The sequence below is a fragment of the Streptomyces bungoensis genome (assembly GCF_001514215.1).
Classification (GTDB): domain Bacteria; phylum Actinomycetota; class Actinomycetes; order Streptomycetales; family Streptomycetaceae; genus Streptomyces; species Streptomyces bungoensis.
Map to the genome: position 1 here is coordinate 1 of NZ_KQ948858.1, position 56,882 is coordinate 56,882.

Below are 56,882 nucleotides of genomic sequence, written 5' to 3' on the forward strand. Positions count from 1 at the left end.
AGGCCCAGGAAGCGATCGACCTGTACAAGAAGGCCACACACGCATCCGAGCAGGCGAAAGAGGCCTACAACAAACGCGTCGTGGCCTATGACGTGGCCCTCATGTCCCCCGACAAGGATCCCGGTCCACGTCCCGGAGACTTCCACGATCCCGCCACAGCCGACTTCGAGCACGCCCGGGAAGTCCTGGAGGCAGCCCGCAGACAGCGCGACACCGCCGCGGGTATCGCCTCCGACGCCGTTCAGACCGCCCTGGCCCACGCACCCGCCGAACCACCCCCACTGACCCAACTGAAGGTGGACGCGGTCGACGGCTACAACGCCTTCAACACCGAGGCCGTTCACTTCGGCGCAGGTGTCGTCAAAGGCACGGCGGGCCTGTACGCCATGGTCCGCGGCGCCAACCCCCTCGACCCCTACAACCTCACCCACCCCGCCGAAGCCCTGCAACACCAGGCCATGACCCTGGCCGGCCTGGTCTCCAGCGCCACACACCCCGAACGCACGCTCAAGACCACCCTCCAGGAGTTCATCGAAGACCCGGCCGAGTTCGGTGGCCGCCTCGCACCCCAGGTACTGCTGACCGACGGAGTGGGCCTGGAAGCGGGCGGAATACGGGCAGCGGCGGCCCGGGAGGGCATGGAAAGCGGCGCCAGGAGCGTGGCCGCCCGCGGCGCGCGGTACGGGGACGACCTTGCCGGCGACGCCGTCCACGCGGACTCGCTGGACCCGGACGCGGCCCGAAGCTTTCTGGACGACCAGTATCCGGAACTCAAGGACCTCAACGTCCCTCATTCGGGGAGCGCTGAGAGCGGCTTCAACTACACTCCGCAACTCTCGGATGACGTATGGCGCAAGCTGGATGTCGAGCAGAAACACCAGGTGGGCGCCGCCGAACTCAGCGACGGCGCCGTTTCCTTCCCGGATGCAGAAGCCGCGACGGCGTACGGCCGGGAACATTGGGACAACTATGCGGAAAACCTGCCGCAATCCCAACAGCAGGCAGTTCGGGACTACACTGATGAACCCCTGATACCAGGGAAGGCAGGATCAGTTACATACAAGGAGATGAACGGTTACCTTCGAGGAAATGCAGAGTTCGGCACTCCTGAAGTGCTTCAGAGCATCCGGGAAGTAGACCGAGCACTGGCCGGAAATCCGCTGCCGCAGGACGTCATGGTGGTCCGAGGGACGAACATGGGTCATGTGGAATACGATTACCCGGAACAACTGGAAGGCAGAACCCTGCACGATGGCGCCTACACCTCGACCTCGCTGGGCAACCACCCGGTGGCCAGTTTCGCCGGAAAGGATGCGGTGCTCCATCTAAGGGTTCCCGAAGGGACGCCTGCACTGTGGGTCGAGAAGGTCGGAAACTTCGGCGCAGATGAGCGGGAACTCCTCCTTGGGCGCGGAATGAGTTACAAGGTGACGCGTTCCTTCATGGACGACAAAGGCCAGATCCAGATCTATGGTGAAGTGCTTCCGGTTCGGTAGCAGGGACGGATGTAGATGAATCCCGAGAAGAAGAATCCTCGGCTCGAGGCGGACGCGGGTTTCATCCTGCTACCCGGAGGCCCGGCGAGCTACGCCCGGCATACCGGTCGGTCGATTCAGTACCTGTCGGTGGCCGACAGCCATGGCCAGGTGATCGGCTACGTCTGGGCCAACGATGACGACGATGCCGCCGGGGTGAGAGTCCGCAGGGCTGCCGGTCCTCCGGCATTCAATGAGTTCGGGATATGGGGAAGGCGGCTGAGTGATGCCAAGGCGCGCGGCCTGGCGCCGTCCGCCGCACTGGCCGAGCTGATCCGCGACTCGCCCTTCGTCGACACGAGTCATGTCGTGCCCGGCTCCCTCACCCACGCCTCCAGCCTCGTCGTGGTCGACGAGCTGGCCGGGCGGGAGTGGTTCAGGGACCGCGTGAAGGCCGGAGCGAGGGGCGCGCTGTACGGCCTCGCGATCGGGGATGCCCTGGGGTATCCGACGGAATTCCTGAACATGGAGCAGATCCGCGCTCGATTCGGCCCCTGGCGGGAGTTGGCCCTGCGAGTCTCCTCCGGCGTCGCACAGGTCACCGACGACACCCAGATGACGCTGGCAGTCGCGGAGGCACTGGCGGAGGTCACCGGGCAGGGCCCTGCCTCGGTCACGCCCGCCACCGCCGAACCCGCCCTGCGGAGGCACTTCGTCACCTGGCTGCGCTCCCCCGACAACAACCGAGCCCCCGGCCGGACGTGTCTGGACGCGTGTGCCGCGCTGGAGCGCGGGATCCCGTGGCAGGAGGCGAGCGTTCTGGGTTCCAAGGGGTGCGGTGCCAACATGCGCGTGGCTCCCGTCGGGCTGGTCCCGGGTCTCACCGCGGAACAACGCGCCGGGGTCGCCCAGTTGCAGGCGGCACTGACGCATGGTCATCCGACAGCGCTCGCGGCGAGCGATCTCACGGCCCACGCGGTGTGGCTGCTCACGCACAACTGCCATCCCGCCGAACTCCTGCCGCAACTCCGCCACTACGCCGAGCAGTCTCGGACGACGTACTGCACCGAGTGGCTCGGAGACCTGGCGGGCAGGGCAGGCGCCGCGGACCCCGCCGCCTTCATCTCCTACGGCTGGGACGAATGCCTGCGCGCACTCGACTCGGTGGCCGCAGCGCTGGATGCTCCGGACCCTGACCGCGATCCCTGCGAGGTCGTCGGCGCCGGCTGGATCGCGGAGGAGGCCCTCGCGGCCGGCCTGTACTGCTTCCTGCTCTTTCCCGACGACGGAGTCACCGCGGTACGGCGCGGCGCCTACTCCTCCGGCGACTCCGACTCGATCGCCGCCCTGGCCGGCGCTTTCGCGGGGGCGTGGATCGGGGCCCGGGCCTGGCCGGGCGACTGGGTCATGGCACTGGAATACCGGGACCGGATGCGTGTCCTGGGCTTCCCTTGGGACGAGGGAACGACACGCGGGGGCGCGCGGCCCGCTGACACCCGGGGACGGCGAAGGCCGCGTGGTGAGTCCTGAGCAGCGAGCGCTGGCGTGGCTGAACGCCACCTACGGCGGGCTGGTCGAACTGGCGGCGCCGCACCCGGTGCATGAGACCTCCACGGCCTGGTTGCTGGCCTGCCGGACTCGTCCGCAGCCGGGTTATCCGCGTACGCCGATGCTTGCGGCCTCGGTCGCCGTGCCCAAGCACGGTGGTCACCCGTTCCACCCGGCCCCGAGCGCACCCCTCGATGACCCGGGACACAGCGCCGAGCGACAGGCCCGGAGGATCAACGCCCGCGGCTGCCTCGTGGCCCTGCATTCCGCGATCGACGGCAGCCCGTCGGTTCCCCTGCCCTGGCGTCCCTCGGACGAGGCCCCGGGCTGGTGGGCCCGGCTGCTCCGTCGTTACTTCTCCCGGTTCACACCCGTCGGCGTGGACAGTTGGGACGATGTGGTCCGCGCCGTCTCCGAGCCTGGTCCGGACACGCGCGGCCTGGTCTGGGTGCGACGCGGGATCGGCGGCCAGGAGGCGACCGGCAACCTGGTCTACGCCCACAACAACAAGGGCCGGGTGGTCTTCCTGGACGGCCTCACCTCGTCACTCGCCCGGCTCGACGCGTCGCTCGTGCGCGAGCTGGTGCTCGTCCGGGCACTGCCCGTCGAGGCGGGCGGGCGGTCGACGCAGGCTCGGTGAGCGCCAGGTGGCTCAGAGGTCGCGGGTGGTGAGGCGGTTGCCGGCTTCGTCAAGGAGGATGAGGTTCCAGGCGTTGGCGTTGTCGCCGTCGTCGCCGTCCCACCAGGTGGCGAAGGTGTCGGCCAGGCGTTTCACCTGGGGCTCCGGGGTCCTGCCGGTGTAGGTGGTGGTGAGCTCGACGTCGTAGTCGCGGGCGCCGAGGTGGACGAGGACGGTGCGGTCGGCGTGGCCGGCGGGTCGCCTGTCGCCGTGTGTGGCCGCCCAGGAGCGGAAGCGGGGCAGCAGGTCGGGGGCGGGCTCGCGGCGCGTCACCTGGTGGGCCGGCGGGTGCCGGTCCTCGCCCGTTCCCACGCCCTGCTTGCAGCCCAGTACCCAGGCCCCGCGGTCCTTCTCGACCACGGCCCGCGGCTGTGCCGTGAGGGACCGGCGGACGCAGCCTCCCCACACCACCTCGCGGACGGAGCTCCCCTTGCCGCCGTCCGCGAAGATGCGCTTGCCGGCCCGCCATCCGGCGTCGTAGGCCGCCTCGGTGCCGTGCTCGGTGGTGGCCGCCGATGCGGACGACGTGGCCCGCTGCGCGTCGGCGCCGTCGTCGCCGCCTGTGCCGCAGGACGCGGTGGCCAGGGCCAGCAGGGCCGTCGCGACCGTGAGCCCGGCCTGCCGTGTCTGTGCGGATGCGCGCATGCCCCGTTTCCTCTCTCGCTGCCCTCGGTGGTCCGACCGCTCGACCGGTTAGAGGGGCATTGCGAGCCTTTGGTTGCCTCATGGAATCGCCTTTACGTTCGAGGCCGGGTGTGGGTAGGGTCCTCGATCGCACGACCGGGCCCCTGACCAGGGCCCGCGACACATCTGAACAAGGGGGAACCTTGAGGCTGAGACAAAGCCTGGCCGCCGCCACCGCGATAGCGGCCACCTTCATCTCCACGTCCGCGTGGGCCGATACCGCCACGCCCGCACCGACGGGTGCGTCTCCCAGCAGTTCGTCGCTCGGCGCCCCGCCGTCCGCCACTCCTGCGGGGACGGGGACGACCGCCCCGCCGGTTTCCGCTTCCGGCTCGCCGGACACGCCGGAGGCATCTCCGACGCCCAGTACCTCGCCGAGCGCCAGTGCCGGTGCCACTCCGGACGGGACGGCGCTGGCCAGGGAGATGGAAAGGTTCTGGACACCTGAGCGCATGGCGCAGGCCGTTCCGGTCCAGGAGGACCAGCCGCTGCCGGGGCAGACGGCCGGAGCACCTCGCGGCAGGGCCGTGGCGCGGACCTCGCCGTCGCACACCTTCGAGGGCATCAAGGAGGTGGGCACGTTCTTCTGGCAGGACAGCGACCTGAGGTACCGGTTCTGCGCCGGGACCGTCGTCCCCTCACCGGGCAAGGACCTCGTGCTGACCGCCGCGCACTGCTTCGACAGCACCGATCAGACCAAGAAGCTGGTGTTCGTGCCCAAGCACCACCAGGCCGACCCCAAACCGTACGGGCTCTTCCCCATCGACGTCGGGCAGATCTACGCCGACCCGCGCTACCTGCGCAAGGGCGCGGGTTCTGGGCAACACCGGTGCGCTGACGAAGGCGGCGGGTTTCCTTGAGCGCCATCCGGGGCTGGCTTCCTGGTTCCGGCGGTGGGCCGGGCTGGAGCAACTGGCGATCAAGCTCTACACGTACGAGTGCCGGATGATCCCGGGGCTGTTGCAGCCCGAGGCGTACGCACGGCAGCTCTTCGTCGACGAACTTCCACCGCTGACCGACGAGCAGATCGAAGCCAACTGGGTCGCCCGAGCGGAACGTCAGCGGTTACTGCAGGAGCGGTCGAACACCGCCTTCAGTTTCATCATCGAGGAGCACATGCTGCTGCGGTGCACCGGGGGCACGGCGGTCATGCGTGGGACCATCGATCACCTGCTGGAGATCACGCACCTGCGAAACGTCGAGATCCAGATCATGCCGCTGAAGAGGGAGTCGCACGCGGGCCTGCACGGTCCCATGCAGCTGCTGGAAACCCCGGAGCACAAGTGGTTCGCCTACATGGAAGCGCCGGAGTGCGGCCAGTTCGTCTCCGACCCAAAGGTCATCAGCGTGCTCAACGGCCGCTATGCCAGGATGCGTTCACAGGCTCTCTCGATTGACGACTCCGTGAGCCTGCTGGAACGGATGCGAGGAGAGTTATGAGCACCTCCGAACTGGCCTGGTTCAAGAGCAGCCACAGCAGCAGCGGCTCCGGCGACTGCGTCGAGGTCGCCCACACCCCCCGCACCGTCCACGTACGCGACTCCAAGGCCCAGGAAGGCCCCACGCTCGCCCTCTCCCCCACCGCCTGGGCCGATTTCCTCACGTACGCCGCCGGTTGAACCGCCCGGCCGGGCGCCCCGTACCAGTCACCGCGGGAGGCACCGTGCCGCCCGGAGGAGAGGTGCGCCATTTCCGGGGATGCGAGTCGGCAGGTGCCGGGGCTGGACGGGCTGCGCGGTCTGGCGGCTCTGTACGTCGTCCTCTTCCACTGCTGGCTCTACACCTTCCCGGGGTACCCCGACAGCAGGGCGCCGTGGTGGCTGGACGGGCTGATGTTCGGGCGGCTCGCCGTCGTGTTCTTCCTGGTGCTGTCCGGCTTCTCCCTCGCGATCTCCCCGGCGCGCCACGGCTGGCGGTCGGACGGTGTCGTCCGGTTCCTGCGCCGGCGTGCCTGGCGCATCCTGCCGCCCTACTGGGCCGCGCTCGTGATGAGCCTGGCCGTCTCCTGGTTCGTGGTGCCGGCCTCGCACTTCGGGCCGCCCACCGGCAAGACCCTTCTGGTGTACGGCCTCCTCGCCCAGGACACCCTCACCGCTCCCACGCCGAACGGCGCGTTCTGGTCGATCGGGGTGGAGGCCGAGCTCTATCTGCTCTTCCCCCTTCTGCTGTTCTTGCGACGACGGTGGGGCGCGGCGGTCCTGGTCGCCTGTGTGGCCCTGCCGGTGATCGCCGGGGCGTCTCCCGTCGAGGGCGCGAACCGGCTCGCTCCGCATCTCGCCCCCGTGTTCGCCGCGGGCGTGGCCGGTGCGGGGATCGTCGTCGCGTCGGACCGGGTCCGGCGTCTGCCGTGGGCGTGGTTCGCCGTCCTGGCCGCTCTGCCCGTCCTGGCGCTCGGCCTCGTCCAGGGTTCCGTCTGGACGGTGGACCACTACTTCTGGGTGGACCTCGCCCTCGCACCCGCCATGACGATGCTGCTGGCCGCGGTCGCCACCGGCAGGCCCGCCCTTCTGGTGCGGCTGCTGACCGCGCGTCCCGTCCGGGGTCTCGGCGGCTTCTCGTACAGCCTCTACCTGATCCACCTGCCGATCGTGATGGCGGTCGTCCGCCGGGTGGCGCCGCGTTTCGTGGCGCCCGGCCTGCCCACGTTCTGGTTCACGCTGGCCGTGGCCCTGCCCGTCTCGGTGCTGGGGGCGTGGCTGTTCTCCCGGGTCTTCGAGCTGCCCTTCCAGCGGAACAGGTCCTGGACGTCGCTGACCGCCCTGCCGCCCGCCCGCTTCCGCCCGCGCCGGCGTGCCGGAGCGGGCGGGCGGCCCGACGCTCAGCTCACTGCTTCGGGCACTCCTTCCACGCCAGGTGGTACACCGTGCTGATGTCGCCGTCGGTCGAGTCCATGGTCATGAAGCTGACCTTGCCGGGGGCGGAGGTCCCCGCGCTCACTCTCAGCTCGGTGTTGATGTTGAAGTTGCGCAGGACCCCGCAGGGGGACCACACGAGCTGGGCCCAGTCGGTGCTGTCGGTGGCCTGCCAGTCGTCGTTGTAGGGACCGTTGAACGGGTGGGTCCTGGGCACGGTCTGGGAGGAGCCCTGGAAGTAGTACGAGGCCTTCTGGGTGCCGGTGGCGCCGGGCTGGAGGGAGAGGAAGCCCCGGTAGTCGGCGCTGGCGATCGCGTAGGTGAAGCCCTGGGGCACGTGCACGACCAGGTTGAGCTGGCAGTTCTTGCGGAAGGCCGTGGGGTCGGAGTTGCCGCCGGCCTGCGCGAGGTAGGCGCTGTAGGTGACGGTGAAGGCCGTGTTGTCCGGGGAGACGGCCACCGCCGCCGTGCCCTGGGGGCAGCCCGAGCCGTTCACCGTGGCCACGTCGATGACGATCTTGTCCGGGGGCGGGTCGTCGAAGACGGGGGAAGAGGCCTGGGCGGGTAGCGCGGTGGTGAGGAGAGCGGCTACCGCGCCGCTCAGGACGAGTCCACCAGCCATCGTTTCTCCCTGATAGTGGAGTGGGGGGTGACGGCCTCCGCCGTCCGCCGGACCGCGTGGAGTCTGTGCGGAAGTTGTGAAGGGCGGGAGGCGAGGGAATCGTAGGAACGCCCGCTCCGGGCCGGGAGACCGAACTCCGGCCATTCACACCGGGGTTTTCACGGCGTCAGGACGGCGCCACGGATCAGGGGTGGATCATCCGGTACGCGGGAATGCTGCGCATTTAGGGCGAATACTCCGGACACGAGTGATTTCCTCTGTCTTCACCGAGCCGTTACTCTCCCGTACCGACGGCTCCGGTACCACCCGTACCGGGTAACCCACCCGCACCCCCGTAAGATCGCCCGGGAGGATCCACCTTGGCGCTCAGCAGACGTACCTTCAGTGCCCTGGCCGGCTCGGCCGCGCTCGGCTTCGCCCTGGGCGGCAGCGGTGGCCCCGGGGCGCCTTCGGCGTTCGCGGCGCGCAGGGTGCCGACCGGTCCGCCGCCCGCCCCGCCGCGCGCGGACGGCAAGCCGCACACCATCGGCTACGACGCGTACTCGCTGCTGGTCGACGGCCGGCGGCTGGTGGTGTGGTCCGGCGAGATGCACCCGTTCCGGCTGCCGAGCCCCTCGCTGTGGCGGGACGTGCTGCAGAAGATGCGGGCGCACGGGTACAACGCCGTCAGCATCTACGTGGCGTGGAACTACCACTCCCCCGCCCCCGGCCGGTACGACTTCTCCGGCGTCCGCGACCTGGACCTGTTCCTGCGCATGGCCGCCGAGACCGGCCTGTACGTCATCCTGCGGCCGGGCCCCTACATCAACGCCGAGGTGGACGGCGGCGGTTTCCCGGGCTGGCTGACGGTGACGAAGGGCTCGGCGCGCACCGCCGACCCGGCCTACCTGTCGCACGTCGACGAGTGGCTGGGCCAGGTGAACCGGATCGTCCGCCGGCACCTGTTCACCCGGGGCAGGGGCACCGTCCTGCTCTACCAGATCGAGAACGAGTACGACTCCCACCTGGGCGAGGCGACCGGGCGGGACTACATGTCCCACCTGTACAAGAAGGTCCGGGCCGACGGGATCGACGTGCCCCTGTTCCACAACGACAAGGGGCGCAACGGCTACTGGGTCCCGGGGTCGTTCGACACCGGCGGGGAGAAGGGCGGCTGGCTGTACGGCTTCGACGGCTACCCGTCGCCGTCGCAGACGCCCCCCGACTGGGGGCACTACGGGCCGGGCGGGATGACCGGCGGATCGACCGCCTCGCCCCATACACCCGGATTCGTCCCCGAGTTCGGGGGTGGCTGGTTCGACCCGTGGGGCGGGGCCTGGTTCGACGGCAAGGGGTACGCCGAGTCGCGGCGCACCCGGGACGCGGCCTACGAGCGCCGCTTCTACCTGACCAACCTCGCCAACGGGATCACCCTGCACAACGTGTACATGACCTTCGGCGGGACGTCGTGGGGATGGCTGCCCGCGCCGGTCGTCTACACGTCGTACGACTACGGGGCGGCGATCGACGAGGCGCGCAACGTCACCGCGAAGATGGCCCCGATGCACCAGCTCGGGCACATGCTGCAGCGCGTGCCCGACTTCGCCCGGCTGGAGCGGGCGGCGGACGTCGAGGCCAAGGGGCTGAAGGTCTACCACCTGACCAACCCGGACACCGGCAGCCATGTGTACGTGGCCCGCAACGACACCGCCGCCCCGGTCACCGCCGACGTGCCGACGGCCGCCGGGAGGCTGCGCCTCACCGTGCCCGCCCGCGACGCCCGCCTGCTGACCACGGGGCTGCCGCTCGGCCACCGCACCCTGAAGTACTCCACCGCGCAGCCCATGCTGTGCCTGACGACCGGGCGGCTGGACATCGCCCTGTTCACGGGCCGCACCGGCGACATGGCGGAACTGGTGCTGAAGTGCCCGCAGGAGCCGCTGGTCACCCGGCTCGACCCGGAGGCCGCCTGGGCGTACGACCGCAACGAGCTGCACGTCGACGTGCCCCTCGGCCAGGGCGGACTGACCCGGGTGCTGGCGGAGAAGGGCGAGAGCGACATCCCGCAGCTGCTGCTCTTCGCCGACGACGCCACCGCCGTGCGCATGTTCCCGTACGACACCCCCTCCGGCACGCTGCTCGTGTACGGCCCGGCGCTGCTGCGCCACGCCGAGGTGCGCGGCTCCGAGGTCCACCTCACGGGTGACGTCACCGGGCGGACCACCGTCGAGGTGTGGGGGCCGCGCGGCATCGCGAGCCTGGTGTGGAACGGGCGGAAGGTGCCGACCCGGGTCACCCTGTCCGGCAGCCTGATGACGACCGGGCTGCTGCCCGCCGCGCCCGAGGTGCGGCTGCCCGGGCTGGGCGGCTGGCGGATGCGCACGGAGAACCCGGAGGCGGACCCCGGCTTCGACGACTCCGGCTGGCAGGTCGCCGACCGGACGTCCTCGAACAGCACGACGCCCGTCCCGAAGGGGCAGCCCGTGCTGTTCGCCGACGACTACGGCTTCCACTACGGCGACGTCTGGTACCGGGGCACCTTCACGGACTCCTCCGGCCTCGAGGAGCTCTCGCTCGCCTACACCACGGGCACGCAGGGGCTGCTGATGGCCTGGCTGGACGGGGAGCCGCTCGGCACCCACCGGATGCCGGTGCCGGACAGGACGACGGTCCGCAAGGGCAGTTGGGACGCCACGGCCGTCTTCCCGGTGCGCAAGCGGCTGCGCTCGCCCGGCCGGCACGTGCTGTCGGTGCTGGTGCGGCGGATGCAGCACGACCAGGACGGCAAGGCCGAGGACACCCACAAGGCGGCGCGCGGGCTGACGGCGGCCGCCTTCAAGGGGGCTTCGCCGCGCGTGACATGGCGCGTCCAGGGCGCGGCGGCGCCCGACCCGGTGCGCGGGCCGCTGAACAACGGCGGTCTGTACGGCGAGCGGGAGGGCTGGCACCTGCCCGGCTTCCCCGACCGCGACTGGAAGCCGGTCGAGTTCCCGCGCGCCGCGCGGTACCAGGGCGTGACCTGGTACCGGACGGACTTCCGGCTGTCCGTGCCGGGCGACGTCGACGCCTCGGTCGGCCTGACCCTGCGGGACGACCCGGACCGGGCCTGGCGGGCGCAGATCTTCCTCAACGGCTGGAACCTCGGCCAGTACGTCAACGACGTCGGCCCGCAGCACACCTTCGTGCTGCCGAACGGCATCCTGCGCACCCGGGGCACCAACACCCTGGCGCTGGCGGTGCTCTCGGAGCTGACGACGCCGTCCGGGCCGGGCGAGGTGGGCCTGACCCTGCTGGGCCGGGCGACCGGAGGAGTGCCGGTGGCACCGGTGCCCTCGCCCGGTCACTGAGTCCGTTCGGCGATGGTTCCCCGTTGAACGAGACGGGCAGGATCGCCTGACGCGGACACGCCCGGACGCGTACGCTCGGACGAGCCCGACACCGGCGGTGAGAAGGGGGAACGATGACCATCGCGGGCGCGCGACAGCGGGCGGCACGGCTGGCCGGACGGCTGCGTCGCCCCCGCCGCGGCGCGGCGATGCGCGCCCTGGCCGCCGACCTCGCCGCCGCCGTCCACGCCCGGCCGACGGCTCCCGCGGGCATCCGGGACCTGTGCCGGGCGCTGTGCGAGGAGATGACCGCCCGGCGGGCGGGCCGGCCGGTGCGCCTGCGCTTCGAACGCTTCCCGGACGAGATCGAGGTGTCCGGGCTGTGGGTGGAGTTCCAGGACTTCGACCTGGTCATCGTGGAGGAGCGGGCCGAGGCCGTGCAGCAGCTGGTGATCCTCGGACATGAGCTGTGGCACCTGCACGCCGGGCACCGGCACCACCACCCGGCCGGAGCGGCGGCGGCCCGCGCGCTCGCCGACGAGCCCCGCTGGCCGGAGGCGGCGCTGACCGTGGCCGCGCGCAACGGCTCCCGGGCGGCCGACGAGGCCGAGGCCGACGACTTCGGCCACCGGCTCGCCACCCTCTTCCGGTCCTGCCTGGCCGGCGGCGCCCCCGGCCCCGGCGCGCCCCTCGACCCCGTCCAGCGCTCCCTGGGCTACCGCGGACGTGGCGGAGCCACCCGGTGACCCTGCTGGCGCTGAGCCCCGCGGGTGTCCTCAGCGAGTTCTACATCTCCTTCTGGATCCCCACGGCGGTGCTCACCGCGGCCCTGGTGATCAAGCTGCCGACGATCATCCGGCTGTGGCGGGACCCGCTGCTGCGCGCGGTCGGCGGGCTGCTCCTGCTCGCCTGCGCGGTGTTCGTGTTCTGCACGCCGTCCACGATCGCCGCCGTCAACCGGGTCACCGGCGTCACCAACATCTCGGTGCCCTGGTGCTATTCGCTGCTCACCGCGTTCTGCGGGTCCTGCCTGCTGCTGATCATCACCTGGCGCAACGGCCTGTCCGACCGCTCGGGCGCCACCCGCCGCGCGATGCGCTGGGTGGTCTCGGTGTACTCCGGGGTGATCGCGCTGCTGTGGGCGCTGTTCCTGCTGGCCGACGCGCCCGTGGAACGGCTGCGGGACCTCGACACGTACTACGCCACGACCCCGTTCATGCGCGAGGAGATCCTGCTCTACCTCGTCGCGCACGCCGTGGCCTGCCTGATCACCTCACGGCTGATCTGGAACTGGGTGCGCACCGAGGGCCTGGACGCCTGGCTGCGCTGGGGCCTGAAGCTGCTGGGCGCGGGCTACGTGCTGAACCTGATCTTCGACGCGTCCAAGCTGACCGCCGTCGGCGCCCGCTGGTGCGGGCGGAACCTGGACTGGCTGAGCACCGACCTCGCGCCGCCGGTCGCCGCGCTGTCCGCCATCCTCATCGCGGTCGGCTTCATCCTGCCGCACGCCGGCCAGTACCTGCACGACCGCTGGCGGGTCCGGCTGGCGTACTGCGAACTGGGGCCGCTGTACCAGCTGATGCGGTCGGTGAACGGGGAGGGCGTGCCGTTCGTGCTGCGGGCCACCCCCGAGCTGCGGCTGACCAGGCGCGAGACGTTCATCCGGGACGTGCTGCTGCCGCTGGCCCGGCACATCGACACCGGTCTGGCCGGCAGGGCGTACGAGGCCGCGCTGGGTCTCGGGCATCCGCCGGAGCGGGCCCGGGCGCTGGCGGGCGCGGTGAGCGTCCTCGACGCGATCGAGGCCAGGCGCCGTACCCCCGAGCCGGCCGAGGCCGGCACCGGGCCCGACACCACCAACCTGCTCCAGGAGATCGGGGCCGTCTCCCGGGCCCTGCGCAGTCCCGACGACATCGAGGCGGTCCGCGCACAGGCGGCCGCCGCAGCAGAGAGCGTTGCCGTACATGAGTGAACGCAAGCCCACCGCCGTCGTGCTCGGCGGCTCCCTCGCCGGCCTGCTCGCGGCCCGTGCGCTGGCTTCGACGGGCGCCCGGGTGACCCTCGTCGAGCGGGACGCGCTGCCGGCCGGGCCGGAGCCGCGCAAGGGGCTGCCGCAGGCCCGGCACGTGCACCAGTTGTGGTCGGGCGGGGCGCGGGCGCTGGAGGAGCTGCTGCCCGGGGTGATCGGGCGGCTGCGGGCGGCCGGGGTGAACCGGGTGCCGGTGACCACGGACGTGGTGGCACTGTCCCCGCACGGCTGGTACCGGCGGTGGGCCGAGTCGGCGTTCATGCTGCCCGCGAGCCGGGACCTGCTGGACTGGGTGGTACGGCAACTGGTGCTCGCCGACGGCGCCGTCGAGGTCGTCGAGCGGGCCGAGGCGGTCGGGCTCACCGGCACCGGCGCGGCGGTGACCGGGGTGCGGATCCGCAGCGACGACGGCGCCGAGCGCACGCTGGCGGCCGGCCTGGTCGTCGACGCGACGGGGCGCGGTTCCCGGGCCGCGCGGTGGCTCGGCGGCCTCGGGCTGCCCGCCGTCGAACGGCGGGAGGTCGACTCGGGGCTGGCGTACGCGAGCCGGCTGTTCCGGGCGCCGGAGCAGGCCCGGGAGGGGTTCCCGGTCGTCAACATCCAGCCCCATCCGCGGGCGGGTGTGGGGCGCGGGGGCGTGCTGGCGCCGGTGGAGGACGGCCGGTGGATGGTCACGCTGATCGGCGGCAGGGGCGACGAACTGCCCTCCGAAGAGGCCGACTTCACCCGGTACGCGCGCGAGCGGCTGCGCCACCCGCTCATCGGGGAACTGCTGGGACACGCGGAGCCGGTGACCGGGGTGACGCTCACGCGCACCACCGCCAACCGCCGCCACTTCTACGAGCGGATGCCGGCGTGGCCGGAGAACTTCACGGTGCTCGGGGACGCGGTGTGCGCGCTGAACCCGGTGTACGGCCACGGGATGTCGGTGGCGGCGCAGTCGGCGCTGGCGCTGCGGGACGTGACCGCCCGTCACGGCCACGGCTCGCCCGGCCTGTCCCGCCGGGTCCAGCAGGCGGTGGGCCGGACGGTCCGGTCCGCCTGGGACCTGGCCATAGGAACGGACGTCTTCTACCCGGGCGCCACGGAGACCGGCCCCACCCTCAGGGACCGGGTCCTGTCCGCGTACGTCGGCCGTCTGCTGTACACCGCCACGGGCAACGGGCGCATCGCCCGCCGGGTCACCGACGTGACGTCGCTGGAGCGGGGCGCGGGGGTCCTGCTGGCGCCGAGCGTCGTGGTGGCGGCGGCGGTGGGGCCGCTGAAGCCGGCGCTTTCTGCTCCACCGTTGACTGTCGAGGAGCGTAAGGCGGCGGGGGTTCTGTAGGGGTCGGGCAGCGCCGTTGTGCTTTCGGCGGTCGCGGGCTGCGGCGCCGTGGGGGCCGGTCGCGCAGTTCCCCGCGCCCCTGGGTGGGGTGCGGTCGGCGTCGGTCGACCGGCCCCCGTAACTGCCGGGAAGGCCGGGTGTCGCCGTCGGGGTGGCGGCCGTCGCGGGCTGCGGCGCCCTGGGGGCCGGTCGCGCAGTTCCCCGCGCCCCTGGGTGGGGTGCGGTCGGCGTCGGTTGTGACTTCCCCACGCCGCACCCACGTCCGTCAGCCCGCGAAAGCCGGTTGCGGTACGCCCTTCCCCGCCCCCGGCACCACCAGCAGTGAGCCCGCCAGAGGGTGGGGGGACGTGAGGCCCACCCGGGCCGTCGTGACGTAGAGGTCGGTCAGGTCGGGGCCGCCGAAGGCGCAGGCCGTCGTGCGGGGGGTCGGCAGCGTGACGACGCGGTCCAGGTCGCCCGCCGGGGTGTAGCGGCGCACCGCCCCGCCGTCCCACAGCGCCACCCACACGCATCCTTCCGCGTCGACCGTGAGGCCGTCCGGGAAGCCGGCGCCCTCCTCGATCCGCACCAGCGTGCGCCGGTTGGCGACGGTCGCGCCGTCCGCGTCGTAGTCGAAGACGTCGACGCACCGGGTCGGGGTGTCGGTGTAGTACATCAGGCGCCCGTCCGGGCTCCAGCCGGTGCCGTTGCTGACCGTGACGTCCGGCAGGATCGTCCGGACCTCGCCGGCACCGGTCAGGCGCGTCAGCGTGCCGCCGCCCGTCGCCTCGTCGTACCGCATGGTGCCCGCCCACAGCGACCCGTCGGGGGCGACGGCCGCGTCGTTGCCGCGGCGCCCGGCGGCCGGCTCGTGGTGCAGCCAGCGGAAGCCGCCGTCGGTGTCCAGCAGCCCGACCCCGTCGCGCAGGTTCAGCACCAGCCCGCCGCCCGCCCGGGGCTTGGCCGCGCCGACGTGCTGCTCGGTCGTACGGACCGTGCGGCGGCCCGACGCCGGGTCGTACGTGTGGATCCGCATGCCCAGGATGTCCAGCCAGACCAGCCGGCCCGTCGCCGCGTCCCAGGTCGGACCCTCGCCCAGCGTCGCCTCCGCCGCCACGGCGACCTCGAACCCGGTGCTCATGCCGCGCTCCGGTGGCCCAGGCGCTCCGACAGCTCCGCCGCACCCTTGACTGCCAGTTGCTCCAGCTCGGCCCGCCGCTCGTCGCTCCAGCGGATCATCGGCACGGAGATGGACAGGGCGGCCACCACCTGCCCGGCCCGGTCCCGCACCGGCGCCGCCACACAGGACACGTCCGGGTTGGACTCGCGGCTCTCCACGGCGACGCCCCGCTGCCGGATCTCCGCCAGGGCCTCGCGCAGCAGGGCGGGATCGGTGATGCTGTTGGGCGTCATCCGGGTCAGCTCGGCGTCGTCCGGGAGGCGCGCCGCCAGCTCCTGCTGCGGCAGCGAGGCCAGCAGCATCTTGCCGACGGAGGTGCAGTGGGCCGGCAGCCGGCGGCCCGCGGCCGAGACCATGCGCACGGCGTGCGTGGAGTCGACCTTGGCGATGTAGATGACGTCGGTGCCCTCGAGGATGGCCACGTGGACCGTCTCGTCGCAGGTCTCGGCGACCGAGCGGGCCACCTGCTGGCCCTCGGCCGCGAGGTCGAGCTGCTCGGCGTACCGGCTGCCGAGCTGGTACGGGCGCACCCCGAGCCGGTACCGTCCGGGCTGACCCGGTACCTGCACGATGTAGGAGCGTGCCGCGAGCGTGGTCACCAGCTCGTGCACGGTGGTGCGCGGCAGCTGGAGCTTGCGCACGATGTCGGGGGCGGAGAGTGTCCCGTCCCCGTCGAGGAACAGCTCCAGGATGTCCAGAGCCCGGGTCACGGCAGGCACGAGGCGTCCCACTCCGGCCCCCTCCCTTGGATCTCAGCGCCTGCGTTCGAGATATCAACAGACGATCGGCATGACGAACACAGGCTAGTCATGGACAGTTCCCCGGGCAATGGCCGTGCGGGGCCCGGCACCATGGACGACATGCGACTCGACTTCCAGCTGGTGCTCCTGCGCCGTATGGCCGACCACAACCCGGACCTGGTCGAGGACGCCCGGCGCGCGCTGGGCGCGTCGGCCGCGGACCTGCGGGAGGCGAACAAGCGCTGGCAGGCGATGGTCCGCTCGCCCAGGTCCCGGTCCGCGGCCGCCCGGTACCGCTCGGTGCTGGGCGAGCCGGAGTCGGTCGTGCCCCGCCGCCTCGGTGACGTCGACTGCGAGGCCCGCCGCTGGGCCCTGGCCCTCTGGCCGGACCTGCGCTTCGAGGTGCTGGTCTCCCCCGACGGCGCGGTGTGGAACGAGTGGCTGGTCCGCGCCCCGGGCGCCCCCGCCCCGGCGTTGCGCACCCTGGACGACCTCACCCCCTGGTCCTGCACGGTCGACGAGGCCGCCCGCGCCTTCGCCCCGGCCCGCCCCCTGGAGGGCACGGCCCCCACCCGGTGGGGCCTGGCCTTCACCGCCCCGGACCGCGACGGCGTACGCCACGAGGTGGCCGCCGAGTTCACCTGGGGGCTGCTGCAGCGGACCGCGCTGCGGACCTGAACCGCCCGGCGGCCGCTCAGCCGCCGCCGCTCAGCCGGCCGCCGCCAGGATCGCCTCCGCCACCCGGGGCAGCGAGCCGGGGTGCAGGAACAGGAACAGGTTGGGTTCCACGAGCTCCAGCTCCATCAGGCGGGGCTCGCCGTCCGCCCCGTCGACGAGGTCCACCCGCGCGTACAGCAGCCCGGATGCGCCGGGTACGGCCGCCAGCGCCTTCTCGGCGACGGCGAGTTCGGCGTCCGTGGGCTGCCAGGGCGCCAGGTCGGGGTGGGCCACCTTGTCGGCGTCGTAGGGGGTGCCGGGCGTGAGGACCGCGCCCTTGCGGCTGGCGTGCAGCAGGCGGCCGCCGAAGAACTGCAGGGCGCGCTCGCCGCTGACGTCGATGCCCGCGAGGTAGGGCTGCACCATCGCGGTGAAGCCCTCCGCGTGCATGCGCGCGAGCTGCCCTGCGGCCGTGTCGTGGTCGGCGGGCGTGTAGCGGGCGGCGAACCGGGCGCCGGCGCCCGAGGTCGGCTTGACCACATACTCGTGGTCGGCGGGCAGGGCGGCCGGGTCGCCGGGGGCGAGGTAGCGGGTGGGGACGGTCGGCACCCCGGCCCGAGCCAGCTCGCCCAGATACCGCTTGTCGGTGTTCCAGCGCACCACCTCGGCCGGGTTGGCCAGCCGGGTCGTGGCCGCCACCCGCTCGACCCACGCCCCGAACTCCGCCGCGCGCCAGCTGTAGTCCCAGGTCGAGCGGATGACGACGAGGTCGTAACCGCCCCAGTCCGCCGCCGGGTCGTCCCAGTACCGGGCCTCCGCGTCCGCCCCGGCGTCCCCTAGGGCCCGCACCAGCGCCGGCAGGTCCCCGTCCTTGCTCGGGGCGGCACCGGGGTCGTAGGTGGCGAGGGCGATACGGGGCACGGCGGAATCCCTGTCGTACGGCGGTTCGATGGGCGCGATCGGCTGTGAGGCTAACAAGCGCCCGAGGAACCGGGACAGCCCGTTTGACCTTCCCCTTCGGGGAAGCCCCAGCATCGGTGGCGGAAGCGACGAGGAACGCGAGGTCGGCCGTGGAGCCAGAGATGCGCGGGGAACTGCTGACGATCGGTGCCTTCGCCAGGGCGAGCCGGCTGTCGCCGAAGGCACTGCGGCTGTACGACGAGCTGGAGCTGCTGCGGCCCGCCAGGGTCGACCCGTACTCCGGCTACCGGTACTACGCCGTGGAGCAGCTCCGGCAGGCCCGGCTCGTGGCCTGGCTGCGGCGCCTGGGCATGCCCCTGGCCGAGATCCGCGCGGTGTGCGCCCTCGGCCGAGCGGAGCGAGACGGGGGTACCCCCGGCCGAAGGCTGGGGGAGGACGCCGCCCGGGAGATACGGGCGTACTGGGCCCGTGTCGAGGCCGAGACCGCCGTGCGGCGGGACCTGGCCGCGTTCCTCGTCGACCAGCTGACCGGAGAATCGAGAAGGGATTCCACCACCATGCTGGAACTGCGCTATTCCGCCCGCTCCGACCGCGGGCAGGTCCGCCCCGCCAACCAGGACGCGGTGTACGCGGGCCGCAGGCTGCTCGCCGTGGCCGACGGGTTCGGGCCCGCGGGCGCCCCGGTGAGCAGCGCCGCCGTCGAGGCGCTGAGGTTCCTGGACGAGGAGGAGGTCGGCGCCGGCGGTTTGCTGAACGTCCTCGAGGACGCCGTGCGCGGCGCGGGCGAGGCGGTCCGGGACCTGGCGGCGGACGGCGGGAAGGAGAACGGCACCACCCTGACCGCCCTGCTGTGGACCGGGTCCAAGCTGGCGCTCGTCCACATCGGCGACTCGCGGGCGTACCTGCTGCGCGACGGGGAGCTGTTCCGGATCACCCACGACCACAGCGTGGTCCAGTCCCTGATCGACGAGGGACGGCTCACGCCGGAGGAGGCCGAGTCGCACCCGCAGCGGACGCTGCTGCTGAAGGCGCTGACCGGGGACGCGGCCCCGGTGCCGGACCTGCGGCTGCACGAGGCCCGGGCCGGCGACCGGTACCTGCTGTGCTCGGACGGGCTGACCAGGGTGGTGGCCGACGAGCGGATCGGGGAGCTCCTCGCCGCCGCGCCGGACCCGGAGGGCGGGGTGCGGTCGCTGGTGGACGAGGCCAACGCGGCGGGCGGTCCGGACAACGTGAGCTGTGTGGTGGCCGACGTCGTTCTGCCCGCGCCGGAGGCCGCCGTCGGGTAGAACGGGCCGCATGGCGATCGACGGCACCGCCGCGTACGACGGCCTGGCCGGGCTTCCGGGCCTGGTGCCGGAGGCTCTGGCACTGGCCCGCGCGCACGGCTTCCCCCACTCCTGCCGGCCCGAACAGGGGCGTCTGCTCAGCGCGTTGGCGGGCGGGGCCCGGGTGCGGATCGGGGAGACCGGCACCGGGCTCGGGGTGGGCCTGGCCTGGCTGGCGGCCGGGGCCGGGGCGGGGGTGCGGCTGTACAGCGTGGAGCGGGACGCCGCACGGGCCCGGCTCGCCGCCGGTGTCTTCGCCGGGCGTCCGGAGGTCACCGTGCTCACCGGTGACTGGCGGCGGATCGGGGAGTACGGCCCCTTCGACCTGCTCGTGCTGGACGGCGGCGGGCAGGGGAAGGCGCCCGGGGACGAACCCGCCGACGTCGAGCGGCTGCCGGCCCCGGGCGGCACGGTCGTCGTGGACGACTTCACGCCGGCGACGGCCTGGCCGCCGCCGCACGACGGCTCCCCCGACCTGCCCCGGCTGCACTGGCTGGAGCATCCGGCCCTGCGCGCCACCGAACTGCGCCTGGCGCCCGACCTGAGCGCGGTCGTGGGGACGCGGCGGCTGGTGTAGGAAGGGTGCTGACGTTCCCGAGCTCAAGGAGTGCGCCGCGTGTCCTCCCTCTTCCCCGCCCTGACGGACGGCCCCGCCGAGCGCAGCGAGATGGGGGTCCCCCCGGACGAAGTCTGGGGGAGGGCCGCCCTGCGGTTCGGCGAACGGTCGTTGACGTACGGGGCCCTCTCGGGCGCGGCCGGCGCGGTCGCCGCGCGGGTCGCCGGCGCCGGCCGGGTCGCCGTGTGGGCCACCCCGGAACTGGAGACCGCCGTCGCGGTGGCGGGCGCGCTGCTCGCCGGGGTGGCCGCCGTACCGCTGAACCCCAAGTCGGGCGGCAAGGAGCTCGCGCACATCGTCTCCGACAGCGCGCCGGCCGCCGTCCTCACCGCGCCCGGCGCCGAACTCCCTCCCGAGCTGGCGCACTTGACGCGCATCGAGGTCGACGCGGGCGCCCGCGCGGCCTCCGGTGCCGTGGGCGACGGGGCCGCCTGCGACGGCGACCCCGCGCTGGTCGTCTACACCTCCGGCACCACCGGCCCGCCCAAGGGTGCGGTCATCCCGCGCCGGGCCCTCGCCGCCACCCTGGACGCGCTCGCCGACGCCTGGCAGTGGACCGGCGACGACGTGCTGGTGCAGGGGCTGCCCCTGTTCCACGTGCACGGGCTCGTGCTGGGCGTCCTCGGCCCGCTGCGCCGCGGTGGCTCGGTGCGCCACCTGGGCCGGTTCAGCACCGAGGGCGTCGCCCGGGAGCTGAACGACGGCGCGACCATGCTGTTCGGGGTGCCGACGATGTACCACCGCATCGCCGAGGCCCTGCCGGACGACCCGGGGCTGGCGAAGGCGCTGGGCCGGGCCCGGCTGCTGGTGTCCGGGTCGGCCGCGCTGCCGGTGCACGACCACGAGCGGATCCTGGCCGCCACCGGCCGGCGGGTGATCGAGCGGTACGGCATGACCGAGACCCTGATGAACACCAGCGTGCGGGCCGACGGCGAGCCCCGGGCCGGGACGGTCGGAGTGCCGCTGCCGGGCGTGGAGCTGCGGCTGGTGGAGGACGACGGCACGGAGCTCACCGCCCTCGACGGGGAGAGCGTCGGCGAGATCCAGGTGCGCGGCCCGAACCTGTTCACCGAGTACCTGAACCGGCCCGACGCCACGGCCGCCGCCTTCACCGCCGACGGCTGGTTCCGCACCGGCGACATGGCGGTGCGGGAGGCCGACGGGTACGTGCGGATCGTCGGGCGCAAGGCCACCGACCTGATCAAGAGCGGCGGTTACAAGATCGGCGCCGGGGAGATCGAGAACGCGCTGCTGGAGCATCCCGGGGTGCGCGAGGCCGCCGTCACCGGGGAGCCGGACCCGGACCTGGGCGAGCGGATCGTGGCGTGGATCGTGCCCGCGGACCCCGGGTCCCCGCCCGCGCTGGAGGAGCTGGCCGGCCATGTGGCCCGGCGGCTCGCCCCGCACAAGCGGCCCCGCGTGGTCCGGTACCTGGACGCCCTGCCCCGCAACGACATGGGCAAGATCATGAAGCGGGCGCTGGTGGCCGATGCCTGAGCGGCTGTCGGCCCGGCGGATACTGGCGCTGGTCGCGGACGAGGGGACGTTCCGCGAAGTCCCCGCCCCGACAAGGGACTCCCCCGCCGGCGGGCCGCTCGGCTGGGACGGGTACGACGCCTCGCGCGCCCGGGCCGCCGACCGCACCGGCGAGGAGGAGTCCGTCGTCTGCGGCACCGCCCGGGTCCACGGCACCGAAGCGGTGCTGATCGCCTTCGAGTTCGGCTTCCTCGGCGGCTCCCTGGGCGAGCGCACCGGGGACCGGCTGGAGGCGGCGTACACCTACGCGCGCGAACACCGGCTGCCCGTCGTGCCGTTGATCGCCACCGGCGGCAGCCGGATGCAGGAGGGCATGCTCGCCCTGACCCAACTGCAGCGGGTGGCGCGGCAGTCGGCGCTCACCCGGGAGGCCGGGCTGGCGCAGGTCGCGGTGCTGCGGGATCCCACGACAGGCGGCGGCTGGGCCACCCTCGGTGCGGGAGCCGACGTGATCCTGGCCCTGCCGGGCGCCCAGGTGGGCTTCGCGGGCTCCCGGGTCCGGCCGCCGGACGCGGACCCCTCGGCGTACACGGCCGAGGCCCAGGTGGCGGCGGGGTCGGCGGACGCCGTGGTCCCGCCCGGGGACCTGCGGGAAACGCTGGGGCTGTGGCTGCGGCTGCTCACCGGGTCCGCCGGGGAGGCCGGGCCTCCGCACGCCCTCGGTGCCACCGCCCTGCCCGGGACCGGCTGGGAGGCGGTGACCCGCGCCCGCTCCCCCGAACGCCCCCGCGCCCGCGCCTACCTGGACGCCTTCTTCAGCCGCCGGGTCGCGATCTCCGGCGACCGCTGCGGCGGCACGGATCCCGACGGCGTCCTGTGCGGGTTCGGCGAGCGGGACGGCCGTACGGTGGCGTACGCCGCGCAGACCGGGGCGGCGACCCGGCCCGCGGGATACCGCACCGCGGCGCGGCTGATCCGGCTCGCGGACCGGCTCGGGGTGCCGGTGCTGACGCTGGTGGACACGCCGGGCGCCGCCAACGACGCCGAGGCGGAGCGGCAGGGGGCCGGGGCCGCGATCGCCGAGGTGTTCGGGGCGGTGGCCGCCGCCCGGGTCCCGGTCACCACGCTCGTCATCGGCGAGGGCGGCTCCGGCGGCGCGCTCGCGCTGGCCGCGCCCGGCAACACCTGGGTGACGCCGGACGGCTACTTCTCGGTGATCGCCCCCGAACTCGCCGCGGCGATCCTCAAGCGGCCGGTGAGCGAGATCGAGGCGACCGCCGGGCAGCTGCGCCTCCGCCCGCAGGACCTGGTGGAGCTGGGCGTGGTCCGGGGCATCGCCGGGGCCCCGGACCGCTGACCGCCGGGTGCCGGAGGGTGCGGCGGACGGTGCGGGCCTTCGGCGGACACCGGCGGGCGCGCTGCCCCACAATGGAGTCCGTGGATCAAGAACCGGGGGTGGGGGGCTCATGAGCAGGCTGGTGGAGTTCACGACCGAGGAGGGTGCCGTCGTGGTCGTGGAGACCGCCGACGCCGTGACCGGCACCCGGCTCGTCTCGCGGGGCGAGGGGCCGTCGGCGCAGACGGCCCGCACCTTCGAGACCTTCGAGGGCGCCCTGGACGGGGTGCGCGCGGCGGCCCAGTCCGCGCTGCGGGTCTTCCGGGACGGCTCCCTGCGGCCCGACTCCGTGGAACTGGAGTTCGGGGTGAAGCTCAGCGCGGAGGCCGGCGCGGTCATCGCCAAGGGCGCGGCCGAGGGACAGCTCACGGTCCGGCTCAGCTGGGCGCCGGCGAGTACGGGCCAGGCGCCGGTGTCCAGCACCGGCGCCTGAGCCACGCCGGGAGTCCCCCGACCGGGCCCCTCCGGAAGGCGCCCGCCCCGGCGGCCCCGCAGGATCGTGTCAGAGCCGCCGGACCGGGCGGCCGGGCAAGGCCTGCGCACTCGGGAGGACCCGCCGTGACCGTCAGTCTGGAACAGTTGCGCCGCTGCCACTTCGCCGTCGACCTGGGCGCGGCCCGCACCAGGGTGTACGTGAGGGGCGTCGGCCTCGTCGTCGACCAGCCGTCCGTCGCGGCCGTGAACACCCGTACCGGCGCGCTCATAGCCGTCGGCGAGTTCGCCGAGCAGATGACGGGCCGGACGCCCAGCTACATCAGGGTGGTGCGGCCGGTCTCCGGGGGCACGGTCGTCGACATCGAGATGGCCCAGCGCATGCTGCGGCACCTGATCGGCGACCGGACGCGCCGCACCTTGCGCCGCAAGCCCCGGCTGCGCGCGGCGGCCTGCACCCCGCACGACGCCGACCCGCTGGCCCAGCGGGCGACCATCGAGACCCTGGTCGGGCTGGGGGCGCGCCGGGTGGAGCTGGTCGACACGCTGATCGCGGCCGCCGTGGGCTGCGGGCTGCCCGTGGAACGGCCCGAGGCCACCATGATCATGGTGTGCGGGGCGGCGGCCACCCAGGTCGCGGTGCTCTCGCTCGGCTCCATCGTCACCGCCGAGCGGATCCCGGTCGGCGGTGAGGCCGTGGACCGGGCGATCGTGCAGCACCTGCGGCACGAGCACGCGCTGGTGCTGCCCAGCCAGTCGGTACGGCCGCTGCACGTCGCCCTCTCCGGGACCGGGCTCACCCCCGACGGGCCGGTCTCGGCCGAGATCCACGGGCGGGACGTGGCCACCGGGCTCGCCCGCACCGTCCGCATCGACACCGCCGCCGTGCGCGAGGCCATCCAGACCCCGCTGACGGCCGTCCTGGACGGCATCGGCAAGGTGCTGCGGGAGTGCCCGCCCGACCTGGTGGCCGACCTCGTCGACCGCGGCATCATGATGGTCGGCGGCTCCGCGCTGCTGCCGGGGCTCGACCAGATGGTGCGCCAGGCGACCGGCATCCCGGTGCGGATCGCGGACCAGCCCGACATGTGCGCCGTCCAGGGCCTCGGGGACATGCTGGAGGGCCGGATCGAGCCGCTGGTCCTGAACCCGCTGGCCGCCTGAGGCCGGGCCCCGCGGGGCCCGGCGGTGTGAACCCCGTGCCGGGCACGGGGCTTCGCCTTCTTCCGGAGGGTGGTGTAGGGCCAGGTGTGCGGGGCAGGCGAGGGACAAGCCACCGGACCGAGTCAGGGGGCGACATGACCTCATCGGCACGCACACCGCACACAGGGGCGCTCGACGCGCTGGTCGTCGGCGGCCGGACGGACCGGGGCCACGCCTTCCTCGAGGCGTACGGCGAACTGGCGCACGGCTGCACGGACACGCTGACCGCGGCCCTGGCCGCCCTGCCCGCGGGTGTCGACCGGGTGCAAGTCGACGTGGCGGGGGTGTCGTTCATGGACACGGCCGGCCTGGAGATCCTGGACATGCTCGGCCGGTACGGCCGGCTGCACGGCGTACCGGTGTCGGTCACGGGCTGGCAGGGCCAGCCGCGCCGGATCCTGGAACTCAAGGGGCTGGACACCACCGACCCGATGCGCACCGCGCTGCCCGGCTCCCCCGCGCGGACCGGCTCCGCGGTCGCCGCCGAGCGCGCGGAGCAACTCCACGCGCTGCGTGTGGAGATCGGGCAGCTGCGGCACGCCATCGACTCCCGCCCCGTGATCGACCAGGCACGCGGCATCCTGATGGCCAGGCACGGCTGCACACCGGACCAGGCGTGGCACATCCTGCGGGAGGCCTCCCAGCGGTCGAACACCAAGCCGCGCGAGGTGGCGGCCGCGGTCACCGCGAGCGCGGCGCCCCACGGGCCGCCCCCGTCCGAGGGGTTGCGGACGGCGCTGCGCGCGGCGGTGGCCCGGGCGCTCCCCGACCGGTGAGGACGGGTGCTCAGTACGGCAGGACGCGCCCCGAGGGGGTCCGGCGGTCGATCTCCTGCTCGCGCGGGGCGGCCGGCCGACGGCTGACGCGTACCCGAATCCGACGGTCCATGACGCCCTCCTCCTGCCGGCCCCGCCCGGTGGCGGCTTCCCGGTAGGAGGTCCGTGCCCCGCACAAGGCATGTCCAAGCCAAGGAGGGGACAAGTCATGACGTCGTCACAGCTGTTGGCGAAACGGCTTGACGGACTCGCCCGATCTGTCCGGTCCGCTACCGCCCGGCCAGATGGGCGCCCAGCACGGGGTCGAGCCGGGTGATCCACTCGGTCAGCCGGGCCGTCCGGCGGGCGTTCAGCTCGCAGTCGAACACGCTGCCGTCCCAGAGCCGGACCGTCACCGTCAGCCGGCTGCCCCGGGGGGTGCGCACCACTCCGGCGATCTCGGCCCACTCGAAGTCCGCCGCGGCGCCGCCGACTTCGAGGATGATCCCGGTCGCGTTCACGACGACGCGGGCGTCCCGGTCCGTGAGCACCACCTCGGGCGGGCCCAGGGGGACGGGCGGGCCGAACCCGTACGGGCTCCCCGGCGGGGTCGCGGGAAACGGCGGCTGCCCGTACGCCGGAGGGGCCGGCGCGAAGGGCTGCGGGACGGGCGGGGCGTACGGGGAGGGCACCGGGGGGACGGCGACGGTCGCGGGGTGCGTCGCCGGGCCCGGCTCCCGGGACTCGCCCATGACCATGTCCAGCAGCCGGGTGGGCGTCGGCCGGGCCGCCGGGTCCTTGGCCAGGCAAGCCGCCACCAGGTCCGTCAGCCCGGCGGGCACGGCGGCCAGGTCGGGCGTCTCGTGGACGGAGCGGTACATCAGCCCCATGGGCGTGCCCTCGCCCCAGGCGCTGCCGCCGGCCGCGGCGACCAGGACGGCACCGAGGGCGAACACGTCGGCGGCGCCGGTCACGTCGTGGCCGAGGGCCTGCTCGGGGGCGAGGAAGCCGGGGGTGCCGAAGGCGGTGCCGGTGGCGGTGAAGCGGGTGGACTCCACGGCCCGGGCGATCCCGAAGTCGAGCACCCGGGGGCCGTCCTCGGCCATGATGATGTTGCCGGGCTTGAGGTCGCGGTGCACCAGGCCGCGGGCGTGGATGGACTCCAGCGCCTCGGCGAGGGCGGCGGCCAGCGCCCGCAGCCGCGGCTCGTCCATCGGGCCCTCGGCGGCGAGCCGGGCCGCGAGGGTCGGGCCGGGGATGTAGGCGGTCGCCAGCCACGGCGGGTCGCCGTCGACGTCGGCGTCGACCACGGAGGCGGTGTGGAACCCGCCGACCGTGCGGGCCGCCTCGACCTCGCTGCGGAACCGCTCCCGGAAGACCGGGTCCGCCGCCAGCTCCGGTTTGGCCACCTTCAGCGCGACCGCGCGGCCACCCCGTGTCCGGGCGAGGAACACGGTTCCCATCCCGCCCTCACCGAGCTTGCGCTCGACGAGGTACCCCCCTATCCGCTCCATGCGCACAGTATGGCGGCAGCTCCCCAGCGTGGCGCCCCCGAGGTGTCTCCCGGCGCGATCTTCGGCGGTGCCCGGGACAGGAGCCCGGCGAGCGGGGTGCCGCCGTGATCCACGCCGGCCGTGCCCCGGCCGGTCGCGGAGGCAGCCGGCGGAGCCGTGCGCGCCGGGCGGCCCCGCGGTCATCGGGCGACCGCGCCGGTACCGCCCCGCGTGGAGCGGTCAGCAGGCCCAGCGGCCTCTCCCCGTACGACCGGTGCCCCGCAGGACGTGACCGTCCGCTCGTCGCGTCGGCAGGGCACCGCCTCGACGGACGGGGCGCTCTCGCGGCGGTCGCCGTCGTCAGGCGTGTGCGTCCCGCTGCCGCACTTCCCGGTCCTCCACCAGTGCCCGCAGCAGCGCCGGGCTCGCCTCGACGAGGCTGCTCACCACGGCCCGCCCGCGCGCCGGGGGTATCGGCACGGCCGAGGGCACGGCCAGCACCGGACATCCCGCGGCTTCGGCGGAGGTGACACCGGTGGGTGTGTCCTCCACGGCGACGCAGGCGTGGGGCTCTGCGCCGAGTCGCCGCGCGGCGGTGAGGTACGGGTCGGGCGCGGGTTTGGTGCGCGGTGTGTCGTCCGCCGTCACCGAGACGGCGAACCGGCCCGCGTCCAGGGTCCGGAGGACCAGGTCGGCCACGCTGCGCGGGGACGCGGTGACCAGGCCGACCGGCACGCCCTCGTCGGCGAGCGCATCGAGCAGGGTGAGCGCGCCGGGCAGGGGACGCACGTGCGCGGAGACGAGTGCGGCGAAACACGTCTCCAGGGCGGCGCGCAGTTCACCGGCCGGGCGCGCGCCGCCGGTGACCCGGTGCAGGTACGCCGCGGTGTGCTGGGCCGCCTGGCCCAGCACCTCGGGCAGGTCTGCGTCCGTGAGCTGGTAGGTGATCGGACTGGCCACCTCCTGGACCGCCTGCCACCACAGTTCCTCGGTGTCCACGAGGGTGCCGTCCATGTCGAAGAGGACGGCCTGCAGCGGGTGGTTGTGGGGGGTGTCGGATGGCAAGGAGTTCCCTTTCGGGCGCGTGGTGGTCGGACGGGAGGGGTCAGGCTGCGCGGGGGGCGACGAGGACCGGGCGGTCGGGCAGGTCGACGGCCACGGCCGAGCCGGGCGGGAGAGCGGCGGCGGACTCGGTGGGCAGGTCGGCTTTGACGGGGGTACCGCCGGGCAGCGTCACGGTCACGCGGGTGACGGCGCCGAGGAAGGCGGTGGCGACGACCCGGGCCCGGCCGGCCGGGTCGTGGCTGAGCCGGACCGCCTCGGGCCGCACGAGCACGTCGACCTCGCCTCCCGCCACCGCGGGCGCCTCGCCGTCGACGGGAAGCCGGCGGCCGAGCACCTCGACGGTTCCGCCGTCGACGACGCGGCCGGGGATGCGGCTCATGGTTCCGACGAACTCGGCGACGAACGCGGTGGCGGGGCGGGCGTACAGCTCGGCGGGCGTCGCGCACTGCTCCAGCCGGCCCCCACGCATCACCGCGACCCGGTCGGCCATGGACAGCGCCTCTTCCTGGTCGTGCGTCACGAAGAGCGTGGTGATGCCCAGTTCCTGTTGCAACCGCCGGATCTCCTCACGGAGGGTGAGCCGCACCTTGGCGTCCAGCGCCGACAGCGGCTCGTCCAGCAGCAGCACCCGCGGTCGCAGCGCGAGGGCCCTGGCGAGGGCGATGCGCTGCTGCTGGCCGCCGGAGAGCTGGTGCGGGTAGCGGCTGCCGTGGTCGGGCAGGCCGACGAGTTCCAGCAGTTCGGCGGCGCGGGCGCGTCGTTCGGCCGCGCCCACCTTGCGCATCCGCAGTCCGAACGCCACGTTGTCGAGGGCGTTCAGGTGCGGGAAGAGGCTGTAGGACTGGAAGACCATGCCGGTGTCGCGACGGTGCGCCGGGACCCCGGTGACGTCCTCGCCGTCGACGAGGACCAGGCCGGAGTCGGGGTGCTCGAAGCCGGCCAGCATCCGCAGCGCGGTGGTCTTGCCGCAGCCGGACGGGCCCAGGAGGGCGAGGAGTTCCCCCGGGCGCACGGTGAGATCGAGCCCGTCGAGGGCGACGGTGGCGCCGAAGGCACGGCGCAGGGCGCGGAATTCGACGGTGGCTCCGGCCGCTCGCGTGCGGTGGCCGTCCCCGCCCGCCAGCGGGACGGCGAGGGTGGTGTCGGTCATGGGGTCGGTCACTCCTTACGACGGGGTGCGGCGCGGCGCGAGGTCCCGCCGCCGAACGAGGTGAGCGCCAGCAGCAGCGCCCAGGTGATCAGCAGGCTGAGTACGGACACCGCGACGGACAGCTGTGCCTGCGATCCGCTGACGTTCACGACCCACACGGCGAAAGGCTGGAAGCCCAGGAGCTGGGCGACGGTGAACTCACCGAGCACCAGCGCCAGGGTGAGGAACGAGGCGTTCAGGAGCGCGCCGCGCAGGTTGGGCAGCACCGCGTGCACCAGGGCGCGTGGCCAGCTCGTACCGCAGCTGCGGGCGGCCTCGGTCAGGGTGCGGACGTCCACGGCCCGCAGGCCGGCGTCGAGTGCCCGGTACACGAACGGAAGCGCCATCACGGTGTACGCCAGGACCAGCACGACGGGGAACGCCGGGTTCTGGATCGCCACGAGCGTCTGGAAGAACGGGGTCGCGGCCAGGTGCTCGGGCCCCCACCTCAGCACCGTGCCGATCCCGGCCACCAGGGCGATCGGCGGCACCACGAGCGGCAGCGAGCAGACGATGTCCACCACCGGCCGCAGCCGGGGCGCGCCCAACCGCAGGGCGACCACGGCCGGGACCATCAGCAGCAGCACCACCGCGATGGTCGCGAGGGCCAGCTCCAGCGAGAGCAGCAGGCTGGAGGTGAAGCCGTCGGCGCGGAAGATCTGCCCGTAGGCGTCCAGGGAGAGCCCCTTGCCGGGCACGTCGACCGTGAACACCACGGAGGCGGCCAGGGGCACCAGGAAGTAAGCGGCGGCACACGCGAGGACGGCACCGCGCCACAGCCGGGGGCGGCGGGCGGACACTCCGCGCGGGAGCAGGGTCGTCAGTCGAGCCATCGTGCGCTCCGTCGTTGCAGGGGCAGGTACACGGCCATCACCAGGCAGGCGACCGCGACCATGTCCAGGCTCAGGGCCAGAGCCACGTTCTCCTGTCCGAGCAGCACGTTGCCGGAGATGGCGTCGGCGATCTGGAGGGTGACGAGCGGAACCGAGCTGCCGACCATGGCAGCGGCGGTGGCGTACGCGGCGAAGGCGCTGCCGAAGAGCAGGACGAGGCCGCCGAGCAGGGAGGGCGCCAGCACCGGCAGGGCGACGTGCCGCCAGTACTGGGCGCCGGTCGCGCCGTTGTTCTGCGCCGCCTCGCGCCACTGGGACCGCAGTCCGTCGAGCGCGGGGGTCACGGTGAGCACCATGAGGGGAATGAGGAAGTAGAGATAGGTCAGGGTCAGGCCCCAGAAGCTGTACAGGTCCCACCCGTGGCGAGCCAGGCCCAGCTGGCGGGTGAGCACGCCGGAGTTGCCGAGGGTGGCCACGAACGCGAAGGCCAGGGGAACCCCGCCGAAGTTGGCGAGCACTCCGGAGGCCGTGAGCACGGCTTCCCGCAGGGCCCGGAATCGGGAGGTCACCACGGCCTGGGCGAGGAGCAGGCCGAGCACGGCGGCGATCCCCGCGGAGACGGCGGAGAGCTTGACGCTGCCGAGCAGGGCGGTGAGGTAGGCGCCGTGCAGGGAGGCGGCGAAGTTGGCCGTGGTGTACGAGGTGGCTCCGGTGGCCGGGTCCCTGGCGGTGAAGGCGCCGCCCAGCATGGCGAGGGCGGGGGCCCCGAAGCTCAGTGCCACGAAGGCGAGCAGCGGGGCCACAGCGATCCACCCGGCCGAGCGGTGACGCCGGACGGGGACGGCGGCCGCGGCGGCAGGGCCGGTCAGCGTGGTCGTGGAGGACGTCACCCGGAGACGGCCTTCCCCCAGGCCTGCCCCAGGACCTGCTTGGCCTTGGCCTGCTGCGCCTCGGTCGGGAACCGCGGCGTGCCGGCGACCTTCGGCAGCTTGGCCGCGGCGGCCTGGTCCAGGGTGCCGTTCCGCTCCATGGCGGCCATCAGCGCGGGGCGGGCGGAACCCTTGAGCCAGAGGTTCTGGCCCTCGGTGCTGTAGAGGTACTCCTCCCACAGGCGGGCCGCGGCGGGGTGCGGGGCATCCTTGTTGACGGCCTGCGAGTAGTACTGGGAGAACCGGCCGTCCTCGGGGACGGCGACCTTCCAGTCCACCCCCTTGCTCTTGAACTCCTCGGCGTAGCCCGCGTTGAGGTAGTCCCAGTCGATGCTGATCGGGGTCTCGCCCTGCTCGACCGTGGCCGGGGTGGACTCCACCGGGGTGTAGTTGCCGTTCTTCTTCAGCTTGGCGAAGAAGTCCAGGCCGGGCCGGATGTCGTCGAACGAACCGCCGTTGGCCAGGGCCGCCGCGTACACACCGCCGAAGGCCGAGCCCGACTTGGTGGGGTTGCCGTTGAGCGCGACCCGGCCCTTGTACTCCGGCCTCAGCAGCTCGGCGAAGGTCGTGGGGCACTTCTTGACGCGCCTGGCGTCGCAGCCGATGGAGATGTAGCCGCCGTAGTCGTTGTACCAGCGGGCCTGGGCGTCCTTCTGCTGCGCGGGAAGCTCGTCGAACGAGGCGACCTTGTAGGGGGCCAGCAGGCCCTGCTGGGCGGCGCTCAGCGCGAAGGAGCTGCCGAGGTCGACGACGTCCGGGGCGCGGTCCTGGCCCTTGCGGGAGGTGATCGCGCTGATCTCGTCCTGGCTGCTGCCGTCGGGGTTCTCGACCTTCACCTTGATGCCGTACTTCTTGGTGAAGCCGTCGATCAGGGCGCCGTAGTTGGCCCAGTCCCGGGGGAGGGCGATCGCGTTGAGCCCGCCCTCCTTCTTGGCGGCGGCGATCAGGGCGGCCATGCCGCCGAAGTCCCGGGCCGAGGTGGCGGTGGCCGCTTTCGCGGCTCCTGGGCCGCCGGTCTGAGCGGTGGGGGCGGCGCCGCAGGCGCCGAGGGTGAGCGCCGCGGCGGCGAGGCCGGCGGCGAGGACTGCTGTTCTCGGAAGGGACACGGTCACAACGTCTCCTGACATGAACCAGTGGCGAGCGAGGGGATCGGCAACTTGTCTGAACAAGTCGACCTCAGTAGGCCCGGCTTCCGTGTCGTGAATATGAACGCCGGCGAAATCACGCAGTGCTATCCAGGAACACGTAGCCCGCTGTGAGCAGGGGCACAACGCGTCAGAGGGCAGGGACAACCGCTTTGGCGGCAGTCGGCAGCACGGTCGCCTACGCTGACAACCCTGCGCGCAGTGTGCGCAGTTCTCCGTTGAACAAGGACAAGGGGGGGGCCGTGGCGGCACGGCACGAGGAGATAGCCGAGGAACTCCGGCAGGCCATCGACCACGAGCAGTACACGGTCGGGGCTCGACTGCCCTCGGAGGCGGAGCTCGCCGCCCGGTACGGCGTCTCCCGCGGCACCGTACGACAGGCGGTCGCCGCGCTGACGGCAGAGGGCCTCATCGGCTCGCGGCAGGGCGCCCGGCGCGTGGTCCTGGCGAGCAGGCGCAGTCAGAGCTTCGCCGAACTGCGCAGCTTCGCCCAGTGGGCGCGCGGGATGGGCCGCACCGCATCGGGCACGGTGATCTCCTCCGAGCGCCGCAGGGCGACTGCGGAGGACACGGTGCGGCTGCATCTGCCGGACGGTGCGGAGGTGTTGTACGTACTGCGCGTACGCGGCCTGGACGGGGAGCGCGTACTGCTGGAGCGCACGGTCTACGCCGACTGGATCGCCCCGGCCGTCGAGCGCATCGAGCCGGACTGCGCGTCGGTCACCCAGCGACTGTACGAGGACACCGGGCTGGTCTTCAGCTACGGCGAGCACCTGATCGACGCGGTGGCGGCGGGCACCCGCGACGCCGAACTGCTCGGCCTGCGCCGCGGCAGCCCTCTGCTGCGGGTACGCCGGGTCACCACGACGCGCACCGGCCGTCCCGTCGAGTGGTCCGACGACCGCTACCGCCCGGGTTCGGTGAGCTTCTCCGTCCACAACTCGATCGGTGCCAACCCCCTCGTACGGCGGCCGGCGGAGCCCGGGACCGGCTGAGCGGCAGGCGACCGCCCCGCCGCGACACCGGGGGCCCGCTCTGCGAGACGACACCCGCCCGACACCTCGGCTTCTCCCCGATGCCCCCGCCCGGTACCCGGCCCCGGCATCGTGAGGCCCAGCAAGCATCGCCGAAAGGAAACGCCGACCATGCCCGCCCACCCCGGCACCGCCACACCCCGCGTCCTCGTCATCGGTATCGACGGGGTCCGGTACGACCTGCTCACGGAGCTGCCCACTGCGAACCTGGACTCGATCGCCGAAGCCGGGTTCCTGGCACCCGTCGAGGTGGACGGCGGCACTCCGACGATGTCGGGCCCCTGCTGGGCCACCATCCTCACGGGCGTCGGACCCGCCAAGCACGGCATCTGGGGCAACAACTTCTCCGGGAACCGGCTGGACGTCTTCCCCGACTTCGCGACCCGCCTCGCCCGGGTGGACCGGCGGCGGACGTTCGTGGCGGCCGGGTGGGAGCCACTGATGATCCAGCACGACGGCGGACCGCTGTTCAAGGCCCCGAGCCGGCTGTCCTTCATAGCGCCCGCAGCCGACACCCCCGAGGCGTGGGACGAGTGCGACGAGCTGGTCACGGCCGAGGCGGTGCACGTCCTGGCGAACTCCGACCCGGAGGCCTCGTTCGTCTACCTCGGCGCGGTGGACGAGACCGCTCACTTCCTGGGGTGCGGACCCGATTACCGCCGAGCGGTGCTCCGGGCCGACGAGCGTCTCGGCCGGCTGCTCGCGGCCGTCCGCGACCGCAGGACGTACGCGAGCGAGGCCTGGACCGTCATCGTCGTCACCGACCACGGCCACGTCGACGACGGCGGCCACGGCGGGGACACCGTCGAGGAGCGCACGGCCTGGGTCGCCTGCGCCGGACCGCAGTTCGCACCGGGGCGCCCCGGCGGCACCATCCGGCATCCGGACGTCGCCGCCCAGGTCTACGCCTCGCTCGGCCGCCCCGTCGACCCTCACTGGACCCTGGACGGCAGCCCGTTCCCCGCCACCGTGCCCGCCGAGCTCACCCCGCTGCGGGCATGAGCACGGACACCCACCGGATACGACGGCTGGGCCAGGGTGTGATCGGGGACACGCCGTGAGACCCGGTACGCCCGGGCCGGCGCCGCCTCCCTGGCGGCTCTCGCCGCCTGCGGTCCGCCCGCAGTCCGAAGAAACGTTTCCGCAGTTCAGCAGGTCTCTCTGACCTGTTCCTGGTGGGGCGGGTGGGACTCGAACCCACGGCCGACGGATTATGAGTCCGCTGCTCTAACCGGCTGAGCTACCGCCCCATAGCGGCGTGTCGCGTACATGTGTACGCGCCGTGTGCCGCAGCATAGCCGCTCATACGATCTCCTGCTTCGGATGGTCGGCTTCCGCGCTGCTCCTGACCTTGAGGACCGCGGTGCGCGCACCGTGGTTCCCGCGGGCATGAAAAAGGACCCCGAAGGGTCCTCGTCCAGCGTGCTCCCCCGACTGGACTCGAACCAGTAACCTGCCGGTTAACAGCCGGCTGCTCTGCCAATTGAGCTACGGAGGACCGAAGCTCCCCCGACTGGACTCGAACCAGTAACCTGCCGGTTAACAGCCGGCTGCTCTGCCAATTGAGCTACGGAGGATCGCCTCGATTGCATCGATCGTACCTGCCTGGGTATTCGCCAGGGGGCGGGCGCTCGCTGCGACACATACATTAGCGCAAGCAGGGGGGTGCTCCGCCAATCGGTATCCCCCGGCGCCGACGCCGCACCAGAGACCTACCCAAGGGAAGGGTGGCAGCCATGCGCTACCGGCTCACATTCGTCGCCGGACTGGCCCTCGGTTACGTACTCGGCACGAGGGCCGGCCGGGAACGGTACGAACAGATCAGGAAGGCCGCTCGCCGGTTCTCGGAGAACCCGGCGGTCCGCAACACCGCCGAGACCGCCGCCCAGCAGGGCCGCCAGTACGCCGGCAAGGCCTTCCACACGGTCAGCGACAAGGTCGGCGACCGCGTCCCGGCCTCCGTCGCCCAGCGGGTGCGCTCCCTGCGCGACCGCAACATGAACGGCACGCCCGAGGACGACTGGGGCAGCAGCAACACCTAGTCGGCACCACGGCCGAAGCCCGCGCCGCGATGCGGCAGAATTTCGGGCATGGGGATAGTCGCCGGCTTGGACAGCTCACCCGATTTCACGCGCATCGTGGTCTGTGACGCGGACTCGGGTGCCGTACTGCGTCAGGGGTACGCCCCGCATCCGGTCGACGCGCCGGAGGGCAGCGGGCGGCCCAGCGACGTGGACCCGCAGGCCTGGCTGCTGTCCCTCGGCGAGGCCGCCGGGGGCGGGCTGCTGGAGGGCGTGCAGGCCATCGGCGTCTCCGCGCAGGCGAACGCGCTGATCCCGCTGGACGCGCAGGGCGGCACCGTGCGCCCGGCGCTGGTCGGCGGGGACAAGCGGGCGCAGGTCGCGGCGGCCGACCTGGTGGACGCGCTCGGCGGCCGGGAGGCCTGGGCGCAGGCCGTCGGGTCCGCGCCCCAGGCCGCCCAGCCGGTCACCAAGCTGCGCTGGCTCGCGAAGAACGAACCCGAGAACGCGCGCCGGACGGCCGTCCTGCTGCAGGCCCACGACTGGCTCGTGTGGCAGCTGCTGGGACGGCCGCTGCGCCGGACCACCGACCGGGGCGGCGCCTCGGGCACCGGGTACTGGTCCGCGGCCACCGGCGCCTACCGGCCGGACCTGGTCGAACTGGCCCTCGGGCACCAGGCGATGCTGCCCGAGGTGATCGGCCCGTCGGACGCGGCCGGCACGACCCCGGAGGGGCTGCTGATCTCGGCCGGCACCGGGGAGACCATGGCCGCCGCGTTCGGGCTCGGGATCGGACTGGGCGACGCGGTGGTGTCGCTCGGCGCCTCGGGCTCCGTGATGGCCGTGCACCCGGAGGCGCTCACCGACCAGTCCGGGATGATCACCTCCCTCGCCGACGCCACCGGCATGCACCTGCCGGTCGTCACCACGCTGAACGCGGTGCGCGCCCTGCGCGGCACCGCCGAACTCCTCGGGGTCTCCGACCTGGAAGGCCTGTCCGACCTGGCGATGAAGTCGACGCCGGGGGCGCACGGGCTGGTGCTGCTGCCCTACCTGGAGGGCGAGCGGACCCCGCACCTGCCGCACACCGCGGGCACGCTGGCCGGGCTGCGGCGCGAGTCGATGCGGCCGGAGCACCTGGCGCGGGCCGCGTTCGAGGGCATGCTGTGCGGGCTCGCCGACGCGCTGGACGTGCTGCGCGGACGGGGCGTGGAGGTACGCCGGATCTTCCTGCTCGGCGCGGCCGCCGAGCTGCCCGCCGTGCAGGCGGCGGCGCCCTCGCTGTTCGGCGCCCAGGTCGTCGTACCGCAGCCCGCGGACTACGCGGCGATCGGCGCGGCCCGGCAGGCCGCCTGGGCGCTGGGCGTGTCGCGGGGCACGCTCGACCCGCGCACCCCGCCGGCCTGGCAGGGCGCGGCCGCGCAGGTGCTGGAGCCGGGCGAGGAGCTGGCGGTGGGTCAGGCGGTCCGGCAGCAGTTCGTGTCGGTACGGGAGCAGACCCATCCCGGGGCGTTCCGCCCGTGACGGGACGAACTCGTACGGTCGTAGATGCGGCGCTGTCGGGTTAATAGGTTGAGGTAACGCGGGTGGAGTGTCCGACGATAGGGGCCAAGGGCGCACCGACCGGCCCCCGTCGCCGACTTCCGAGAGACACACGTGCTCATACGACTTCTCCGAACCCATCTGAGTCCCTACAAGAAACCCATCACCCTGCTGGTGCTGCTGCAGTTCCTGCAGACCTGCGCCACCCTCTACCTGCCCACGCTGAACGCCCACATCATCGACAACGGTGTCGTCAAGGGGGACACGGGCTACATCCTGTCCTTCGGCGGCCTGATGATCGGCATCTCGCTGGCGCAGGTCGTGTGCAACATCGGTGCCGTGTACTACGGCGCCCGGACCGCCTCCGCGCTCGGCCGGGACGTGCGCGGTGCCGTCTTCGACCGGGTGCAGTCGTTCTCCGCGCGTGAGCTTGGCCACTTCGGGGCGCCCTCGCTCATCACCCGAACGACGAACGACGTACAGCAGGTCCAGATGCTGGCCCTGATGACGTTCACCCTGATGGTGTCGGCGCCCATCATGTGCGTCGGCGGCATCGTGCTGGCGCTCGGCCTGGACGTGCCGCTGTCGGGTGTCCTCGTCGCCGTCGTGCCCGTGCTCGGCATCAGCGTGACGCTGATCGTGCGCCGGCTGCGGCCGCTGTTCCGGTCCATGCAGGTCCGGCTGGACACGGTGAACCGGGTGCTGCGCGAGCAGATCACCGGCAACCGGGTGATCCGCGCGTTCGTCCGCGACGAGTACGAGCAGGGCCGGTTCGGCAAGGCCAACGGGGAGCTGACCGACATGCAGCTGGCCACCGGCCGCATGCTGGCGCTGATGTTCCCGATCGTCATGACGGTGGTGAACGTGTCGTCGATCGCCGTGGTCTGGTTCGGCGCGCACCGCATCGACAGCGGGGGCATGCAGATCGGTGACCTGACCGCGTTCCTCGCCTATCTGATGCAGATCGTGATGTCCGTGATGATGGCCACCTTCATGTTCATGATGGTGCCGCGCGCGGAGGTCTGCGCCGAGCGCATCCAGGAGGTCCTGGGGACCGACTCCAGCGTGGTGCCGCCGCTCGCGCCGGTCACCGAGCTGCGCCGGCACGGGCATCTGGAGATCCGGGGCGCGGGCTTCCGCTATCCGGGTGCCGAGGAGCCGGTGCTGATGGGCATCGAGCTGGTGGCCAGGCCGGGTGAGACGACCGCCGTGATCGGCTCGACCGGCAGCGGCAAGTCGACGCTGCTCGGCCTCGTCCCGCGGCTGTTCGACGCCACCGAGGGCGAGGTCCTGGTGGACGGCGTCGACGTGCGGGAGGTCGAGCCGAAGCTGCTGGCCAGGACGGTGGGGCTCGTGCCGCAGAAGCCGTACCTGTTCGCCGGGACGGTCGCGAGCAACCTGCGCTACGGCAACCCGGACGCCACCGACGAGGAGCTGTGGCACGCGCTGGAGGTGGCGCAGGCCAAGGACTTCGTCGGCGAGCTGGACGGCGGCCTGGACGCGACGATCGCGCAGGGGGGCACGAACGTCTCCGGCGGCCAGCGCCAGCGGCTCGCCATCGCCCGCACCCTGGTGCAGCGCCCGGAGATCTACCTCTTCGACGACTCCTTCTCCGCGCTCGACTACGCCACCGACGCGGCGCTGCGGACCGCCCTGTCCCAGGAGACCGCCGAGGCGACCGTCGTCATCGTCGCCCAGCGCGTGGCGACCATCCGGGACGCGGACCGGATCGTCGTGCTGGACGAGGGCCGGGTGGTCGGCACCGGCCGGCACCACGAACTGATGGCGGGCAACGAGACCTACCGGGAGATCGTGCTCTCCCAGCTCACGGAAGCGGAGGCTGCCTGATGGCCGGGCCCATGGGACGCATGATGGCCGGGGGCGGCCCGGACCAGCGCTCGATGGACTTCAAGGGCTCGGGCAAGCGGCTCGTCGCCCGGTTCAGGCCCGAACGGGTCACCATCTACGGCCTGCTGGCGTGCGTGGTCGTCAGCGTGACCCTGAACGTGATCGGCCCGAAGATCCTCGGCCGGGCCACCGACCTGGTGTTCGCCGGCATCATCGGCCGGCGGATGCCGTCCGGGGTCACCAAGGAGCAGGTGCTCGACTCGATGCGCGCGCGGGGCCAGGGCTCCGTCGCGGACATGCTGAAGAGCACCGACTTCACCCCCGGCAAGGGCATCGACTTCGGCGCCGTCGGGAGCGTGCTGCTGCTGGCGCTCGGCACCTTCCTGGCGGCCGGGCTGCTGATGGCGGTCGCCACGCGACTGGTCAACCGGGCCGTGAACCGCACGATGTACCGGCTGCGCGAGTCCGTGCAGGGCAAGCTGTCGCGGCTGCCGCTGTCGTACTTCGACCAGCGCCAGCGCGGCGAGGTGCTCTCCCGGGCCACCAACGACATCGACAACATCGGGCAGACGCTGCAGCAGTCGATGGGGCAGCTGATCAACTCGGTGCTGACCATCGTCGGCGTGCTCGTCATGATGTTCTACGTCTCCTGGATCCTGGCGCTGGTCGCCCTGGTGACGGTGCCGCTGTCGTTCGTCGTCGCCACCCGGGTCGGCAAGCGGTCGCAGCCGCACTTCGTGCAGCAGTGGCGCTCCACCGGCATGCTGAACGCGCACGTCGAGGAGATGTACACCGGGCACACGCTGGTGAAGGTGTTCGGCCGGCAGGAGGAGTCGGCGCGGCAGTTCGCCGAGCAGAACGAGGCGCTGTACCAGGCCGGGTTCAAGGCGCAGTTCAACAGCGGCGTCATGCAGCCGCTGATGATGTTCGTGTCCAACCTCAACTACGTGCTGGTGGCGGTCGTCGGCGGTCTGCGGGTCGCCTCGGGCGCGCTGTCCATCGGTGACGTGCAGGCCTTCATCCAGTACTCGCGGCAGTTCTCGATGCCGCTGACGCAGGTGGCGTCGATGGCGAACCTGGTGCAGTCCGGTGTCGCCTCGGCCGAGCGGATCTTCGAACTCCTGGACGCGGAGGAGCAGGAGGCGGATCCGGTGCCGGGCGAGCGGCCCGCGGAGCTGCGCGGACGGGTGCGGCTGGAGCACGTGTCGTTCCGGTACGACCCCGACAAGCCGCTGATCGAGGACCTGTCGCTGACCGTGGAGCCCGGGCAGACCGTGGCCATCGTCGGCCCGACCGGCGCGGGCAAGACCACGCTGGTCAACCTGCTGATGCGGTTCTACGACGTCTCGGGCGGGCGGATCACGCTCGACGGCGTGGACGTCCGGAGCATGTCCCGGGACGACCTGCGCTCGGGCATCGGCATGGTGCTCCAGGACACCTGGCTGTTCGGCGGCACCATCGCGGACAACATCGCCTACGGCGCCTCGCGCGAGGTGACGCGGGGCGAGATCGAGGAGGCGGCGCGGGCGGCCCACGCGGACCGGTTCGTCCGCACCCTGCCCGACGGCTACGACACCGTGATCGACGACGAGGGGTCGGGGGTCAGCGCCGGCGAGAAGCAGCTCATCACCATCGCGCGGGCGTTCCTGTCCGACCCGGTGATCCTGGTGCTGGACGAGGCGACGAGTTCCGTGGACACCCGGACCGAGGTGCTGATCCAGAAGGCGATGGCCAAACTGGCCTCGGGGCGGACCTCGTTCGTCATCGCGCACCGGCTGTCGACGATCCGGGACGCGGACACCATCCTGGTGATGGAGAACGGGTCCATCGTCGAACAGGGCGCGCACGCCGAGCTGCTGGCGGCGGACGGGGCGTACGCGCGGCTGTACAAGGCGCAGTTCGCGCAGGCGGTGGCCGAGGTCGACTGAGCCCGGTGACGGGCCGCTCACCCGGGTGAGCGGCCCCGTCAGTCGAGGTAGCCCCGCAGCTGGTCGGCGAAGGCGTGGTCCCGGAGCTTGTTCAGCGTCTTGGACTCGATCTGCCGTATCCGCTCCCGGGTCACCCCGAACAGCCGGCCGATCTCCTCCAGGGTGCGGGGGCGGCCGTCCATCAGGCCGTAGCGGAGCTGGACGACCTTCCGCTCGCGCTCGCCGAGGGTGGAGAGCACCGCCTCCAGGTGCTCGCGCAGCAGCAGGAAGGCGGCGGACTCGACGGGGCTGGCGGCGTCGCCGTCCTCGATGAGGTCGCCGAGCGCCACGTCCTCCTCCTCGCCGACCGGGGCGTGCAGGGACACCGGTTCCTGCGCGAGCCGCAGTACCTCGGAGACCCGCTCGGGCGGCAGGTCGAGGTGGGCGGCGACCTCCTCGGGCGTCGGCTCGTAGCCCCGTTCCTGCAGCATCCGCCGCTGCACCCGGACGACCCGGTTGATCAGCTCGACGACGTGCACGGGGACGCGGATGGTGCGGGCCTGGTCGGCGAGCGCCCGGGACATGGCCTGCCGGATCCACCAGGTGGCGTAGGTCGAGAACTTGTAGCCGCGGGCGTAGTCGAACTTCTCGACGGCCCGGATCAGCCCGAGGTTGCCCTCCTGCACCAGGTCGAGCATGGTCAGCCCGCGCCCGACGTACCGTTTGGCCACGGACACCACGAGCCGCAGGTTGGCCTCGATGAGGCGGCGTTTGGCCATCCGGCCCTGGACGACGAGCCGGTCCAGGTCGAGCGCCAGCTCACTGTCGAGGTCGGGGGTGCTGCCCAGTTTCTCCTCGGCGAACAGCCCGGCCTCGACCCGGCGGGCGAGTTCGACCTCCTCGGCGGCGGTGAGCAGCGGGACCCGGCCGATCTCGCGCAGGTACTGGCGGAACAGGTCGGAGGAGGGGCCGCCGGTCTCCGCCCGGACGGCGACCGGCGGAAGGGGCTCGTCGGGCTCCTCCGTCAGCGCCTCGGCGGGCGGCTCGCCCGGTTCGGCGGCCGAGTCCGGGTGGTGGGGGGCGCGGCCCTGCGGCGGGACGGCCGCGCCGGCGGGACTGGTGCTGCTGTCGGTCTGGACGAGGGTCTGGATCTGCACGGGGGCGACCTCCAGGATGATCGCTGCTCCGGAAGAGCGGCAGCGGTACGTCGGGAGCGGAGAGTCGACGGCCTGCGCTCCGGGGGATCGGGCACCGCCCCCAGTGTGGGGTAAGACACATCGCCGCCACGAGGGGCGTGCGGTGACTTTTTGCGTCCGGTCCGTGACCGCCTGGATACCCAGCTCGCCGGATCATCCGGCCGGCATATGCGACCCCACTGAGGTGAGCCGGTGATCGGCACCAGCCTTCCTCAGAGCGCTTCCGCCCCCCGCACCCGGAGCGTCTGGTCGTACTGCTGGAGGATCCACATCTCGTTCTGCACCGCGGCCAGTTGAGCGGGGTCGCCGCCGGTGGAGAGGCGGGTCAGCTGGGACTGGATGTCGCGGATGCGGCGCTCGACCGCGCGGCGGCGGATCTGCACCAGGACCGTGCCGGCGTAGGTCTCGTCCACCGTACGGCGCAGGATCGGCTCGACCGCGAGTTCGGTGACCATCGCGCGGACGGTGTCGTCGGGCGCGGCCTCGCGGACCCGGACCAGGTACTCCTGCGGGTCCGGCACGCCGTACTCGGCGCCGCCCGCCTCCGCGATCGCCTGGCGCACGGCGGCGTAGGGCGGGGCGGTGAACTCGTCCACGCCGTACGCGTCGAAGGCCGGGGAGACCAGCTCGGGACGCTGCAGGGCGAGTTTGAGCAGTTCGCGCTCGGCGGCGTACACCGGGTTGCGCAGGGTGAGCGCCGGGCCGGACGGAGCGGCCGGGCGCGGGCCCGCCTCCCACTGCTGCTGGGGCCCGCGGGACCGCTCCTGCGGGCCGCCGCCGCCCCGCCCGCCGCGGTCGCGCGCCCAGCGGGCCAGCTGGGCGACCCGCCGGACCACGAACTGGGTGTCGAGGATGCCGAGCATCCCGGCCAGCTCCACGGCGACCTCGTGCTGCGCGCCGCTGTTCTTGATGCGGGCGACGATCGGCGCCGCCTCGTCCAGGGCGGCGGCGCGGCCGGCCGGGGTGTCCAGGTCGTAGCGGCTCACGACCTGGCGGAGCGCGAACTCGAACAGCGGGGTGCGGGGCTCGACCAGGTCGGCGACCGCCTCGTCGCCCTTGGCCAGGCGCAGGTCGCACGGGTCCATGCCGTCGGGCGCGATCGCGATGTACGTCTCGGCGGCGAACTTCTGGTCGTCCTCGAAGGCGCGCAGGGCCGCCTTCTGGCCGGCCGCGTCACCGTCGAAGGTGAAGATCACCCGGGCCGAGCCGTTGTCCATCAGCAGCCGGCGCAGGATCTTGATGTGGTCGCCGCCGAAGGCCGTGCCGCAGGTGGCGATGGCCGTGGTGACCCCGGCGAGGTGGCAGGCCATGACGTCGGTGTAGCCCTCGACGACGACGGCCCGGCTGGACTTGGCGATGTGCTGCTTGGCCAGGTCGATGCCGTACAGCACCTGGCTCTTCTTGTAGATCGCCGTCTCGGGCGTGTTCAGGTACTTCGGGCCGTTGTCCGCCTCGTACAGCTTGCGGGCGCCGAAGCCGACGACCTCGCCGCCGATGTCCCGGATGGGCCACATCAGCCGCCCCCGGAACCGGTCGATCGGGCCCCGGCGGCCCTCCTGGGCGAGGCCGGACAGGATCAGCTCCTTGTCGCTGAAGCCCTTGCCGCGCAGGTAGCGGGTGAGGTGGTCCCAGCCCTGCGGGCTGTAGCCCACGCCGAAGTGCACGGCGGCCGCCTGGTCGAAACCGCGCCCGGCGAGGAAGACCCGGCCGGTCTCGGCCTCGGGGCTGGTGGCGAGCTGCTCCGCGTACCACTCGGCGGCGATCTTGTGCGCCTCGACCAGGCGGATGCGCTCGCCTCGCTGGTGGGCGGGGTTGTACCCGCCCTCCTCGTAGCGCAGCGTGATGCCGGCCTGGGCGGCCAGGCGCTCGACCGCCTCCGAGAAGGAGAGGTGGTCGATCTTCATCACGAACGTGAGGGTGTCGCCGCCCTCCTGGCAGCCGAAGCAGTGGAAGAGTCCCTTGCTCGGGCTGACCTGGAAGGACGGCGACTTCTCGTCGTGGAAGGGGCACAGGCCCTTGAGGTTGCCGCCCCCGGCGTTGCGCAGCTGGAGGTACTCCGAGACGACGGCGTCGATCGGGACCGCGTCCCGTACCGCCTTCACGTCCTCGTCGTTGATCCGTCCTGCCACGTGGTGATTCTACGGGGCCGGACCGACAGTCCCGGGGTTCAGGAGGCCAGACCGTCCAGCGGTACGTGCGGGTCGGCGAGGGCGTCGGTGTCGACCCGGGCCCGGGAGCGGATCAGGTGCTGGATCGGCTGCGTGACGTCCCACACGTTCACGTTCATCCCGGCCAGCACCCGGCCCTCCTTCACCCAGAACGCGATGAACTCCCGCTTGCCCGCGTCGCCCCGGATCACCACCTCGTCGTACGACCCGGGCGGCGCCCACCCGCTGTACTCCATCCCCAGGTCGTACTGGTCGGTGAAGAAGTACGGCACGCGGTCGTAGGCGACGTCCTGGCCGAGCATGGCGCGGGCGGCCGCCGGGCCGCCGTTCAGCGCGTTGGCCCAGTGCTCGACGCGCATCCTGGTGCCGAACAGGGGGTGCGGGAAGGCGGCGACGTCACCGGCCGCGTAGATGTCCGGGTCGGACGTGCGCAGCCGTTCGTCCACCACGACACCGCCGCCGTGCGCCCGGTCGGCCAGCTCCAGCCCCGCCGCCTCCGCCAGCGCGGTCCGCGGGGCGGCGCCGATCGCGGCGAGGACGTCGTGCGCCGGGTGCTCCTCGCCGTCGTCGGTGCGGGCCGCGAGGACCATGCCGTCCTGGCCGACGATCTCGGTGAGCCGCACCCCGAACCGGAAGCGGACCCCGTGCGCGCGGTGCAGCTCCGCGAAGACGTTGCCCAGCTCGGGGCCGAGGACGCCGTGCAGCGGGGTCTGCGACGGTTCGATGACGGTGACCTCGGCGCCGTACTCGCGGGCGGCCGCCGCGACCTCCAGGCCGATCCAGCCGGCGCCCGCGATCACGATGTGCCCGTTGTCCCGGCCGAGGGAGGCCAGCACCCCCTTGAGGCGCTCGGCGTGGGCCAGGCGGCGCAGGTGGTGGACGCCGGCCAGGCCGGTGCCGGGGATGTCCAGGCGGCGGGGCTCGGCACCGGTGGCGAGCAGGAGCTTGTCGTAGTGGACGAGGGTGCCGTCGTCACCGAAGTGCACGGTCTTCGCGGCGCGGTCGATCCGGTCCACGGTCTGGCCGAGGTGCAGCTCGACGTCGTTGCGCGCGTACCAGGCCGGTTCGTGCACGAAGACGCTGTCGCGGGACTTCTTGCCGAGCAGGTAGCCCTTGGACAGCGGCGGGCGCTCGTAGGGGTGGTCGCGCTCGTCACAGATCAGTATCACCCGGCCGGTGAACCCCTCCGTGCGAAGCGTCTCGGCCGCCTTGGCGCCGGCGAGACCGCCTCCGACGATGACGAACGTCTGATCCGCGTCGACCACTTGTTGCCTCCTCGTCAGGGTGCCGCCACATGCGAGCGTCCCGCACACCGGGTGGTGCGGGAAGAGGGGGTGACCCGATCAGGCCACCCGGTGTCACGTTCCATTCAGATATGCCCCGTCAGTCTCGCGTGCAGGGAGCGGGCGGAGGCGTCGGTCAGCGAGGCGATCTGGTCGACGATCACCCGCTTGCGCGCGTGGTCGCCGGGCGCCCGTTCGAACAGGTCACGGAACTGCGGGTCGAGCCCTTCGGGCGCCCGGGCGGTGAGCGCCTCGGCCAGCTCGGCGACGACCACCCGCTGGTCGGCGCGCAGCCGCTCCTGCTCGGCCCGCTGCATCACGTAGAGGTCGGCGACCGCCTTGAGCACCGCGCACTCCATGCGGGTCTCGCGGGGTACGACGAGCTCGGCGCCGTAGCGGGTGAGCCGGCCGCCGCCGTACGCCGCGCGCGTGGCGCCCTCGGCGGCCAGGCAGAAGCGGCCGATGAGCTGGCTGGTGGCGTCCTTCAGCCGGGCCTGGGCGACCGCCGTGCCGTCGTAGCCGTGCGGCCACCACTCCTGCGCGAGGAGCCGGTCCAGGGCGGCGGCGAGTTCCGCCGGGTCGGTGCCGGCCGGCACGTACCGGCCGACGGCGACCGCGAACACCGCCCGCCGCTCGGGCCCGGCGTGCAGGCTGCCGGGGTCGACGTGACCGGCGTGCAGGCCGTCCTCGACGTCGTGCACCGAGTAGGCCACGTCGTCGGACCAGTCCATGACCTGCGCCTCGAAGCAGGTGCGGGTGCCCGGGGCGTGCGCGCGGACCCAGTCGAAGACCGGGCGGTCGTCCTCGTACACGCCGAACTTCGGGGACTTCGGGTCGGTGGGGTGGGCGCCGCGCGGCCAGGGGTACTTGGTGGCGGCGTCCAGGGCGGCCCGGGTGAGGTTGAGGCCGACCGAGCCCTCCGGGGTGAAGCGCTTGGGCTCGATGCGGGTGAGGAGCCTGAGGGACTGGGCGTTGCCCTCGAAGCCGCCGCAGTCGTCGGCGAACTCGTTCAGGGCCTGCTCGCCGTTGTGGCCGAACGGGGGGTGGCCGAGGTCGTGGGAGAGGCAGGCCGCCTCCACCAGGTCGGGGTCGCAGCCCAGGGCCGCGCCCAGCTCCCGGCCGACCTGGGCGCACTCCAGGGAGTGGGTCAGGCGGGTGCGGGGGCTGGCGTCCCAGGCGTGGACGGGGGTCCCCCCGCTCGAACGAAGTTGAGAGGGGGGGAGGGTGCCCGGGGTGACCACCTGGGTCTTGCCGGCCAGGCGGCGCAGGGCGGCGGAGTGCAGGATGCGGGCGCGGTCGCGCTGGAAGGCGGTGCGGCCGGGGCGCTTGTCGGGCTCGGGCGCCCAGCGTTCGACCGATGTCGGGTCGTAGGCGGCCGGGGGTGCGGTGCGGGTGCCTGCGGTGCCAGTGGTGCCTTCCATGGGTCGACAGTACGGGGCGCTGGTGACAAATGGGGGGTGCCGGTGCGCCGCGCCCCTCGGTCACGTCGTTTTCAGGCTGACGCCAGGTCCGCCTCCGTCAGGGCATGGGTCTGGTCGTAGCGGTGGAGGACCAGGCGGGCCATCGCCTCGTGGGCGCCCAGGGGGGCCGAGGCGATCCAGGGGGCCTGGCGGGCGCACTCGGTGGCGAAGCGCCCGGGGGCCGTGAAGCAGGAGGCGATCGCCACCCGGTGGCGGCCGCGTGCGGCCAGCGCCCGGACCGCCGTGTCGACCGTCGGGGCGGCCGCCGAGGCGTAGGCCGGGATCACGGGGACGCCGAGGCGGTCGGCGAGGAGGCGGCCCGTACGGCGGGTGTCGGTGGCCGAGTCGGGGTCGCGGGAGCCCGCCGCCGCGAGGACGACCGCGCCCGTGCGGCGCGTGGCGGCGTCCGCGGCCGGGGGCCAGCCTGCCTCCAGCAGACGGGCGTACAGGGTCTCCACCAGGAGCGGGTGCGGGCCGAGCGGGGCGGCCACGCGTGCGCGTACCGGGGCCGCGGCGGCGATGTCGGGGATGTCCTGCTTGACGTGGTAGCCGCGGGTGAGCAGGAGCGGGACGAGGACGACGGGAGCGTCGCCGAGCGCCGCGAGGGTGTCGGGGAGCAGGGGCTCGTTCAGCTCGATGTGGCCCAGGTGGACGGGGAGCGCGGGGCGCAGCTCGCGGACCCGGTCCATGAGGGCCCGCACGGTGACGAGCGCGCGGGGGTCGCGGCTGCCGTGGCCGACCAGGACCAGGGCGGGCGGTGCGGGCCGGCGGCGCCCGGTCGGCGAGACGAGCCGGAGGCGGCCGGTGACCTGGCTGCTGATGCTGTTCATGAGGTGCGCCGTACTGTCGAGGTGGACGGGGGACTCGTCGCGGGGCGGGGTCGACGCCGTCATGGTGGGATCCTGTCGGGTGGACGTTGCGCTGCCGTTGCGCGGCCGTCACAGGTGTTTTCCGCGGTTTCACGTCGTGCGGATGCACGGGGTGAGGGAAACGGGCGCACGGCGGGCTCACGGGCCGGGTGAACCGGATCGGCCGTGCGCGCGTCCTCCATGGTCGGGACCGGTCACCGGGAAATCGATCACTGGGGGGCGCATGAACATCCGTCGACCGCGGCTGCCGCGCACCCGCAGGGGGCAGCGGCGGCTGGTGCAGGCCCTGATGGCCGCGTGCGTGCTGGCGCTGCTGCCGGCCACCTGGCTGTACGTGTCGACGGCGGACCGGCTGCGGACGACGGCGGACGCGCCGCGCACCGAGGTCGCCGTCGTGTTCGGGGCCGGGCTGTGGAACGGGGAGCCGTCGCCGTACCTCGCGCACCGGCTGGACGCGGCGGCGCGGCTGTACCGGGCGGGACGGATCAGGGCCGTGCTGGTCACCGGGGACAACAGCCGCGAGGACTACGACGAGCCGGACGCCATGCGCGCGTACCTGACCCGGCACGGGGTGCCGGCCGGGCGGATCGTCAGCGACTACGCCGGGTTCGACACCTGGGACTCCTGCGTGCGGGCCAAGAGGATCTTCGGCGTGGACCGGGCCCTGCTGATCAGCCAGGGCTTCCACATCCGGCGGGCGGTGGCGCTGTGCGAGGCGGCGGGCGTGGCGTCGTACGGCATCGGGGTCGACGCCAAGCACGACGTGACCTGGTACTACGGCGGCACGCGGGAGGTGTTCGCGGCGGGCAAGGCGGCGCTGGACGCCGTGTTCCGCCCGGATCCGCGGTTCCTCGGGCCGAAGGAGCCCGGGGTGGCGCGGGCCCTCGCCGCCGGGCGGTGACCGGCCCCTCACGGCGCCCGGGCCGGCGCGGGGAGGTCGTCGTCCCGGCCGCGTAACCGGGAGCGGGCACGGGCCGTAACACGCCGGAAGCACGCTGGTCGGCATGGAGACCACCTCGACGCCCACCCACTGCCCGTACTGCGCCCTGCAGTGCGGGATGAACATCACGCCCCTGCCGCGGGGGGGCGTCGAGGTGACCGAACGGCCGGACTTCCCGGTGAACCGGGGCGCGCTGTGCGGCAAGGGGCGTACGGCGGCGCAGGTGCTCTCGCCCGCGCTGCGGCTGACCGCTCCGCTGGTGCGGGAGGGCGACCGGCTGGTGCCCGCCTCCTGGGAGGAGGCGCTGGACCGGATCGCCGGGGCGCTGTCGGCGGTGCGCGCCTGCCACGGCGCGGACGCGGTCGGCGTGTTCGGCGGGGGCGGGCTGACGAACGAGAAGGCGTACGCGCTGGGCAAGTTCGCGCGGGTGGTGCTCGGCACCTCGCAGATCGACTACAACGGGCGGTTCTGCATGTCCTCGGCGGCGGCGGCCGGGACGCGGGCGTTCGGGCTGGACCGGGGGCTGCCGTTCCCGCTGGCGGACATCCCGCGGACGGGCTGCGTGATCCTCGTCGGGTCGAACCTCGCCGAGACCATGCCGCCCTCGCTGCGCTTCTTCAGCGAGCTGCGGGAGAACGGCGGCACGCTGATCGTCGTCGACCCGCGCCGCACGAGGACCGCCGAGCAGGCGGACCTGCACCTGGCGCCCCGCCCCGGCACGGATCTGGCGCTGGCCCTGGGCCTGCTGCACCTGGTGGTCGCCGAGGGCCGCACGGACGAGGAGTTCATCCGGGAGCGGACGGCCGGCTGGGAGGAGGCCCGGGCGGCGGCGATGGCGCACTGGCCCGAGTACGTGGAGCGGATCACGGGCGTGTCCGTCCCCGAACTGCGCGAGGCGGTGCGGATGTTCTGCGCGCCGGAGTCGGCCATGGTCCTCACCGCGCGCGGTCCCGAGCAGCAGTCCAAGGGGACGGACACGGTCGGCGCGTGGATCAACCTGTGCCTGGCGACCGGCCGCGCGGGCCGGCCGCTGTCCGGGTACGGCTGCCTGACCGGGCAGGGCAACGGGCAGGGCGGCCGCGAACACGGCCAGAAGGCCGACCAGTTGCCCGGGTACCGCAAGCTGGACGACCCGGCGGCCCGGCGGCACGTGGCCGAGGTGTGGGGCGTGGACCCGGACGCGCTGCCCGGCCCCGGGCGCAGCGCCTACGAACTGCTCGACGCCCTCGGGACCGACGTGCGGGCGCTGCTGCTGATGGGTTCCAACCCGGTGGTGTCGGCGCCGCGCGCCGCGCACGTCGAACAGCGGCTGCGCTCGCTGGACTTCCTCGCGGTGGCCGACGTGGTCCTCTCGGAGACGGCGGAACTGGCGGACGTCGTCCTGCCGGTCACCCAGTGGGCGGAGGAGACGGGGACGACGACCAGCCTGGAGGGCCGGGTGCTGCTGCGCCGCCGGGCGGTCGCGGCGCCGCCCGGTGTCCGCAGCGACCTGCACGTCCTGCACGAACTGGCGGCCCGCCTGGGCGTGGAGAAGGGCTTCCCCACCGACCCGGAGGAGGTCTTCGGCGAGCTCCGCCGGGCCAGCGCGGGCGGCCCCGCCGACTACTCGGGGATCACCTACCGCCGCCTGGCCGAGGAGAACGGCGTCTTCTGGCCGTGCCCGGAGCCGCCCGCGGCCGACGGCTCCCCGGCGGGTACGGACCGGGGGCCGAGCGCCGACGGCGGTGGCGCGACCGCGAGTGGCACCGCCGTGCACCCGGGCACCCCCCGCCTGTTCCTCGACCGGTTCGCCACCGAGGACGGCCGGGCGCGGTTCGTGGCCGTGGCGCACCGGGCGGCGGCCGAGGAACCGGACGCCGAGTACCCACTGCTGCTGACGACCGGCCGGGTGGTGGCGCAGTACCAGTCTGGCGCGCAGACGCGGCGGGTGGCGGAGCTGAACGCGGCCGCGCCCGGCCCCTTCGTCGAACTGCACCCCCGGCTCGCGGCGCGGCTCGGCGCGGCCGAGGGCGACCCGGTCGCGGTGGTCTCGCGGCGGGGCCGTGCGGTGGCGCCGGCCCGCATCACCGCGGCCATCCGCCCGGACACCGTGTTCATGCCGTTCCACTGGCCGGGCGAGGGCCGCGCCAACACGCTCACCAACCCGGCGCTGGACCCGGTGTCGCGGATGCCGGAGTTCAAGACGTGCGCGGTGCGGGTGGAAGTCCTCTGACCCGGCCCGTACCGGCCGTTGCTCAGCGGCGGGCGAGCCAGTCGCCGCCGTCGAGGGGCGTGCCGCTCGCGCGCAGCCGGTCGGCGACCCGCGGGGCGGCCAGGTACACCCAGGCCCGCACGGCGCTGCCGTCGGCGCGGACGACGTCCCGGACGACGCGTTCGTAGAGGTTGCGGGGGTCGCCCGGCGCGTACTCCTCCAGCCGGTCCAGGTCGGCGAGCAGGTCCTCGTACGCCTCCGGCAGGGCGCCGACCAGCTCCCCGCGCACCTGTCCGCCTGGCGCCTCGACGGCGTACGGGTAGCCGGGCCCGTCGTACAGCACGGCGTCCGGGAGCCGTCCCGGTTCCTCCCGGGCGGTCCGGCCGCGCAGGAAGAGGCCGTGGTTCGGCTCGCCGGGGCGCAGGGTGCCGTAGACGAAGAACGGGAGGTGCGCGGCGGGCGGGGGGTCCGGAGCGATCACGGAAACGATTCTCTACCCCCGCCGGCTCCTCACACATCTCCATGAAGGCGCTATGGACATGACATGGCGGGCCCACTTAAATCTCAGTGACATGTCCGCGCCACCCCCACGCCTAGCAGGCGCCTCCCCGAGGAGACCGATGAGTCGGATACGTCAGCACGTCCGAGGGTCCCGTCGTCTCGCCACCGCCGGCATCGCCGCCACCACCGCGGCCCTGCTCGCCGCGGCCCTCTCCCCCGCCGCGCAGGCCGACAGCCGGCCCACCCGGGCCACCGCCGTCGAGAACGCGGCCTCCGCCCTCCTGGCGCACGCCGCCGGCCTGGGCCTGACCTCCGCCCAGGACACCAGCGTCCGGGACGTGATCGTCGACAGGGACGGCACCCAGCACGTCCGCTACGACCGCACCTACCGCGACCTCCCGGTCCTCGGCGGCGACTTCGTCGTCCACCTGGCCCCGAGCGGCGCCTACCGCAGCGCCGACCGGGCCACCAGGCACCTGATCTCCCTGCCCTCCGTCACCCCGAAGCTGTCCGCGCCCAAGGCCGCCGACCTCGCGGTGAACGCCCTGCGCGCCGCCAACCTCGGCGAGAGGCTGCGGCAGGTCAAGGCCAAGCCGGAGCTGGTCGTCGACGCCCTGCACGGCACGCCCAGGCTCGCCTGGCGCACCAACGCCGCCGGCCAGGACTCGCTCGGCAACCCGGTCGCCCGCACCGTGCTGACCGACGCCCGCACCGGCGCCCAGATCGACGCCTGGGACAGCATCGAGACCGCCACCGGCGACGGCAAGGGGCTGTACAGCGGCACGGTGCCGCTGGAGACGACCCAGTCCGGGTCGTCGTACCAGCTCAAGGACCCGACCCGGGGCAACACCTACACCGGCGACGCGCAGGGCAAGACCGACCTGTGCTTCCTCAACATCTGCTTCAGCCGGGCCCCCGCGACCCTGTTCACGGACGCCGACAACCACTGGGGCACGGGGACCACGGCCGACCGCGCCTCGGCGGCCGTCGACGCCCAGTACGGCACCAACGAGACCTGGGACTACTACAAGAACGTCCACGGCCGCAACGGCATCGCCGGCGACGGCAAGGGCTCGTACAACCGCGTCCACTACGGCAGCAACTACAACAACGCCTTCTGGGACGACAGCTGCTTCTGCATGACGTACGGCGACGGCGACGGCACCACCTTCGGCCCCCTCGTCGCCCTCGACGTCGCCGGGCACGAGATGTCGCACGGCGTCACGTCCAAGACGGCGGCCCTGACCTACTCGGGCGAGTCCGGCGGCCTGAACGAGGCCACCTCCGACATCCTCGGCACGATGGTCGAGTGGTACGCGAACAACTCCTCCGACCCCGGTGACTACCTCATCGGCGAGCAGATCGTGAAGCCCGGCTTCGGCAAGGCCGCCCTGCGCTTCATGGACAAGCCCTCGAAGGACGGCAACTCCGCGGACTACTGGAGCAGTTCGGTCGGCAACCTCGACGTCCACTACTCCTCGGGCGTCGCCAACCACTTCGCCTACCTCCTCGCGGAGGGCAGCGGCGCCAAGACCATCAACGGCGTCAGCTACGACTCGCCGACGTACAACGGCTCGACCGTCACCGGCATCGGCCGCGACAAGCTCGGCAAGATCTGGTACCGGGCGCTGACGGTCTACATGACGTCGTCCACGAACTACGCGGGCGCCCGCACGGCCACCCTGAACGCCGCCAAGGACCTGTACGGCTCCGGCAGCACGGAGTACAACGCGGTGGCGGCGGCCTGGAGCGCGGTGAACGTGAACTGACGCCGCGCCGCGACGCGGTGGACGGCCGCCCCGGGGATTCGGCACCGGGGCGGCCGTTCTGCCGTTGCCAAGGCACGCATGAGCTGTCTCCAGACTCCGGGGATCGAAGTCCGTGTCGAGAGCCCGTCCAGCGAATGGAGAGCAACAGCCCGGCAGATGTCCGAAGTTTCGCCACCGCCGCCAGAACCCAGGCCGCCCGCGTGGCGCGCCGCCCTTCACAGTGACCGGCTACGGTGACGCCGCCCCCGGCCCCTTCCCGACAGGAGACACACGCTGTCCGATGGCATTGCCTGGGTCGCCGGAGAAGGCGAGTCGCTGCCTGCGTCCGCTGGACGCCCTGGCCTTCGCTCCGGACGCCGAGAAGGTCGCCGTCTCCTGGCGTGAGGTGGGCCGCGCGGATCTGACACCCGGCCTGCTCACCAGGCGGCTGGAGCGGTATCTCCAGACCCTTTTCGACCGCTGCACCTGACGTCGCCTACCGGAAACCGAGGTCCGGATCGGTGCCGGCCAGCTCACCGCCGGCTGCCCACAGGCAAGCGGCGACGGCCCGGTCGGCCATGTGGGAGGGGACGGGCTCACAACGCGGTCTGCCACGCAGGCCGAAGACCCTCGGCCCCCACAACTGCCCTCCCCGCACCTCCGGATCGAGGACGGCACGGACGACGGGCCATGCTCCGGCGTCCTTGCCCTGCACCAGGAGCGCGGCGGGCAGGGCGCGCAGCCGCTCGCCAGAGGTCGTCACGCTGACCTGCGGGCGGGACGGGGTCAGGGAGTCCAACGCACCGCCGGGGTGGGCCACCACGCTGAGCACCGTGCTGCCGACGGCGCGCAGGCGGCGGTCGAGTTCGAAGCCGAAGCACATCTGCGCCAGCTTCGACCGGCCGTAGGTGCGCTTGGGCCGGTAGTCCCGGGTCGACTGCAGATCGCCGAGGTCCAGTCGCTCGGACCGCGCCGCGAAGCTGCCCACCGTCACGACGCGGCCCGCCGGCGCCGCGGACAGCAAGGGGGCCAGCCACTGGGTGAGCGCGAAGTGGCCGAGGTGGTTGGTGCCGAACATCAGCTCGTGGCCGTCCGCGGTCTCCCGACGCGGCGGGTCGTCCAGCGCGACCCCCGCGTTGTGGACCACCGCGTCGAGACGGTCGAGGCCCAGCCCGTCTGCGGCGGTCTTCAGGGACGACAGGTCGGCGAGGTCCAGCGGCAGGTGGCGTACCCGCGCGCCGGGGACGCGCGAGCGGATCGAGGCGATGGCGGCGTCGGCCTTGGCGCGGTCCCGGCTGCCGAGTACGACGACGGCGCCGGTGGCGGCGAGCTGCTCCGCGGCGAAGTAGCCGATCCCGGCGTTGCCCCCGGTGACCAGGAAGCAGCTGCCCTCGGCGGACGGCAGCCGGCGCACGTCCCACGGTCGGCTCTGGGATGCGGAAGACACGATGACAGGCTCCTTGCGCTCGGGGGCACTGTGCTCCTGGGGAGCACCGACCCGCCCAAGGTCGCAACCTCCACCCACATACCGCCGACAGATCACGCCCACCGCCGACAGATGCCCGACACCTGTGCCGGAGCAGGCTCCGCGTCAGTACGGTGCGAGGACGCAGAACTCGTGGCCCTCGGGGTCGGTCAGGCAGGTCCACGGCACGTCGCCCTGGCCGAGGTCGAGGTCGGTGGCGCCGAGCGCCCGCAGCCGGGCCACCTCCGCCGCCTTGTCGTCGCCGGGGTACGGCAGCAGGTCGAGATGGACGCGGTCGGGCACCGTCTTCACGTCGGGCGTGCGGAGGAACTCGAGATACGGACCGACGCCCTTGGCGTTGCGCATCACCGCGTGATCGCCGGTCACCTCGTGCACGGTCCAGTCCGTCGCCTCGCCCCAGAACCGGGCCATGGCGCGCGGATCCGCGCAGTCGACCACCACCGCGGCGATCGGCCCCGTGTCCCGGTAGACCTCCCGGGGCTCCAGCACGCAGAACTCGTTGCCCTCCGGGTCCGCGAGGACCGTCCACGGCACGTCGCCCTGGCCCACGTCGGCGGGCGCCGCGCCGAGGGCCTCGAGGCGCGCGACCAGCTCCACCTGATGGGCCGCGGAGGTGGTGGCGAGATCGAGGTGCACACGGTTCTTCGTCGCCGCCCCGGGTTCCGGCACGGGAACGACGTCGATGCCGAGGGCGACCGGGTCCGGCCAGACGAGGCCGCCGGCGGGGCCGACGTAGGTCGTCACGCCGGGGCTGTAGGCACTCCAGCCGAGCGCCTGAGCCCAGAACCGGCCGACCGCCGAGGGGTCCAGAGCCTTCACGTTCACCATCACGGGTCGCAGTGCCATGCCAGTGATCCTCCCTCTCAACGCCGCCTGTGCGCACCCAGGTTGAGCAGCACCTCGCCGAGCTGGTCGGCGGTGAGGGCCGGCGCGGGCAGCGGAGGCGTGGCCGGGCCGGCGCGCAGGCCGTCGAGGAGCAGGGTGAGCGGGCGGAGCCAGGCGTCCGGGGCCGCCGTGGTGAGCGCGGGGACGGCCCGGCCCAGTGCCGCCAGGGTGAAGAGCAGGTCCTCGGTGGTGAGGTCCGGGCGGACGGTGCCCTGCTCCCGGCCGCGCCGGAGCAACACGTCGATGGTCTCCCGGTTGTGGGCGTGGATCGACTCGAGGGAGGTGACGCCTTCCAGGCTCGTGGTCATGAGGTCGTTGGTGCCGCGGTCCGCGGCCAGGCCCGCGAACACCGTCCGCAGGTACTGCGTCAGTCCCGTCCACGCGTCCTCGGCGGTCCGCGCGCGCTCGCCCGCCGCCGTGGTCTCGGTGAGCGCGTCCCGGAAGACCTCGTCGACGAGCGCGGCCCGGCTCGGGAAGTGGCGGTAGAGGGTGGCGTTGCCCACGCCCGCCCGCCGGGCGATCTCGTCGAGCGGTGCGTCCAGGCCCTGTTCGGCGAAGACCTCGCGGGCCGTGTCCGCCAGCAGCCTCCGGTTGCGCAGCGCGTCGCGGCGCCCCGCCGGCGCACGGTCGCCCATCGCGTCTCCCTCTTCCCGAGCCGTACCGGGGAGTGCTCCCCGGTACGGATGCTATCGTCGAACGCACAAGCGGGGACCACTCCCCGTTTCGTGACGCGAGGGGGAAGCATGCCCGGCACCGCACTCGTGCTCGGCGGCGGCGGACCGGTGGGCGGGGCCTGGCTGGCCGGGGTGCTGGCCGGACTCACCGAGGCCGGGATCGACCTCGGCAGCGCCGACGTCGTGATCGGCACCTCCGCCGGTGCCGTCTTCGGATCCCGGCTCCGGTCCGGCGTCCCGGCCGCGGAGCTCTACGAGCGCCAGCTCTCGGGAGCGGACGCGGTCCGCCTCCCGGTGACGGCGCGCCAGACGGCCCGCTTCCTCTGGGCGGCACTCGGCTCCCGCGACCCCCAGCGGTCCGTCGAGCGCCTGGCGCGGGCGGCGCTGCACACGCGGACCGGTCCGGAGTCGGAGGTCTTCGACACGGTCGGCGCGCTCCTGGGCGACGTACGCGGCTGGCCCGAGCGGGAGTTGCGGATCGCCGCGGTCGACGCGCGGAGCGGACGGACGGAGGTGTTCGACGCGCGCTCCGGAGCGACGCTGCTCGAAGCGGTCGCGGCGAGCTGCGCCGTGCCGGTCGTATGGCCGCCGGTCACCGTGGCGGGCCGGCGCTGGATGGACGGCGGCAGTCGTTCGACCGCCAACCTCCAGCTCGCACGGGGGTACAGCCGGGTGCTGGCGGTCGTGCCGGTCCCCCGGGCGGTCGGGCCGCATCCGAGCGCCTCCCGGCAGGCCGCCGAACTGTCCGGCGCCGGGGCGCGCGTCGCCCTGCTGGCCCCGGACCGCGCGGCGCGCCGTGCGATGGGCCGCAACCTGGCGGACGACACACGCCGCCCGGCCGCCGCCCGCGCGGGCCGCGCCCAGGCCCGGGCACTGGCCCCTTCGGTGGCCGAGGTCTGGCAGGGCTGAGGAACCCCCGCACCGCTCCGGCCCGCGGCGCGCGCCGCCGTCACCCGTTCATCGCCGCCCGTCGCTCCATTCGTGTTCTTTTCATACCGGTTATCTCCCGCGCCTCGTCCCACTCTCGTGACCTGCGGCGATCCGGCCCCCGCTAGGCCGTGCGGGGGCCGCGTCCGCCACCCGTTCGGCACGTCGCCGGCGAACCCTCGGCAAGCGGACCGGGCCGAGTGCCACTTACCTCTGAAGGGCACGAGTCGGACAAGCCCTGGGGAGCACCATGCGACGCATCGCCCGTCCGCTGACCGGTACCGCGCTCGCCGTGGCCGCGGCGGGAATCGCCACGGCGCCGGCGTTCGGCGCGGGCTCCGACA

Annotated in this window: 48 protein-coding genes, 3 tRNA genes and 4 pseudogenes (1 of these 55 running past the window's edge); 32 read left to right on the forward strand and 23 right to left on the reverse strand. The window is 73.2% G+C overall.

Features of this window, described 5'->3' with window-relative positions:
- The 3 genes and pseudogenes from AQJ66_RS17725 to AQJ66_RS17735 all read left to right on the forward strand — a co-directional run.
- The coding region (locus tag AQJ66_RS17725) for a putative T7SS-secreted protein (RefSeq protein ID WP_061922606.1) at positions 1-1,496 on the forward strand (1,496 nt) is incomplete at its 5' end.
- A 426-nt stretch (positions 1,497-1,922) separates the two neighbouring features.
- Positions 1,923-2,933 (forward strand): annotated as a pseudogene (locus tag AQJ66_RS17730) (ADP-ribosylglycohydrolase family protein); the annotation flags it as partial.
- A 61-nt stretch (positions 2,934-2,994) separates the two neighbouring features.
- Entirely contained in the window at positions 2,995-3,663 is a 669-nt protein-coding gene (locus AQJ66_RS17735) for a toxin glutamine deamidase domain-containing protein (RefSeq protein ID WP_159052578.1), read from the forward strand.
- Positions 3,664-3,675: 12 nt separating this feature from the next.
- On the opposite strand, the gene AQJ66_RS17740 is transcribed toward AQJ66_RS17735, so the two are convergent.
- Positions 3,676-4,347, reverse strand: a complete 672-nt coding sequence (locus AQJ66_RS17740) for a hypothetical protein (RefSeq protein ID WP_061922612.1) — start codon at positions 4,345-4,347, stop codon at positions 3,676-3,678.
- A 247-nt stretch (positions 4,348-4,594) separates the two neighbouring features.
- On the opposite strand from AQJ66_RS17740, the gene AQJ66_RS38870 reads away from it, so the two are divergent.
- The 5 genes and pseudogenes from AQJ66_RS38870 to AQJ66_RS17760 all read left to right on the forward strand — a co-directional run bounded on the left by AQJ66_RS38870 (position 4,595) and on the right by AQJ66_RS17760 (position 7,256).
- Positions 4,595-4,834 (forward strand): hypothetical protein, encoded by a 240-nt coding sequence (locus AQJ66_RS38870; RefSeq protein ID WP_159052579.1) that lies wholly within the window; start codon positions 4,595-4,597, stop codon positions 4,832-4,834.
- Positions 4,835-4,838: 4 nt separating this feature from the next.
- Positions 4,839-5,246, forward strand: coding sequence for a trypsin-like serine peptidase (locus tag AQJ66_RS17745; RefSeq protein WP_061922615.1), 408 nt, complete (start codon positions 4,839-4,841; stop codon positions 5,244-5,246).
- Positions 5,191-5,826, forward strand: a pseudogene (locus AQJ66_RS17750) (DUF5753 domain-containing protein); the annotation flags it as partial. The gene AQJ66_RS17745 and the pseudogene AQJ66_RS17750, both read left to right, overlap by 56 nt.
- Positions 5,823-6,005 carry a DUF397 domain-containing protein gene (locus AQJ66_RS17755; protein ID WP_061922617.1) on the forward strand — a complete coding sequence of 61 codons (183 nt, stop codon included), beginning with the start codon at positions 5,823-5,825 and terminating at the stop codon, positions 6,003-6,005. The pseudogene AQJ66_RS17750 and the gene AQJ66_RS17755, both read left to right, overlap by 4 nt.
- 93 nt (positions 6,006-6,098) lie before the next feature.
- Positions 6,099-7,256, forward strand: coding sequence for an acyltransferase family protein (locus AQJ66_RS17760; RefSeq protein WP_244162850.1), 1,158 nt, complete (start codon positions 6,099-6,101; stop codon positions 7,254-7,256).
- Here AQJ66_RS17760 and AQJ66_RS17765 read toward each other — a convergent pair.
- On the reverse strand, positions 7,210-7,860 hold the full coding sequence (locus AQJ66_RS17765; protein WP_061922620.1) for a DUF4360 domain-containing protein: 651 nt from the start codon (positions 7,858-7,860) through the stop codon (positions 7,210-7,212). The two genes, AQJ66_RS17760 and AQJ66_RS17765, sit on opposite strands and share 47 nt — an antisense overlap.
- Positions 7,861-8,219: 359 nt before the next feature.
- On the opposite strand from AQJ66_RS17765, the gene AQJ66_RS17770 reads away from it, so the two are divergent.
- The 4 genes from AQJ66_RS17770 (at position 8,220) to AQJ66_RS17785 (ending at position 14,521) form a co-directional block, all read left to right on the forward strand.
- Positions 8,220-11,186, forward strand: coding sequence for a glycoside hydrolase family 35 protein (locus AQJ66_RS17770; RefSeq protein WP_061922623.1), 2,967 nt, complete (start codon positions 8,220-8,222; stop codon positions 11,184-11,186).
- A gap of 113 nt (positions 11,187-11,299) precedes the next feature.
- A complete protein-coding gene (locus tag AQJ66_RS17775; protein WP_208611387.1) occupies positions 11,300-11,911 on the forward strand; it encodes a toxin-antitoxin system, toxin component family protein in 612 nt (203 codons plus the stop codon).
- Complete coding sequence (locus AQJ66_RS17780) at positions 11,908-13,137, forward strand: MAB_1171c family putative transporter (protein WP_061922626.1); 1,230 nt, start codon at positions 11,908-11,910, stop codon at positions 13,135-13,137. Before AQJ66_RS17775 ends, AQJ66_RS17780 begins: the two co-directional genes overlap by 4 nt.
- Positions 13,130-14,521 carry an FAD-dependent oxidoreductase gene (locus AQJ66_RS17785; RefSeq protein ID WP_079060271.1) on the forward strand — a complete coding sequence of 464 codons (1,392 nt, stop codon included), beginning with the start codon at positions 13,130-13,132 and terminating at the stop codon, positions 14,519-14,521. Before AQJ66_RS17780 ends, AQJ66_RS17785 begins: the two co-directional genes overlap by 8 nt.
- Positions 14,522-14,786: 265 nt before the next feature.
- Here AQJ66_RS17785 and AQJ66_RS17790 read toward each other — a convergent pair whose 3' ends face one another.
- Positions 14,787-15,641 (reverse strand): SMP-30/gluconolactonase/LRE family protein, encoded by an 855-nt coding sequence (locus AQJ66_RS17790; protein ID WP_061922628.1) that lies wholly within the window; start codon positions 15,639-15,641, stop codon positions 14,787-14,789.
- Complete coding sequence (locus AQJ66_RS17795; protein ID WP_061922631.1) at positions 15,638-16,411, reverse strand: IclR family transcriptional regulator; 774 nt, start codon at positions 16,409-16,411, stop codon at positions 15,638-15,640. The genes AQJ66_RS17790 and AQJ66_RS17795 overlap by 4 nt, the downstream gene beginning before the upstream one ends.
- A gap of 129 nt (positions 16,412-16,540) precedes the next feature.
- On the opposite strand from AQJ66_RS17795, the gene AQJ66_RS17800 reads away from it, so the two are divergent.
- Positions 16,541-17,098: a hypothetical protein gene (locus AQJ66_RS17800; protein ID WP_244162851.1), complete on the forward strand. Its 558-nt coding sequence runs from the start codon at positions 16,541-16,543 to the stop codon at positions 17,096-17,098.
- A gap of 30 nt (positions 17,099-17,128) precedes the next feature.
- Here the strand turns inward: AQJ66_RS17800 and AQJ66_RS17805 are convergent, their stop codons facing one another.
- Complete coding sequence (locus AQJ66_RS17805; RefSeq protein WP_061922638.1) at positions 17,129-17,998, reverse strand: ATP-grasp domain-containing protein; 870 nt, start codon at positions 17,996-17,998, stop codon at positions 17,129-17,131.
- A 161-nt stretch (positions 17,999-18,159) separates the two neighbouring features.
- On the opposite strand from AQJ66_RS17805, the gene AQJ66_RS17810 reads away from it, so the two are divergent.
- The 7 genes from AQJ66_RS17810 to AQJ66_RS17840 all read left to right on the forward strand — a co-directional run bounded on the left by AQJ66_RS17810 (position 18,160) and on the right by AQJ66_RS17840 (position 25,225).
- Positions 18,160-19,287 carry a MerR family transcriptional regulator gene (locus tag AQJ66_RS17810; protein ID WP_061922641.1) on the forward strand — a complete coding sequence of 376 codons (1,128 nt, stop codon included), beginning with the start codon at positions 18,160-18,162 and terminating at the stop codon, positions 19,285-19,287.
- Positions 19,288-19,297: 10 nt separating this feature from the next.
- Complete coding sequence (locus AQJ66_RS17815) at positions 19,298-19,903, forward strand: class I SAM-dependent methyltransferase (protein WP_061922644.1); 606 nt, start codon at positions 19,298-19,300, stop codon at positions 19,901-19,903.
- 39 nt (positions 19,904-19,942) lie between these two features.
- On the forward strand, positions 19,943-21,439 hold the full coding sequence (locus tag AQJ66_RS17820; RefSeq protein WP_061922647.1) for an acyl-CoA synthetase: 1,497 nt from the start codon (positions 19,943-19,945) through the stop codon (positions 21,437-21,439).
- Positions 21,432-22,775: a carboxyl transferase domain-containing protein gene (locus AQJ66_RS17825; RefSeq protein ID WP_107118962.1), complete on the forward strand. Its 1,344-nt coding sequence runs from the start codon at positions 21,432-21,434 to the stop codon at positions 22,773-22,775. The genes AQJ66_RS17820 and AQJ66_RS17825 overlap by 8 nt, the downstream gene beginning before the upstream one ends.
- A gap of 109 nt (positions 22,776-22,884) precedes the next feature.
- Positions 22,885-23,247 (forward strand): CU044_2847 family protein, encoded by a 363-nt coding sequence (locus AQJ66_RS17830; protein ID WP_061922650.1) that lies wholly within the window; start codon positions 22,885-22,887, stop codon positions 23,245-23,247.
- A gap of 125 nt (positions 23,248-23,372) precedes the next feature.
- Positions 23,373-24,410, forward strand: coding sequence for a rod shape-determining protein (locus AQJ66_RS17835; protein WP_061922653.1), 1,038 nt, complete (start codon positions 23,373-23,375; stop codon positions 24,408-24,410).
- A 134-nt stretch (positions 24,411-24,544) separates the two neighbouring features.
- A complete protein-coding gene (locus tag AQJ66_RS17840) occupies positions 24,545-25,225 on the forward strand; it encodes an ANTAR domain-containing protein (RefSeq protein WP_061922656.1) in 681 nt (226 codons plus the stop codon).
- A 269-nt stretch (positions 25,226-25,494) separates the two neighbouring features.
- On the opposite strand, the gene AQJ66_RS17845 is transcribed toward AQJ66_RS17840, so the two are convergent.
- The 6 genes from AQJ66_RS17845 to AQJ66_RS17870 all read right to left on the reverse strand — a co-directional run bounded on the left by AQJ66_RS17845 (position 25,495) and on the right by AQJ66_RS17870 (position 31,825).
- Entirely contained in the window at positions 25,495-26,718 is a 1,224-nt protein-coding gene (locus AQJ66_RS17845; protein ID WP_061922659.1) for a serine/threonine-protein kinase, read from the reverse strand.
- 339 nt (positions 26,719-27,057) lie between these two features.
- The gene (locus AQJ66_RS17850) at positions 27,058-27,762 is read right to left on the reverse strand and encodes an HAD-IA family hydrolase (RefSeq protein ID WP_063804052.1); all 705 of its coding nucleotides are present in this window, start codon (positions 27,760-27,762) and stop codon (positions 27,058-27,060) included.
- A 40-nt stretch (positions 27,763-27,802) separates the two neighbouring features.
- The gene (locus tag AQJ66_RS17855) at positions 27,803-28,912 is read right to left on the reverse strand and encodes an ABC transporter ATP-binding protein (protein WP_061922662.1); all 1,110 of its coding nucleotides are present in this window, start codon (positions 28,910-28,912) and stop codon (positions 27,803-27,805) included.
- An 8-nt stretch (positions 28,913-28,920) separates the two neighbouring features.
- Positions 28,921-29,784 carry an ABC transporter permease gene (locus AQJ66_RS17860; RefSeq protein WP_061922664.1) on the reverse strand — a complete coding sequence of 288 codons (864 nt, stop codon included), beginning with the start codon at positions 29,782-29,784 and terminating at the stop codon, positions 28,921-28,923.
- Positions 29,772-30,674, reverse strand: a complete 903-nt coding sequence (locus tag AQJ66_RS17865; protein ID WP_061922668.1) for an ABC transporter permease — start codon at positions 30,672-30,674, stop codon at positions 29,772-29,774. Before AQJ66_RS17865 ends, AQJ66_RS17860 begins: the two co-directional genes overlap by 13 nt.
- Positions 30,671-31,825, reverse strand: a complete 1,155-nt coding sequence (locus tag AQJ66_RS17870; RefSeq protein ID WP_061922671.1) for an ABC transporter substrate-binding protein — start codon at positions 31,823-31,825, stop codon at positions 30,671-30,673. The genes AQJ66_RS17865 and AQJ66_RS17870 overlap by 4 nt, the downstream gene beginning before the upstream one ends.
- Before the next feature lie 275 nt (positions 31,826-32,100).
- Between AQJ66_RS17870 and AQJ66_RS17875 the strand changes: the two genes are divergently transcribed.
- A complete protein-coding gene (locus tag AQJ66_RS17875; RefSeq protein ID WP_061922675.1) occupies positions 32,101-32,853 on the forward strand; it encodes a GntR family transcriptional regulator in 753 nt (250 codons plus the stop codon).
- 150 nt (positions 32,854-33,003) lie between these two features.
- On the forward strand, positions 33,004-33,894 hold the full coding sequence (locus AQJ66_RS17880) for an alkaline phosphatase family protein (RefSeq protein WP_061922678.1): 891 nt from the start codon (positions 33,004-33,006) through the stop codon (positions 33,892-33,894).
- Between the two features lie 171 nt (positions 33,895-34,065).
- On the opposite strand, the gene AQJ66_RS17885 is transcribed toward AQJ66_RS17880, so the two are convergent.
- The 3 genes from AQJ66_RS17885 to AQJ66_RS17895 form a co-directional block, all read right to left on the reverse strand.
- Positions 34,066-34,142 (reverse strand) — tRNA-Ile (locus AQJ66_RS17885).
- A 175-nt stretch (positions 34,143-34,317) separates the two neighbouring features.
- Positions 34,318-34,390, reverse strand: a tRNA-Asn gene (locus tag AQJ66_RS17890).
- Between the two features lie 6 nt (positions 34,391-34,396).
- Positions 34,397-34,469, reverse strand: a tRNA-Asn gene (locus tag AQJ66_RS17895).
- A gap of 159 nt (positions 34,470-34,628) precedes the next feature.
- Here AQJ66_RS17895 and AQJ66_RS17900 point away from each other — a divergent pair.
- From AQJ66_RS17900 to AQJ66_RS17915, 4 genes are all read left to right on the forward strand, one after another.
- Positions 34,629-34,934: a hypothetical protein gene (locus AQJ66_RS17900; protein WP_061922680.1), complete on the forward strand. Its 306-nt coding sequence runs from the start codon at positions 34,629-34,631 to the stop codon at positions 34,932-34,934.
- Between the two features lie 48 nt (positions 34,935-34,982).
- Entirely contained in the window at positions 34,983-36,437 is a 1,455-nt protein-coding gene (locus AQJ66_RS17905) for a xylulokinase (protein WP_061922682.1), read from the forward strand.
- Positions 36,438-36,569: 132 nt separating this feature from the next.
- Positions 36,570-38,303: an ABC transporter ATP-binding protein gene (locus AQJ66_RS17910; RefSeq protein WP_061922685.1), complete on the forward strand. Its 1,734-nt coding sequence runs from the start codon at positions 36,570-36,572 to the stop codon at positions 38,301-38,303.
- Positions 38,303-40,231, forward strand: coding sequence for an ABC transporter ATP-binding protein (locus AQJ66_RS17915; protein ID WP_061922688.1), 1,929 nt, complete (start codon positions 38,303-38,305; stop codon positions 40,229-40,231). Before AQJ66_RS17910 ends, AQJ66_RS17915 begins: the two co-directional genes overlap by 1 nt.
- Positions 40,232-40,269: 38 nt before the next feature.
- On the opposite strand, the pseudogene AQJ66_RS17920 reads toward AQJ66_RS17915, so the two are convergent.
- The 5 genes and pseudogenes from AQJ66_RS17920 to AQJ66_RS17940 all read right to left on the reverse strand — a co-directional run bounded on the left by AQJ66_RS17920 (position 40,270) and on the right by AQJ66_RS17940 (position 47,210).
- Positions 40,270-41,488, reverse strand: a pseudogene (locus tag AQJ66_RS17920) (RNA polymerase sigma factor).
- Between the two features lie 130 nt (positions 41,489-41,618).
- Positions 41,619-43,535 carry a DNA primase gene (gene dnaG / locus AQJ66_RS17925; protein ID WP_061922694.1) on the reverse strand — a complete coding sequence of 639 codons (1,917 nt, stop codon included), beginning with the start codon at positions 43,533-43,535 and terminating at the stop codon, positions 41,619-41,621.
- 38 nt (positions 43,536-43,573) lie between these two features.
- On the reverse strand, positions 43,574-44,839 hold the full coding sequence (locus tag AQJ66_RS17930; RefSeq protein ID WP_061922698.1) for an NAD(P)/FAD-dependent oxidoreductase: 1,266 nt from the start codon (positions 44,837-44,839) through the stop codon (positions 43,574-43,576).
- Positions 44,840-44,943: 104 nt separating this feature from the next.
- On the reverse strand, positions 44,944-46,278 hold the full coding sequence (locus AQJ66_RS17935; protein ID WP_061922701.1) for a deoxyguanosinetriphosphate triphosphohydrolase: 1,335 nt from the start codon (positions 46,276-46,278) through the stop codon (positions 44,944-44,946).
- Positions 46,279-46,349: 71 nt separating this feature from the next.
- Positions 46,350-47,210, reverse strand: a complete 861-nt coding sequence (locus AQJ66_RS17940) for a sirohydrochlorin chelatase (RefSeq protein WP_061922704.1) — start codon at positions 47,208-47,210, stop codon at positions 46,350-46,352.
- A 199-nt stretch (positions 47,211-47,409) separates the two neighbouring features.
- Between AQJ66_RS17940 and AQJ66_RS17945 the strand changes: the two genes are divergently transcribed.
- Both AQJ66_RS17945 and AQJ66_RS17950 read left to right on the forward strand, forming a co-directional pair.
- Complete coding sequence (locus tag AQJ66_RS17945; RefSeq protein WP_061922706.1) at positions 47,410-48,087, forward strand: SanA/YdcF family protein; 678 nt, start codon at positions 47,410-47,412, stop codon at positions 48,085-48,087.
- Between the two features lie 103 nt (positions 48,088-48,190).
- A complete protein-coding gene (locus AQJ66_RS17950; protein ID WP_061922708.1) occupies positions 48,191-50,338 on the forward strand; it encodes a molybdopterin oxidoreductase family protein in 2,148 nt (715 codons plus the stop codon).
- Positions 50,339-50,360: 22 nt separating this feature from the next.
- Here AQJ66_RS17950 and AQJ66_RS17955 read toward each other — a convergent pair whose 3' ends face one another.
- Positions 50,361-50,798 carry a gamma-glutamylcyclotransferase family protein gene (locus AQJ66_RS17955; protein ID WP_061922711.1) on the reverse strand — a complete coding sequence of 146 codons (438 nt, stop codon included), beginning with the start codon at positions 50,796-50,798 and terminating at the stop codon, positions 50,361-50,363.
- Positions 50,799-50,937: 139 nt separating this feature from the next.
- Between AQJ66_RS17955 and AQJ66_RS17960 the strand changes: the two genes are divergently transcribed.
- Positions 50,938-52,587 carry a M4 family metallopeptidase gene (locus AQJ66_RS17960; RefSeq protein ID WP_061922714.1) on the forward strand — a complete coding sequence of 550 codons (1,650 nt, stop codon included), beginning with the start codon at positions 50,938-50,940 and terminating at the stop codon, positions 52,585-52,587.
- A gap of 322 nt (positions 52,588-52,909) precedes the next feature.
- A pseudogene (locus AQJ66_RS17965) lies at positions 52,910-53,056 on the forward strand (aminoglycoside phosphotransferase family protein); the annotation flags it as partial.
- Positions 53,057-53,062: 6 nt separating this feature from the next.
- Here AQJ66_RS17965 and AQJ66_RS17970 read toward each other — a convergent pair.
- The 3 genes from AQJ66_RS17970 to AQJ66_RS17980 all read right to left on the reverse strand — a co-directional run bounded on the left by AQJ66_RS17970 (position 53,063) and on the right by AQJ66_RS17980 (position 55,572).
- Positions 53,063-54,013, reverse strand: coding sequence for an SDR family NAD(P)-dependent oxidoreductase (locus tag AQJ66_RS17970; RefSeq protein WP_061922719.1), 951 nt, complete (start codon positions 54,011-54,013; stop codon positions 53,063-53,065).
- A 144-nt stretch (positions 54,014-54,157) separates the two neighbouring features.
- On the reverse strand, positions 54,158-54,898 hold the full coding sequence (locus tag AQJ66_RS17975) for a VOC family protein (protein ID WP_061922722.1): 741 nt from the start codon (positions 54,896-54,898) through the stop codon (positions 54,158-54,160).
- Between the two features lie 17 nt (positions 54,899-54,915).
- On the reverse strand, positions 54,916-55,572 hold the full coding sequence (locus tag AQJ66_RS17980; RefSeq protein WP_061922725.1) for a TetR/AcrR family transcriptional regulator: 657 nt from the start codon (positions 55,570-55,572) through the stop codon (positions 54,916-54,918).
- A gap of 108 nt (positions 55,573-55,680) precedes the next feature.
- Between AQJ66_RS17980 and AQJ66_RS17985 the strand changes: the two genes are divergently transcribed.
- Together AQJ66_RS17985 and AQJ66_RS17990 are read left to right on the forward strand one after the other, a co-directional pair.
- The gene (locus tag AQJ66_RS17985; protein WP_061922728.1) at positions 55,681-56,520 is read left to right on the forward strand and encodes a patatin-like phospholipase family protein; all 840 of its coding nucleotides are present in this window, start codon (positions 55,681-55,683) and stop codon (positions 56,518-56,520) included.
- Positions 56,521-56,788: 268 nt separating this feature from the next.
- Positions 56,789-56,882 carry the 5' end (the start) of a hypothetical protein gene (locus AQJ66_RS17990; RefSeq protein ID WP_061922730.1) on the forward strand. 428 nt of this gene lie beyond the right edge of the window, so the window shows 94 of its 522 coding nt (coding positions 1-94); it begins with the start codon at positions 56,789-56,791; the stop codon falls past the right edge of the window.

Coding starts and splice junctions, on each gene's coding strand:
- AQJ66_RS17740 (WP_061922612.1), bottom strand. CDS start 4,347: ATGCGCGCATCCGCACAGACACGGCAGGCCGGGCTCACGGTCGCGACG.
- AQJ66_RS17745 (WP_061922615.1), top strand. CDS start 4,839: ATGGCGCAGGCCGTTCCGGTCCAGGAGGACCAGCCGCTGCCGGGGCAG.
- AQJ66_RS17755 (WP_061922617.1), top strand. CDS start 5,823: ATGAGCACCTCCGAACTGGCCTGGTTCAAGAGCAGCCACAGCAGCAGC.
- AQJ66_RS17765 (WP_061922620.1), bottom strand. CDS start 7,860: ATGGCTGGTGGACTCGTCCTGAGCGGCGCGGTAGCCGCTCTCCTCACC.
- AQJ66_RS17775 (WP_208611387.1), top strand. CDS start 11,300: ATGACCATCGCGGGCGCGCGACAGCGGGCGGCACGGCTGGCCGGACGG.
- AQJ66_RS17785 (WP_079060271.1), top strand. CDS start 13,130: ATGAGTGAACGCAAGCCCACCGCCGTCGTGCTCGGCGGCTCCCTCGCC.
- AQJ66_RS17790 (WP_061922628.1), bottom strand. CDS start 15,641: ATGAGCACCGGGTTCGAGGTCGCCGTGGCGGCGGAGGCGACGCTGGGC.
- AQJ66_RS17800 (WP_244162851.1), top strand. CDS start 16,541: ATGCGACTCGACTTCCAGCTGGTGCTCCTGCGCCGTATGGCCGACCAC.
- AQJ66_RS17810 (WP_061922641.1), top strand. CDS start 18,160: ATGCGCGGGGAACTGCTGACGATCGGTGCCTTCGCCAGGGCGAGCCGG.
- AQJ66_RS17815 (WP_061922644.1), top strand. CDS start 19,298: ATGGCGATCGACGGCACCGCCGCGTACGACGGCCTGGCCGGGCTTCCG.
- AQJ66_RS17825 (WP_107118962.1), top strand. CDS start 21,432: ATGCCTGAGCGGCTGTCGGCCCGGCGGATACTGGCGCTGGTCGCGGAC.
- AQJ66_RS17830 (WP_061922650.1), top strand. CDS start 22,885: ATGAGCAGGCTGGTGGAGTTCACGACCGAGGAGGGTGCCGTCGTGGTC.
- AQJ66_RS17840 (WP_061922656.1), top strand. CDS start 24,545: ATGACCTCATCGGCACGCACACCGCACACAGGGGCGCTCGACGCGCTG.
- AQJ66_RS17845 (WP_061922659.1), bottom strand. CDS start 26,718: ATGGAGCGGATAGGGGGGTACCTCGTCGAGCGCAAGCTCGGTGAGGGC.
- AQJ66_RS17855 (WP_061922662.1), bottom strand. CDS start 28,912: ATGACCGACACCACCCTCGCCGTCCCGCTGGCGGGCGGGGACGGCCAC.
- AQJ66_RS17860 (WP_061922664.1), bottom strand. CDS start 29,784: ATGGCTCGACTGACGACCCTGCTCCCGCGCGGAGTGTCCGCCCGCCGC.
- AQJ66_RS17880 (WP_061922678.1), top strand. CDS start 33,004: ATGCCCGCCCACCCCGGCACCGCCACACCCCGCGTCCTCGTCATCGGT.
- AQJ66_RS17900 (WP_061922680.1), top strand. CDS start 34,629: ATGCGCTACCGGCTCACATTCGTCGCCGGACTGGCCCTCGGTTACGTA.
- AQJ66_RS17905 (WP_061922682.1), top strand. CDS start 34,983: ATGGGGATAGTCGCCGGCTTGGACAGCTCACCCGATTTCACGCGCATC.
- AQJ66_RS17915 (WP_061922688.1), top strand. CDS start 38,303: ATGGCCGGGCCCATGGGACGCATGATGGCCGGGGGCGGCCCGGACCAG.
- AQJ66_RS17935 (WP_061922701.1), bottom strand. CDS start 46,278: ATGGAAGGCACCACTGGCACCGCAGGCACCCGCACCGCACCCCCGGCC.
- AQJ66_RS17940 (WP_061922704.1), bottom strand. CDS start 47,210: ATGACGGCGTCGACCCCGCCCCGCGACGAGTCCCCCGTCCACCTCGAC.
- AQJ66_RS17945 (WP_061922706.1), top strand. CDS start 47,410: ATGAACATCCGTCGACCGCGGCTGCCGCGCACCCGCAGGGGGCAGCGG.
- AQJ66_RS17950 (WP_061922708.1), top strand. CDS start 48,191: ATGGAGACCACCTCGACGCCCACCCACTGCCCGTACTGCGCCCTGCAG.
- AQJ66_RS17960 (WP_061922714.1), top strand. CDS start 50,938: ATGAGTCGGATACGTCAGCACGTCCGAGGGTCCCGTCGTCTCGCCACC.
- AQJ66_RS17975 (WP_061922722.1), bottom strand. CDS start 54,898: ATGGCACTGCGACCCGTGATGGTGAACGTGAAGGCTCTGGACCCCTCG.
- AQJ66_RS17980 (WP_061922725.1), bottom strand. CDS start 55,572: ATGGGCGACCGTGCGCCGGCGGGGCGCCGCGACGCGCTGCGCAACCGG.
- AQJ66_RS17985 (WP_061922728.1), top strand. CDS start 55,681: ATGCCCGGCACCGCACTCGTGCTCGGCGGCGGCGGACCGGTGGGCGGG.